The 56314-nt window shown below is 62.5% G+C and carries 53 protein-coding genes, 2 tRNA genes and 2 pseudogenes (1 of these 57 running past the window's edge); 31 read left to right on the forward strand and 26 right to left on the reverse strand.

Annotated elements, in window-relative coordinates:
- Position 1: 1 nt before the first annotated feature.
- Complete coding sequence (locus IVA95_RS34700) at positions 2-214, reverse strand: hypothetical protein (protein ID WP_247514603.1); 213 nt, start codon at positions 212-214, stop codon at positions 2-4.
- A 133-nt stretch (positions 215-347) separates the two neighbouring features.
- Between IVA95_RS34700 and IVA95_RS34705 the strand changes: the two genes are divergently transcribed.
- Complete coding sequence (locus IVA95_RS34705) at positions 348-551, forward strand: cold-shock protein (RefSeq protein WP_247514604.1); 204 nt, start codon at positions 348-350, stop codon at positions 549-551.
- Positions 552-990: 439 nt separating this feature from the next.
- Here IVA95_RS34705 and IVA95_RS34710 read toward each other — a convergent pair whose 3' ends face one another.
- Both IVA95_RS34710 and IVA95_RS34715 read right to left on the reverse strand, forming a co-directional pair.
- Complete coding sequence (locus IVA95_RS34710; protein WP_247514605.1) at positions 991-1167, reverse strand: hypothetical protein; 177 nt, start codon at positions 1165-1167, stop codon at positions 991-993.
- Positions 1168-1212: 45 nt separating this feature from the next.
- Positions 1213-1383 carry a hypothetical protein gene (locus tag IVA95_RS34715; protein WP_247514606.1) on the reverse strand — a complete coding sequence of 57 codons (171 nt, stop codon included), beginning with the start codon at positions 1381-1383 and terminating at the stop codon, positions 1213-1215.
- A gap of 1113 nt (positions 1384-2496) precedes the next feature.
- On the opposite strand from IVA95_RS34715, the gene IVA95_RS34725 reads away from it, so the two are divergent.
- The 3 genes from IVA95_RS34725 to IVA95_RS34735 all read left to right on the forward strand — a co-directional run bounded on the left by IVA95_RS34725 (position 2497) and on the right by IVA95_RS34735 (position 3934).
- Complete coding sequence (locus tag IVA95_RS34725; RefSeq protein WP_247514607.1) at positions 2497-2829, forward strand: hypothetical protein; 333 nt, start codon at positions 2497-2499, stop codon at positions 2827-2829.
- Positions 2784-2966, forward strand: a complete 183-nt coding sequence (locus IVA95_RS34730; RefSeq protein WP_247514661.1) for a hypothetical protein — start codon at positions 2784-2786, stop codon at positions 2964-2966. Before IVA95_RS34725 ends, IVA95_RS34730 begins: the two co-directional genes overlap by 46 nt.
- Positions 2967-3313: 347 nt before the next feature.
- Entirely contained in the window at positions 3314-3934 is a 621-nt protein-coding gene (locus tag IVA95_RS34735; RefSeq protein ID WP_247514608.1) for a hypothetical protein, read from the forward strand.
- Positions 3935-4531: 597 nt separating this feature from the next.
- Here IVA95_RS34735 and IVA95_RS34740 read toward each other — a convergent pair.
- The 5 genes and pseudogenes from IVA95_RS34740 to IVA95_RS34760 all read right to left on the reverse strand — a co-directional run.
- Positions 4532-4686 (reverse strand): annotated as a pseudogene (locus tag IVA95_RS34740) (IS5/IS1182 family transposase); the annotation flags it as partial.
- Between the two features lie 169 nt (positions 4687-4855).
- On the reverse strand, positions 4856-6115 hold the full coding sequence (locus IVA95_RS34745; RefSeq protein ID WP_247514609.1) for a WD40 repeat domain-containing protein: 1260 nt from the start codon (positions 6113-6115) through the stop codon (positions 4856-4858).
- Positions 6112-8082: an NB-ARC domain-containing protein gene (locus IVA95_RS34750; RefSeq protein ID WP_247514610.1), complete on the reverse strand. Its 1971-nt coding sequence runs from the start codon at positions 8080-8082 to the stop codon at positions 6112-6114. Before IVA95_RS34750 ends, IVA95_RS34745 begins: the two co-directional genes overlap by 4 nt.
- Before the next feature lies 1 nt (position 8083).
- Positions 8084-8422 (reverse strand): CU044_2847 family protein, encoded by a 339-nt coding sequence (locus IVA95_RS34755; protein ID WP_247514611.1) that lies wholly within the window; start codon positions 8420-8422, stop codon positions 8084-8086.
- Positions 8400-10646 (reverse strand): WD40 repeat domain-containing protein, encoded by a 2247-nt coding sequence (locus tag IVA95_RS34760; protein ID WP_247514612.1) that lies wholly within the window; start codon positions 10644-10646, stop codon positions 8400-8402. The genes IVA95_RS34755 and IVA95_RS34760 overlap by 23 nt, the downstream gene beginning before the upstream one ends.
- Positions 10647-10799: 153 nt before the next feature.
- On the opposite strand from IVA95_RS34760, the pseudogene IVA95_RS34765 reads away from it, so the two are divergent.
- Positions 10800-11040 (forward strand): annotated as a pseudogene (locus IVA95_RS34765) (transposase); the annotation flags it as partial.
- Positions 11041-11444: 404 nt separating this feature from the next.
- Here IVA95_RS34765 and IVA95_RS34770 read toward each other — a convergent pair.
- The 5 genes from IVA95_RS34770 to IVA95_RS34790 all read right to left on the reverse strand — a co-directional run bounded on the left by IVA95_RS34770 (position 11445) and on the right by IVA95_RS34790 (position 16284).
- Positions 11445-11648, reverse strand: coding sequence for a hypothetical protein (locus tag IVA95_RS34770; protein ID WP_247514613.1), 204 nt, complete (start codon positions 11646-11648; stop codon positions 11445-11447).
- A 600-nt stretch (positions 11649-12248) separates the two neighbouring features.
- Positions 12249-12324 (reverse strand) — tRNA-Thr (locus tag IVA95_RS34775).
- An 82-nt stretch (positions 12325-12406) separates the two neighbouring features.
- Positions 12407-14188 carry a heme biosynthesis HemY N-terminal domain-containing protein gene (locus IVA95_RS34780; protein WP_247514614.1) on the reverse strand — a complete coding sequence of 594 codons (1782 nt, stop codon included), beginning with the start codon at positions 14186-14188 and terminating at the stop codon, positions 12407-12409.
- 8 nt (positions 14189-14196) lie between these two features.
- The gene (locus IVA95_RS34785; protein WP_247514615.1) at positions 14197-15417 is read right to left on the reverse strand and encodes a hypothetical protein; all 1221 of its coding nucleotides are present in this window, start codon (positions 15415-15417) and stop codon (positions 14197-14199) included.
- Between the two features lie 111 nt (positions 15418-15528).
- A complete protein-coding gene (locus IVA95_RS34790) occupies positions 15529-16284 on the reverse strand; it encodes a uroporphyrinogen-III synthase (protein ID WP_247514616.1) in 756 nt (251 codons plus the stop codon).
- Between the two features lie 132 nt (positions 16285-16416).
- Here IVA95_RS34790 and tsaD point away from each other — a divergent pair, with 132 nt between their 5' ends.
- From tsaD to IVA95_RS34805, 3 genes are all read left to right on the forward strand, one after another.
- A complete protein-coding gene (gene tsaD / locus IVA95_RS34795) occupies positions 16417-17490 on the forward strand; it encodes a tRNA (adenosine(37)-N6)-threonylcarbamoyltransferase complex transferase subunit TsaD (protein WP_247514662.1) in 1074 nt (357 codons plus the stop codon).
- A gap of 1 nt (position 17491) precedes the next feature.
- The gene (locus IVA95_RS34800; protein WP_247514617.1) at positions 17492-18472 is read left to right on the forward strand and encodes an NAD(P)H-dependent glycerol-3-phosphate dehydrogenase; all 981 of its coding nucleotides are present in this window, start codon (positions 17492-17494) and stop codon (positions 18470-18472) included.
- Positions 18473-18587: 115 nt separating this feature from the next.
- Positions 18588-19001, forward strand: coding sequence for an EVE domain-containing protein (locus IVA95_RS34805; protein ID WP_247514618.1), 414 nt, complete (start codon positions 18588-18590; stop codon positions 18999-19001).
- Between the two features lie 247 nt (positions 19002-19248).
- Here the strand turns inward: IVA95_RS34805 and IVA95_RS34810 are convergent, their stop codons facing one another.
- Complete coding sequence (locus tag IVA95_RS34810) at positions 19249-20403, reverse strand: DNA topoisomerase IB (RefSeq protein ID WP_247514619.1); 1155 nt, start codon at positions 20401-20403, stop codon at positions 19249-19251.
- Between the two features lie 369 nt (positions 20404-20772).
- On the opposite strand from IVA95_RS34810, the gene acs reads away from it, so the two are divergent.
- Together acs and IVA95_RS34820 are read left to right on the forward strand one after the other, a co-directional pair.
- Complete coding sequence (acs, locus tag IVA95_RS34815; protein ID WP_247514620.1) at positions 20773-22725, forward strand: acetate--CoA ligase; 1953 nt, start codon at positions 20773-20775, stop codon at positions 22723-22725.
- Positions 22726-23215: 490 nt separating this feature from the next.
- The gene (locus IVA95_RS34820) at positions 23216-23728 is read left to right on the forward strand and encodes a L,D-transpeptidase (RefSeq protein ID WP_247514621.1); all 513 of its coding nucleotides are present in this window, start codon (positions 23216-23218) and stop codon (positions 23726-23728) included.
- Between the two features lie 44 nt (positions 23729-23772).
- On the opposite strand, the gene IVA95_RS34825 is transcribed toward IVA95_RS34820, so the two are convergent.
- Together IVA95_RS34825 and IVA95_RS34830 are read right to left on the reverse strand one after the other, a co-directional pair.
- Positions 23773-24273, reverse strand: a complete 501-nt coding sequence (locus tag IVA95_RS34825; RefSeq protein WP_346658092.1) for a thermonuclease family protein — start codon at positions 24271-24273, stop codon at positions 23773-23775.
- A 158-nt stretch (positions 24274-24431) separates the two neighbouring features.
- A complete protein-coding gene (locus IVA95_RS34830) occupies positions 24432-24641 on the reverse strand; it encodes a succinate dehydrogenase assembly factor 4 (RefSeq protein WP_247514623.1) in 210 nt (69 codons plus the stop codon).
- A 159-nt stretch (positions 24642-24800) separates the two neighbouring features.
- On the opposite strand from IVA95_RS34830, the gene IVA95_RS34835 reads away from it, so the two are divergent.
- From IVA95_RS34835 to purH, 5 genes are all read left to right on the forward strand, one after another.
- A complete protein-coding gene (locus tag IVA95_RS34835) occupies positions 24801-26144 on the forward strand; it encodes an RsmB/NOP family class I SAM-dependent RNA methyltransferase (protein ID WP_247514624.1) in 1344 nt (447 codons plus the stop codon).
- Between the two features lie 162 nt (positions 26145-26306).
- Positions 26307-28022: a heparinase II/III family protein gene (locus IVA95_RS34840; RefSeq protein ID WP_247514625.1), complete on the forward strand. Its 1716-nt coding sequence runs from the start codon at positions 26307-26309 to the stop codon at positions 28020-28022.
- A 71-nt stretch (positions 28023-28093) separates the two neighbouring features.
- The gene (locus IVA95_RS34845; protein ID WP_247514626.1) at positions 28094-28372 is read left to right on the forward strand and encodes a type II toxin-antitoxin system RelE/ParE family toxin; all 279 of its coding nucleotides are present in this window, start codon (positions 28094-28096) and stop codon (positions 28370-28372) included.
- Between the two features lie 10 nt (positions 28373-28382).
- Positions 28383-28697 carry a HigA family addiction module antitoxin gene (locus IVA95_RS34850; protein WP_247514627.1) on the forward strand — a complete coding sequence of 105 codons (315 nt, stop codon included), beginning with the start codon at positions 28383-28385 and terminating at the stop codon, positions 28695-28697.
- 121 nt (positions 28698-28818) lie between these two features.
- Positions 28819-30411, forward strand: a complete 1593-nt coding sequence (gene purH / locus IVA95_RS34855) for a bifunctional phosphoribosylaminoimidazolecarboxamide formyltransferase/IMP cyclohydrolase (RefSeq protein ID WP_247514628.1) — start codon at positions 28819-28821, stop codon at positions 30409-30411.
- Positions 30412-31303: 892 nt separating this feature from the next.
- On the opposite strand, the gene IVA95_RS34860 is transcribed toward purH, so the two are convergent.
- Positions 31304-32689, reverse strand: coding sequence for an MFS transporter (locus IVA95_RS34860; protein WP_247514629.1), 1386 nt, complete (start codon positions 32687-32689; stop codon positions 31304-31306).
- A gap of 128 nt (positions 32690-32817) precedes the next feature.
- On the opposite strand from IVA95_RS34860, the gene ggt reads away from it, so the two are divergent.
- The gene (gene ggt / locus IVA95_RS34865) at positions 32818-34560 is read left to right on the forward strand and encodes a gamma-glutamyltransferase (RefSeq protein WP_247514630.1); all 1743 of its coding nucleotides are present in this window, start codon (positions 32818-32820) and stop codon (positions 34558-34560) included.
- A gap of 280 nt (positions 34561-34840) precedes the next feature.
- A complete protein-coding gene (locus tag IVA95_RS34870; protein ID WP_247514631.1) occupies positions 34841-35737 on the forward strand; it encodes an NAD(P)-dependent oxidoreductase in 897 nt (298 codons plus the stop codon).
- A gap of 27 nt (positions 35738-35764) precedes the next feature.
- On the opposite strand, the gene IVA95_RS34875 is transcribed toward IVA95_RS34870, so the two are convergent.
- Positions 35765-36430, reverse strand: coding sequence for a glutathione S-transferase (locus IVA95_RS34875; protein WP_213286592.1), 666 nt, complete (start codon positions 36428-36430; stop codon positions 35765-35767).
- A 150-nt stretch (positions 36431-36580) separates the two neighbouring features.
- Here IVA95_RS34875 and IVA95_RS34880 point away from each other — a divergent pair, with 150 nt between their 5' ends.
- The 3 genes from IVA95_RS34880 to panE all read left to right on the forward strand — a co-directional run bounded on the left by IVA95_RS34880 (position 36581) and on the right by panE (position 38999).
- Positions 36581-37189, forward strand: coding sequence for a DUF2239 family protein (locus IVA95_RS34880; protein ID WP_247514632.1), 609 nt, complete (start codon positions 36581-36583; stop codon positions 37187-37189).
- 135 nt (positions 37190-37324) lie between these two features.
- Complete coding sequence (locus tag IVA95_RS34885) at positions 37325-37930, forward strand: 2-hydroxychromene-2-carboxylate isomerase (RefSeq protein WP_247514633.1); 606 nt, start codon at positions 37325-37327, stop codon at positions 37928-37930.
- A gap of 148 nt (positions 37931-38078) precedes the next feature.
- On the forward strand, positions 38079-38999 hold the full coding sequence (panE, locus tag IVA95_RS34890) for a 2-dehydropantoate 2-reductase (protein ID WP_247514634.1): 921 nt from the start codon (positions 38079-38081) through the stop codon (positions 38997-38999).
- 138 nt (positions 39000-39137) lie between these two features.
- Here the strand turns inward: panE and IVA95_RS34895 are convergent, their stop codons facing one another.
- The gene (locus tag IVA95_RS34895) at positions 39138-39719 is read right to left on the reverse strand and encodes a c-type cytochrome (RefSeq protein WP_247514635.1); all 582 of its coding nucleotides are present in this window, start codon (positions 39717-39719) and stop codon (positions 39138-39140) included.
- 89 nt (positions 39720-39808) lie between these two features.
- Positions 39809-41071, reverse strand: a complete 1263-nt coding sequence (locus IVA95_RS34900) for a PQQ-dependent sugar dehydrogenase (RefSeq protein WP_247514636.1) — start codon at positions 41069-41071, stop codon at positions 39809-39811.
- 434 nt (positions 41072-41505) lie between these two features.
- On the opposite strand from IVA95_RS34900, the gene IVA95_RS34905 reads away from it, so the two are divergent.
- Positions 41506-44145 (forward strand): DUF2235 domain-containing protein, encoded by a 2640-nt coding sequence (locus IVA95_RS34905; RefSeq protein WP_247514637.1) that lies wholly within the window; start codon positions 41506-41508, stop codon positions 44143-44145.
- Between the two features lie 99 nt (positions 44146-44244).
- On the opposite strand, the gene IVA95_RS34910 is transcribed toward IVA95_RS34905, so the two are convergent.
- A tRNA-Gly gene (locus IVA95_RS34910) sits at positions 44245-44319 on the reverse strand.
- Positions 44320-44789: 470 nt separating this feature from the next.
- Between IVA95_RS34910 and trxA the strand changes: the two genes are divergently transcribed.
- Together trxA and IVA95_RS34920 are read left to right on the forward strand one after the other, a co-directional pair.
- Complete coding sequence (gene trxA, locus IVA95_RS34915) at positions 44790-45713, forward strand: thioredoxin (RefSeq protein ID WP_247514638.1); 924 nt, start codon at positions 44790-44792, stop codon at positions 45711-45713.
- A gap of 75 nt (positions 45714-45788) precedes the next feature.
- Complete coding sequence (locus IVA95_RS34920) at positions 45789-46463, forward strand: LON peptidase substrate-binding domain-containing protein (protein WP_247514639.1); 675 nt, start codon at positions 45789-45791, stop codon at positions 46461-46463.
- Between the two features lie 4 nt (positions 46464-46467).
- Here the strand turns inward: IVA95_RS34920 and IVA95_RS34925 are convergent, their stop codons facing one another.
- Complete coding sequence (locus tag IVA95_RS34925) at positions 46468-46818, reverse strand: hypothetical protein (RefSeq protein WP_213250623.1); 351 nt, start codon at positions 46816-46818, stop codon at positions 46468-46470.
- A gap of 89 nt (positions 46819-46907) precedes the next feature.
- Between IVA95_RS34925 and IVA95_RS34930 the strand changes: the two genes are divergently transcribed.
- Together IVA95_RS34930 and IVA95_RS34935 are read left to right on the forward strand one after the other, a co-directional pair.
- Positions 46908-47444 (forward strand): TetR/AcrR family transcriptional regulator, encoded by a 537-nt coding sequence (locus IVA95_RS34930; protein WP_247514640.1) that lies wholly within the window; start codon positions 46908-46910, stop codon positions 47442-47444.
- A gap of 49 nt (positions 47445-47493) precedes the next feature.
- Entirely contained in the window at positions 47494-47691 is a 198-nt protein-coding gene (locus IVA95_RS34935; RefSeq protein WP_213250617.1) for a Trm112 family protein, read from the forward strand.
- A 107-nt stretch (positions 47692-47798) separates the two neighbouring features.
- Here IVA95_RS34935 and IVA95_RS34940 read toward each other — a convergent pair whose 3' ends face one another.
- Positions 47799-49016, reverse strand: coding sequence for a ubiquinone biosynthesis hydroxylase (locus IVA95_RS34940; protein WP_247514641.1), 1218 nt, complete (start codon positions 49014-49016; stop codon positions 47799-47801).
- Positions 49017-49228: 212 nt separating this feature from the next.
- Between IVA95_RS34940 and tesB the strand changes: the two genes are divergently transcribed.
- Positions 49229-50089: an acyl-CoA thioesterase II gene (tesB, locus tag IVA95_RS34945; protein WP_247514642.1), complete on the forward strand. Its 861-nt coding sequence runs from the start codon at positions 49229-49231 to the stop codon at positions 50087-50089.
- Between the two features lie 50 nt (positions 50090-50139).
- Here tesB and IVA95_RS34950 read toward each other — a convergent pair whose 3' ends face one another.
- Positions 50140-51027, reverse strand: a complete 888-nt coding sequence (locus tag IVA95_RS34950; RefSeq protein ID WP_247514643.1) for a DUF4339 domain-containing protein — start codon at positions 51025-51027, stop codon at positions 50140-50142.
- Positions 51028-51277: 250 nt separating this feature from the next.
- Here IVA95_RS34950 and IVA95_RS34955 point away from each other — a divergent pair, with 250 nt between their 5' ends.
- From IVA95_RS34955 to IVA95_RS34970, 4 genes are all read left to right on the forward strand, one after another.
- Entirely contained in the window at positions 51278-51616 is a 339-nt protein-coding gene (locus tag IVA95_RS34955) for a P-II family nitrogen regulator (RefSeq protein WP_108520132.1), read from the forward strand.
- A 91-nt stretch (positions 51617-51707) separates the two neighbouring features.
- Positions 51708-53015 (forward strand): ammonium transporter, encoded by a 1308-nt coding sequence (locus IVA95_RS34960; RefSeq protein WP_247514644.1) that lies wholly within the window; start codon positions 51708-51710, stop codon positions 53013-53015.
- Positions 53016-53322: 307 nt separating this feature from the next.
- Positions 53323-53661, forward strand: coding sequence for a P-II family nitrogen regulator (locus tag IVA95_RS34965; protein ID WP_008142813.1), 339 nt, complete (start codon positions 53323-53325; stop codon positions 53659-53661).
- Between the two features lie 37 nt (positions 53662-53698).
- Positions 53699-55141, forward strand: a complete 1443-nt coding sequence (locus IVA95_RS34970; RefSeq protein WP_247514645.1) for an ammonium transporter — start codon at positions 53699-53701, stop codon at positions 55139-55141.
- A 171-nt stretch (positions 55142-55312) separates the two neighbouring features.
- Here IVA95_RS34970 and IVA95_RS34975 read toward each other — a convergent pair whose 3' ends face one another.
- Entirely contained in the window at positions 55313-55723 is a 411-nt protein-coding gene (locus tag IVA95_RS34975) for a type II toxin-antitoxin system VapC family toxin (RefSeq protein WP_213250602.1), read from the reverse strand.
- Positions 55720-55956 (reverse strand): AbrB/MazE/SpoVT family DNA-binding domain-containing protein, encoded by a 237-nt coding sequence (locus IVA95_RS34980; RefSeq protein WP_057844908.1) that lies wholly within the window; start codon positions 55954-55956, stop codon positions 55720-55722. The genes IVA95_RS34975 and IVA95_RS34980 overlap by 4 nt, the downstream gene beginning before the upstream one ends.
- A gap of 176 nt (positions 55957-56132) precedes the next feature.
- Here IVA95_RS34980 and IVA95_RS34985 point away from each other — a divergent pair, with 176 nt between their 5' ends.
- A protein-coding gene (locus tag IVA95_RS34985; RefSeq protein ID WP_247514646.1) for an aminotransferase class I/II-fold pyridoxal phosphate-dependent enzyme crosses the window boundary here: on the forward strand, positions 56133-56314 show its start. Its footprint extends 1045 nt past the window's final position; 182 of the gene's 1227 nt are visible here — the first part of the coding sequence; its start codon is at positions 56133-56135; its stop codon lies beyond the right edge, outside the window.

The raw sequence follows: 56314 nt of genomic DNA on the forward strand, positions 1-56314 counted from the left end.
TTCATTTCGCCTTCGCCTTCAGCCCCAGCTCGACCAGGCGGCGGATAGCTTCGGGGCGATCGAGTTTCACATCCTGAAGGGCGACCCACTCGTCAATTGATCGCATTTCGGACTCAGTCCACTCAGGGTTTGGGCTGCTCGCCAGCGCTTTTTGAGCCATCCCTTTTGCAGCGGCTACGGACGCCGTGATTTTGGCTGGGGTGCTTTCTTTCATCGGATCTTCGCCTTCTTCGCTGACTCAACCCTGCGGCGGCTTTTCGTGCGAGGGTTCACCCTGGGGGGCCCTTTGTTTCGCTGGATTTCTGTCACCATCCTATCGTGTTTTCGAATCGATGGGGAGAATAGACGTGGCGATAGGTACAGTGAAGTGGTTCAACGCGACAAAGGGCTATGGATTTATTCAGCCCGACAGTGGCGGCAAGGATGTCTTCGTGCACATCTCGGCCGTTGAAAAAGCGGGACTGAGCAGCCTCAATGAGGGTGCCAAGGTGAGCTACGAAGAAATGAGCAACCGTGGCAAGACGTCCGCCGAAAATCTGAGAGTCGGATAAAATAAATTTTGTCGGCTCGCTGGCATCTGAAATGGAAACGGCCCCAGCCCTCACAATAACTGGGGCGGTCGTTCCAATGCGCCAAGTCAAAGGGGGCGTCGGATGACTGGCGCCAGCATCAACGCGCCTAGCTGCCTCCCGTTCCCATTCGCGCCGGTTCGAACAACGGCCTGATGGGGCACCCCAAAGATCCGATTGGACACCCAATAGAGTAGGTACGAGGTAATCTGCCATTTGCTATCAAGTGGATGTGCCGAACCCAGTTTGTTTCTCGGCACTGACGCATATTCCTTACTTACGGCCCCAGCACCCCAAAGCCCGCTGGGGCCGTATTTTAGTTGGCGGCGTCCTACAGTCTACAGCGATCCGAGCACCTGCCAGATGATCGCCAGCGCCAAAATAACGACCATCGCGTATGCGGTCCTGCGACCGATGCGGTTCATTCCAGAACCTCATACTCAAAGGCTACGCCTTCGGGGTCGTTTTCCTCAAACCATCTTTCAGTGGCGTCCGTGGAGGCGAAGACCTTGATGTGCTCGGGGTCGCCCGCGTCATGAATATGCTCGAACACTTGACGAAGGTCGCGCATATCGAACCACTGCCCCCAGCCGGGCATTTCCTGTGATGATCAACTTCGGTCTTGGCGATGCCGTGAGCGGCCTTACCCGGTTTCGTCATCCACGGCGTCTATGACCTCGTATTCAAACACGGCGCCTTCAGGATCGTTCACCAGAAACCACTCATCGGCAAGGTCCGAGTTTGCAAACACCTTGAGATGGTCACGGTCGCCGACCTGCTTGCTGGTATCTACGTAAATCCAGACCGTTTTCATTGGTCTCTCTTCAGCTTCCGGCGCGCCCAATGATATTTTTTCCCTGGCTCGGTAAACTCGCGGACATGGCCGCGGTTCAACGCCCGCATGAACGACCGTGAAATCGAGATCCTTTTCAGGCGGCTTCGCCTTTACGACCAGCTAGAGCGCAGGGCGGAAGGGCTCGTCCGCACAATCCAGAGAGTAATCAAGGAGCGTTATGGGCCTCACTCACGTTCGTTCCGAAATCGAGCACATGCGTGTCCAGGTCGGAAGGCAGCGTAAGGAAATCCTCCAGCTTCAGCGCCGGCATATCGACTGCAGCGGCTGAACTTTTGCTGCAAAGAATGCTGGCGAAGATCGAGGGCCTCTGTGACGAGCGGGACCGGCTGAAGAAAGGGGAGGGCGGCCCAACGACGGGGCGCGTGCTTGGCGGCCGGAGCTGGTGATGACAGAGCCCTTGAAATGGTACGACGAGAGGGCGGACAACTCGCCATGGATCGACGCGCTTGCCGAAGTGCGGCAGCGGGCAACGCGAGAGGGTTACTGCTATTAGCACGTCCAAGCGATCACAGTGGCGATCGATCAATACGCTGAAAAGGCGCGGGGTAACCGCGACTATTTCCTCAACAAGCCATACAGCATTGGTGGTGGCAGGAACGATCACCTCCCTTGATTGTTCGAGATTTCTGAGAACTGCGCAAGAATGCCCGCTTTCCGGCGGTGTGAGTTGAGTTATTGTCAAAGCGCACTCAGATGCCGGGCTTCATTAAACCCCAGCTTGCGACGCTGAGGTAAGGCGCCGAAGAGCGACCAGTGGCTCCATGAGATCAAGTACGACGGTCACAAGAGGGTTTACACCGGTAACGGGCTAGACTGGACTAAACGCTTCTCCACCATTGCTGGCGCCCTCGATATTCCGGGTCAAGCAATCATCGATGGGGAGGTAGTGATCGTCCATGAAGGGCGCACCAGCTTTTTCGAACTTCAAGCCGAACTTGCCGCGGGCAGACAGGATCGACTGGTCTACTATGCATTCGACCTCCTCTCGATGGAGATCTTCGTAAACTCCCGCAGATTGAGCGCAAGCAACTCCTGTTAGACCTGCTTGGCGAAAACGACGTCGAACTTCCAGTGCTCTTTTCCGAACATCTCGTTGGCGACGGGCAGAAGATGTTTGAGCATGCCGCCAAGCTGAACTGGGAGGGCATCATTTCAGAGCGGGCAGATGCGCCATATCGATCAGAGCGACATGAAGCGTGGCTGAAAATCAAGGCTGTGCAGAAGGGGAAATTCCCTGTCGTCGGTTTTGTCAAAGACCCTAGCGGCGTCGCGGCGCTGTACCTCGGCAAGCGGGAAGGAAAAGATTTAGTCTACATGGGCAAGGTGGGGACTGGTGGTCGCGCACTGTCTCTAGCCAGATCAGAAAGCAACTCGACACCGTGGTCAGCCCGAAGTCAAAGCTGACCAGACCCATCAGGAAGCCGAAGACGACATGGGTTGAACCGAAATTCTTCGCCGACGTTGAGTACCGGGATATCACATCGGAAGGTCTACTACGTGCCAGTTCGTTCAAAGGACTTTCTCGGGATGATAAATCCTGATTGTCCCACCTGCTTCGGCGTTGGATGGGTATGCGAAAATCATCCCAAGCGGTGGCACTGGTGCTCGGTGACGTCCGTTCATAGGGGGAACGGACTCCAGGTCACGAACGCAGTGTGCCGCAGGGCCTATGCCAGCCTCATCCGTCCATTAAAACCCTCTCGCGATGTCCTCTGTAGCAGACCGCCCAAGCCGCTCTCAGTGAGGCCGCCATAAGCTGGTCGTGTGTTCCGCGGTCCCGTGTCGCAAGTCCGTCGCCCAGCACTCTGCTTTCAATGGTATGCGATGGACTTGCGACAACTAGCGACGCCGAAACGCTCGGAGAACGCAGCATTGAGGACGGCTGTCGATGTCGACCGCTTCAGATCTGGATAAATCTGGGATATTAAGCGATTACCAATCGTTCAAAGGTCCCACGCCAATGCCCGCGTTACCCAAAGCTAGTTACGAGTTGGTCGCTCAAGCCCTAGCGGCGGGCAAGAGTCAGCGGGACGCGTACAAAGCTGGTGGGTACGTCTATAAGCCAGCGAACGCACACCGGCTCTGCACAAGCCCCACAATCGCCGGCCGGGTCCATGAGATCGTTGCCGACCGGGTCGAGAATGAGCGCAAAGCACGCGAAATAGCGACCAAAAAGGCAGGCCTGGATGAATCATGGATCATTGAGCGGGCCAAATATGCGGTAGAACTCGCCCTCCGCGGATCACCAATACTCGATAAGGACGGTCGGTTAACCGGCCAGTTCGACGGCAAGCGCAATTTGAAAGCTGCGGTCGACGGTCTCCGACTTTGCTCGGATTTCCTAGGAATGCGGATCCACCGCCAGGAGATTGGAAGACCGAACGAGTTTGCTAGGATGTCGGACGCCGAGCTGCATCTAGAACTCGAGAACCAAGCTCGGGCCATAGGCTTATCCGACAGAGCGATAAATGAGATCGCCGCCCTTCGCGGCGACATGGCCAAACATTGATCGGAATTTTTTCTGATACCCGCCTTGCGCCATGCTGCACGCGATTCCAATTCAGAACAGAGCCACGACCGAAGAGAGGCGAAGCGCACCAGCAGAAACAGCAAAGATGGGGTCGCTGGATCTTCATGCGAAATGAGCTCCCAAGCTAGCTTTGATGCGAGCGCTGATGTGGATATTACGGCCGCGTCCTAAGCCATACTTCCTTACGGACATGACCGATTGCCGAGCCATTCGAGAATGGTAATCCTTTTCGACCGATACTTCAGCACCGCTCGCCAGCATGTCGGACGCGGATGACCGAAGCTTGCTGCGACAATAATTTCTGTGCCTTCAGCCTTCTACCTATCCGGCACTCTCCGAAAAATATTTGGACTTAATGACCGATATGTCGAGGAGGTTAGCAATCTGCCAGAGTTGCTCGCCGATGAGCATGAAGCGATGTTCGCTGATCTGATCGCGAACGCGGCTACGCCCGTTGTTCAATTGATCCCTGGCCTAAACCGTGGGGCTGGCCCGCCCCCGTTGGATTCGGCACGTTTGCGTCGTCTCCTATGCCGACGACTTCGCTATCCTCAGTCGCGGTTGCGCGGCGGAGGCATTCTCGCTGTAGAGTGGCGCGATCTCCCCGTCGATCCAGTCCCAATCGACCTTGCCGGCGAGCTGAACCAGTTCGTGCTTCAGATTGATGATCAGGTCGACCGCGCCCGGAACAGATCGCCTTCACCCATCGCCTTGTGCGGCTTCGGTCGCATCGTCCCCCGATGCGGACAGGGAATCCTGCTTCGCCGACCAAGGGAATCGCAAAAATCAAATTGCAAGGTTAAGTCGCAGCAGCCCGCGAAACCTTGCGATTCCAAATCCGCTTCCAAACTGAAAAACGACCCCTAACCGAGCCTTTGCCGGTTAATCACGGACGACTATTCAGAGGACATCTGATCTCAGCTCCGTTTCAGTACAACATTTGAAGAAAGCGACCCTGCCATCGGAATGGCCGCAAATTCCCGATCCGCCACGTGACGAAATATCAACGCTTAGGACAGGTGCGTCTCCAACAATAATCCCGATGAGTTGTCCGGTGGCGAGTTCCCAGAGCCGCAGGGTGTTGTCCGGTGAGGCCGAGATGGCGCGGTCGTTTGGCAGCGCCACGACGTGGCTGACCCCCCTGGAATGTCCTTCGAGGACGCGCACGCATTGCCCGGAGGCGAGGTCCCAGAGCCGCAGCGTGGCATCGTCAGAGGTCGAGATGGCGCGGTCGTTTGGCAGCGCCGCGACGCGGGTGACCCCGCTGGAATGTCCTTCGAGGACGCGCGTGCATTGCCCGGAGGCGAGGTCCCAGAGCCTTAAGGTGCTGTCGCCAGAGGCCGAGATGGCGCGGTCGTTTGGCAGCGCCGCGACGTGGGTGACTCCCCAGCCGGAAAGTACTTCGGTGCCCCCCGAGCCGGAATGTCCTTCGAGGACGCGCAGGCATTGCCCGGAGGCGAGGTCCCAGAGCCGCAGGGTGTTGTCGTCAGAGGCCGAGATGACGCGGTCGTTTGGCAGCGCCGCGACGTGGTTGACCCCGCTGGAATGTCCTTCGAGGACGCGTGCGCATTGCCCGGAGGCGAGGTCCCAGAGCCGCAGGGTGTTGTCGTCAGAGGCCGAGATGACGCGGTCGTTTGGCAGCGCCGCGACGTGGTTGACCCCGCTGGAATGTCCTTCGAGGACGCGTGCGCATTGCCCGGTGGTGAGATCCCAGAGCCGCAGGGTTCTGTCGTAAGAGGCCGAGATGGCGCGGTCGTTTGGCAGCGCCGCGACGTGGGTGAGCCCGCTGGAATGTCCTTCGAGGACGCGCAGGCATTGCCCGGAGGCGAGGTCCCAGAGCCGCAGGGTGCTGTCGGAAGAGGCCGAGATGGCGCGGTCGTTTGGCAGCGCCGCGACATCGCGAATGGAGCTACTATGACCGACAAATACCTTCAGACAGGCTTCATCTCTGTGATATCCACCAAATTTCGGTGCAAGAGCGCCGCGCCGAACTAACTCGATGGATAGTTTGTGGGCATAGCCGCCGACCTCCGACGTCGGGTCTGCGTTCAGACGGCCGACCAGGTGCTCGCGGACGAAACTCGGATACACCGCGAACACATCGCCGTGGCGATCGAGCACATGGCGGATCGCAGTCGCTATTTCCCGATTGCTCTTCACGACCGCTCCTCGCTAGCGAGGGCGCGATCATAATCCGCGATCAAGTGAAAGACCTGATCACCTCCCCGCAAACGATGCTCGATCCAGTCGGGATCGATGAGCATGTCGAAGAGGTCGTCGTGCCTGGCCGCTCCAATCAGATGATGAACCATGAACCGACGAAAATAGTCCCCCCCGGGCCGGTCATCGTTCGCAAAAAGACGGCCGCCGAACCGTTTTTCCAAGCCTTCTACCAGCGTGCGATGATCTAACTCCGGCACCTTGTTCAGAAAGCTGACGAAGTCCCGTTGCAGGTCGTGCATTGTAACGGTGGAGCGCTCGGGATTTGCGTCGTCCACGTGAAACGTGAGAAGAGCGGTGTCATCCAGACGGGCTACGAGCCGCCTGCATCCGAGACGATCAACCAATTTGCCTGCCAGAATTTCGATCGCGGCGAGCGGGATTGGGGTGTCTTCCGGGAAAATCGCGAGCCGCCCCAGAAATTCTCTGTCCGATTCCTTCAAGAAATCAAACGAAGCCGACAGGATCCGAAAGATACTGGTTTCCTGATCGGGAAAGGACTGGGAACGCCGATAGTTCGGGACCGACGCGACGATGTCATCTACATTGGCTCTGTTGAATCGTTCGAGGATCAATTCGGCCTCGGTTGGATATTGTGCGAGCATCGAACCCGCCACCACGATCGCCAGCGCGTGCCGATTGCAGTGCCTCAAAACGGCTTCGGCTGGAGAGGACAAGATGATGTTCGCAGGCAGATTGGCGTGCATCCGGAAGAGTTCGCCCGCCTCGCCTTCGGTCAGGAGTTCAACATCGCGGACGGCCACGCCGCATTCATCAAATCCGGCGCGGCGGCGGCTCGTGTAGACGACTGCGCAGCCCTCGGCACGCAACTGAAAGGCTTGGACCGCTAACTGCGTCCACACGTCATCAACGATGAACAACATGCGGCGGTTCGCGAGTTCCTTCTCGATTGCCTGTCGCATTCCATCCAATGACTGGTAGCGTTCGATACGTCCGCCGAGCCGCGTCAGGAGGCTCGCTTGCAACGCTTCGACGTCCTGGAGCGTCTTGTTTTCGCCGACTGAAATCCACTCGATGCCATCATGGAAGTGACGGCGGACCCAATCGTCCTCGGCGACAAGACGCGCAACGACGGACTTGCCGATTCCACCCATACCGCGCAGGCCGACGAGTCCGACCGATTTCGATCTGTCCATCAGCATGGATTTGATCGCCTCGACCAATGGGACGCGGCGCGTGAGCTTTGCGGGCAGCTCAGGGGCGCTCGGGAGCGGCACGCGCGCGTGGAGCCTTTCGGCGAGATTGCTAAGATCGGGAATGTTTTCAAGAAATTCCAGGATCATCCGGCCCGGTATCAAGAACCCCGTCCGGCCCTCACCGGGATCACCTTCCGCGACCAGGCCGTGGACTGAATCGGTGTCGGGATCAAACAACGGCGAGCCACTGAAGCCCGGCTGCACACGATATTGCGCGTTTGGCGCAGCGTCGATTTGAATCCAGTGGTCCGCGACTCCGCCGATGACCACGATATTCGACCAGATGCCATCGGGGTGCGCCTGCGGAAAGGCGAACAAAGTCATTTCGTGTCGCGGCGTCCATGCGCCGGGATAAATGCCGCAAGATTTCTTCCAACCTGGAAGAGCCTCAGTCAATTCGAGTACCGCCAGATCGCGCACGCCCCGATCACCTGGAACGGAGCACTTCCCGCGCCATGCGTTGGGCCGCAGCCACGCGGTGAGCGGATTGCCGCCCGACCACGGAATCGTGCGCAATTTGATGCCAACATCGGTGCAAGGATCAGCGTCCCTTTTGCCCGTCGTCGCCTGCGCGGCTATGTGCGTGCAGGTGATCACATGACGGTCGTCGAGAACGAGTCCCGAACCAATGGGTTTGTTACCATCGCCGAGAATGGCGACCTGGAATGCCTCATGGAGACTGGCTGACATCTCAGGAGGTCTTTTTGTCGTTTGGCTTCTTCCACTTCATTGTCACCTTGATTGCGCCCTCGGCCGATCCCTGCACAATCAGAAGGTTACCGTTTGTCGTAAGCTTTGCCGACAGCTCAAGGGTCGTCTCATCCGCGGTCTCTTGCATCTGAGTCAGTTGCGCCTGAGCAATTTCAAAAACGCAACGGAATTGATCGAAGGCATTGGCGAGGTTAGCGACGACTTCGGTCCCAACGCTAGCGGAGGCGCGGCCTTTCGGGCGTTCCGCGTCTACCTCGATGGCTTCAACCCAAATAGTCCCCTTTGAATTGCCGAGATCAACTTTGATTGCCATGGCCATGATCGGACTCCCTCTTCGTCGGCAGAACTCCTGAAACGCCTGATCTGATCCGAAATGACATCACGCGGCCGCCCAGGTCGCCAACAACGGCGAAGTCTCCGCTGCCCGTTGTTGCAAGGCTTATTAGAGGGTCATCTCCTGTGAAGGAGGCCAATGTTTTGCCCGACGCGGGGTCCCAGAGCCGCAGGGTGTTGTCCTCAGAGGCCGAGATGACGCGCTCGTTTGGCAGCGCCGCGACGTGGGTGACCCCGTCGGAATGTCCGCCGAGGACGCGCGTGCATTGCCCGGAGGCGAGGTCCCAGAGCCGCAGCGTGGTGTCGGAAGAGGCTGAGATGGCGCGGTCATTTGGCAGCGCCGCGACGTGGGTGACGGAATTGGAATGTCCTTCGAGGACTCGCGTGCATTGCCCGGTGGCCAGGTTCCAGAGCCGCAGGGTAGCATCGTGAGAGGCTGAGATGGCGCGGTCGTCTGGCAGCGCCGCGACGTGAGTGACCCCGCTGGAATGTCCGTCGAGGACGCGCGTGCATTGCCCGGAGGCAAGGTCCCAGAGCCGCAGGGTCTTGTCGTGAGAGGCGGAGATGGCGCGGTCGTTTGGCAGCGCCGCGACCTGGGTGACCCCGCTGGAATGTCCTTCGAGGACGCGCAGGCAGTGCCCGGAGGCGAGGTCCCAGAGCCGCAGCGTGGTGTCGAGAGAGGCCGAGATGGCGCGGTCGTTTGGCAGCGCCACGACCTGGGTGACCCCGCTGGAATGTCCGTCGAGTACGCGCAGGCATTGCCCGGTGGCGAGGTCCCAGAGCCGCATGGCGTCGAAAGAGGCCGAGATGGCGCGGTCGTTTGGCAGCGCCGCGACCCGGGTGACCCCCCAAGAATGTCCTTCGAGGACGCGCAGGCATTGCCCGGTGGCCAGGTCCCAGAGCCGCAGGGTGGCGTCGGAAGAGGCCGAGATGGCGCGGTCGTTTGGCAGCGCCACGACCTGGTCGACCCTGCTGGAATGTCCTTCAAAGACTCGCACGCGTTGCCCGAAGGCCAGGTCCCAGAGCCGCAGCGTGTTGTCGTCAGAGGCTGAGATGGCGCGGTCATTTGGCAGCGCCACGACCTGGGTGACGGAATTGGAATGCCCTTCAAGGACTCGCACGCATCGCCCGGTGGCCAGGTTCCAGAGCCGCAGGGTAGCATCGTGAGAGGCTGAGATGGCGCGGTCGTCTGGCAGCGCCGCGACGTGGGTGAGCCCGCTGGAATGTCCGTTGAGGACGCGCGTGCATTGCCCGGAGGCGAGGTCCCAGAGCCGCAGGGTCTTGTCGTGAGAGGCGGAGATGGCGCGGTCGTTTGGCAGCGCCGCGACCTGGGTGACAAAGTGTGAATGTCCGTCGAGGACGCGCACGCATTGCCCGGAGGCGAGGTCCCAGAGCCGCAGGGTGCTGTCGCATGAGGCCGAGATGGCGCGGTCGTTTGGCAGCGCCGCGACCTGGGTGACCCCGCTGGAATGTCCTTCGAGGACGCGCAGGCAGTGCCCGGAGGCGAGGTCCCAGAGCCGCAGCGTGGTGTCGAGAGAGGCCGAGATGGCGCGGTCGTTTGGCAGCGCCGCGACCTGGGTGACCCCGCTGGAATGTCCATCGAGGACGCGCGTGCAGTGCCCGGAGGCGAGATCCCAGAGCCGCAGGGTGGTGTCGAGAGAGGCCGAGATGGCGCGCTCGTTTGGCAGCGCCGCGACCTGGGTGACCCTGCTGGAATGTCCTTCGAGGACGCGCGCGCATTGCCCGGTGGTGAGATCCCAGAGCCGCAGGGTCTTGTCGTGAGAGGCGGAGATGGCGCGGTCGTTTGGCAGCGCCGCGACCTGGGTGACAAAGTGTGAATGTCCTTCGAGGACGCGCGCGCATTGCCCGGTGGTGAGATCCCAGAGCCGCAGCGTGGTGTCGGAAGAGGCCGAGATGGCGCGGTCGCTTGGCAGCGCCGCGATGTGGTTGACGGGGGCGAAATGTCCTCTAAAAGTCAGGTGATTCGCGCTGTCCCTACCCAATCGGATGTTTCGCGGCACTAGGATTTGGCTAGAGGTAATGATCTCTTCGATTTGCTCCAAATATTTGTGTCTCTCCACGCCATCTGCCGGCAGGCGCACCAAAATCTGTTGCCGCGTCTCACGAGGATCGATGATCGAAAACACATCGCGGTGCTGTGCGAGCATGTCGCGGATCGAACGGGCAATGGTCCGACTGCCGAAGCGCATATTTCGGTGACTCCGATATCGAAGCCTTTGCGGGCAACAGCATCGCTCTATCTTGTACTGAACGTGTCAAGTTGGCAACAAAGGTGCGTAGGTTGCAAAAAGGCCTGGTCCACCCAAGCTCCATAAGCCTGTCATCGGTCCCAATAGTTGATTGTCCACGAAAGGGCTCGAGACGTTGCGCGCGAAATCGCCAAGACTGAGGCCTATGAAGGTCCCGGCGAACGGAAGAAGATCGAGATGCTCTTCGCGCACCTCAAGCGCATCCTGCGCCTCGACCGTCTCAGGCTAAGAGGCCCGTTGGGCCGCTCGAGACGAGTTCCTCCTTGCTGCCACGGCCCAGAACCTCCGGAAACTCGCAAAGCTGATCCCAATCCCTGTGCTCCAGCCCGCTTAAGCACAATCAAGCATCCGTGCGCCGGTCGCATTGTCCGATCCAGGATCGCTAGTTCGCGGACTTCTTCAACACAATCGGGGAAAGCGGACCTCCAGGTCACGAACGCTATGTGCCTAAGGCCTATGGCAGCCTCGCCCGTCCATTCAAACCGCTCTCGCGATGTCCATGTAGCAGACCACACAAGTCGCTCTCAGTGAGGCCGCCATAAACTGGCGTGTGTTCCGCGGTCTCGTGTCGCAAGTCCGTCGCCCAGCACTCTGCTTTCAATAGTATGCGACGGACTTGCGACAACTAGCGCGCCGAAACTGTTAGAGAGCGCAGCATTGAGGACAGACTGTCGATGTTGACCACTTCAGATGTAGATAAATTTGCGATATTGAGCGATTGCTAATCGTCCAAAGCTTTCACGCCAATGCCCACGTTACCCAAAGCTTCGCTTCGCGGATCAAGGGCAGCGCTGGTGCCTGAAAGGACCGTTGAATTGCCGGGGGATCACCTGGCTTGTCAATCATGATGATCGCGCCATGTTCTGAGATTGACCAAGAGGATCGTGCAGCGGTGAAGCTCGCCGCGAGCCGCTTCGCCGGTCGGCCCTTGTAGTTCTTCATGTAACTGACATCGACGCCGCTTTGGCGAGCAGGTGCATCTTCTGTTTGGGCTTTAGCTCGTCGAGCAAGGGGAAGTCGCCTGACACTTGGCAAAAATAACCCTCGGCAAGCTCTCGTCGCCTCGTACAATTGCCGAGCCGCAAATCTCATTTCGCCATTACTTCACCGGCCGCTTCGTTGGCAAGCCGCCGCAATCTCTCTTCGAACGTCTCTCAATCCTTGCTGTAAGGAGCGTGGTGCGCGGCTATTTGTTTTGCGACTTGGTCAGCTAGCTGCCGTACTTTGATGGGGCAGGTAGGCGGATCATCACGGAAATAACGCTCCGCGAATGCTCCAAGCTGCACCAGCTTGGGACCGTGGTCGGACAAAAATCCAAAATTACTTGTCGGTCTCATTAACCCGCGACCCCCTGCCGCAGAATGCACGATACCTAAGATTTAGCTAGGCCGGGGAGACTACTCAACGGGACTTGGGATACCTTGGCGTTGGGCTAGATGCCCTCAATTCCCTCAGGTGGTTACGCGGTGGTTCCTTTGAGGAGCGGCAGAAACGATCTGTCGCAATCGATCAACCAGATGATAGTAAATTCAATGGCTTAACTGGTGCCGCAAACAGGACTCGAACCTGTGACCCCGTCATTACGAATGACGTGCTCTACCAACTGAGCTATTGCGGCGGACCGAAGCGGCGTTCCGGGGTGAGCCGCGAACGCCCGCACCTGATATCGGGCAGCGCCCCGATTGGCAAGAAAAACGGGCCTAGCTGCCGCCCCAGCGTGACAAAAATCCCCGCCAGCCGCCGGCCTGGGCCTTGGGCGGGGCGATTTGTTCCGCGAATTCGTCCGCTGGGCCGTCCTCGTCGATGCCAGGATCGTCGGGGGCTCGAATGAGGGGGATCACGGCGGGAATCGGGGTTGGAACCGTCTTTGGAATATCCTGGCGGGAGCGGAACAGCGGCGCCGGCTGGCTAGGTGCCGGCTCGGCCGGCTTCGGCGGAGCTGGCTCTGGCGGGGCTGGTTCGGGCGTCGGAGCGGTGACCGCTTCCGGGCGGGTGGCCTCGGCCGGAGCCGCTTCCATGCCAGCAGCCGCCGGCGGCACATTGTCCTGCGCGGCGGGCGGTTCGGGCGTGACCGGGGCGGCGGGCTCGGCGGGCTGCTCGTCCACGGCCTCAGGCGGCGCAATCACCACGGCGCGGCGCGGCGTTGCCAGCATGGCTTCCTCGAACGGGGATGATTCAATCGCGGCGCCCTTGTCAGACGGCAGCGCCGCGACCGGCGTCTGCCATTGGAAGGCATCGAGCCGCCCGGTGACGGGGGAGACCGGCCGCCAGCGGTCGCTGACATAGCCGTCCGCGGTCCAGGCCGGATCGTGCAGCGCGCGCACCGCGCGCAAGGTCCACGCGCGCGCGCGGCCGGTATCGCCATGCTCGGTGCGCTCGATCTCCGCCATCAACAGCGCAACGCGCTGTGTCGGCTGGGCGATGAACGGCGCCAGCGCCTCGCGCGCTTTGGCAAATTCGGACGCGTCGATCGCGGCGCGCGCAATCGCCAGCGCGCCCTCGATATGACCCGGCGTTTTCGCCGCCAGCGTCTCGACCCGCACCAGCCGTTGGCGTGCGGAATCCCCCAACTTCACATGGGCATAGGCATCGGCCAGATCCGGATGCGGCTGCGCCAGCCACGCCGTCTCGATGAGGCGCATCGAACGCCGCACCTGGTGCGCTTCGCTCTCGAACTTGCTTGCCAGCACCGCGGCAGGCACCAGCGTCGGCGCCAGCTTGACCGCTTCCATCACGCTCTCGCGCGCCAGGTCGCGATTGACCTTTTCGAGTTCGAGCGCGCGTGCAGTGAGTAGCACGCCGCGCTGCCGGCGATAGGTCGCCTTGTCGATCAGCCCGGCCGATTGATTGTTGTCGAGGATCTTCAGCGCGCCGGCCCAGGCGCCCTTGGCGCAGCAGAAGCCGAGCACGGCGTGCGACGCCCATGACGACGACGGCGACAGCTTTAGCGCTTCCTCGGCGAGCATGACAGCCGCGACGGGATCGTCGGCACGCTGCGCCTCGATGAACAGGCCGCGCAGACCCAACAGCCGCGTGTCTTCACGCTCGGCCATGGCGCGGAAGGCGCGCTGCGCACCCTCGCGGTCGCCGTCGAGCTGCGCCGATTGCGCATGCAGCAGCAGGGCCAGCGGATCATGCGCCGCGTGCTTTCGCGCGGCGTCCGCGTGGATGCGGGCCGCCGTGGAATCGCCATGGCCGATCGCGAGCAGGCCTTGCGTGATCGCATGACGGCCGCGGGCCTGACGACGTTCGCGCCGGTTGCGGCGGATCCGTTGCGGCGTGCGCCACAGGCCGCGCAGGATCGCCCACAGCATCATTGCCGCGACGACGACAATGCCGAGCCCCAGCACGAACACCGGCAGCGTGGTCTGCACGCGATAGCCGCCCCACGACAGCACGACATCGCCGGTCTGCTCGGCAATCCAGGCCGCACCCGCTGCACCGAGCGCGATCAACAGCAGAAACAGAATGATCCGGACCATCGAAATCCTTATTGCGTCGGTTTGGCGAGCACAGCCATGGCGTCGGCCGCAAATTGACGGGATGCGGCCAGCGCGGCGTCGCGCGCATTGGCCGACTCAAGCCATGATTGCGCCGCGGCGCGATCGGCCGGTTCCAGCGTCATCAATTCCCGGCGCGCCTCGTTGAAATCGTTGCGCAGCGCAGCCGCCGTGATCCGCGCCACCACGGCGCTGCGGTCCGTGCCGGCGGTATCGGTGCGTTCGATTTTCACCAGTTTGGCAGCGCCCGCCTGCAGACGGTCGACGATGCCGGTGCCGGTGGTGGCGGCGCTCTGCTGGGCCGGCAACAGCTTTGGCACCAGCGCCAACAGTTCCGTGCTCAGCTTGCCGGCGTTCGGCACGCCCTTGTCCGCAAATTGATCGAGCGGCTTCAGCGCTTCGGGATTTGGTGCCAGCGCTTTGGCTGCGGCGAGCGCCGTCGGATAGGGGTCGCCGATCCGGACCAGCACATCGAGCAGCGCTGCCGATACCACACGGCGCAGCGGCATATCATCCGCAGGTTTGGCGTCGGCCGTCGTGTCGGCAAGCTTGCTGCCTTGTTGCGCGATCTCGGCGCTCTGCGCCCGCATCTGGCTCTCGATCTTGGCGATGCGTTCGGCAAACGCGCTGAGATCAGGCGACACGGTGCCGTCGCCACGCGGCGCCGACTTCACCTCGTTGATGGCGGATGCCAGCTTCTCGCCTTGCGCGCGTACCGCCGCGACTTCACCGCGCAGCGCCGCGACCGATTTTTCAAGTGCCTCAGTGCGCGCGGCAGCGGCGGGATCGGCCACCGGTTTGCCCACCTTGGCTTCGAGGCCGGCGACGCGCGCGGTCAAACCGTCGATGGCGGCGGCGTTGAGCTGCGCGGTCTGCGATACCGAGGCCGGCTGAATCGCGGGCCAGCCCAGCATCCAGCCGACGCCGATCACCAGCGCCGCCGCGATTGCGCCGGAAACCGGCGCGATGACCCAGGGTGAGACAGGCCGGGACGGCGGCTCCGCAACCCGTGACTCCTCAACTGGAGAGTCCTCAACCGGCGCTTGGGCGACCTCGGGCGCAGGTTCCGCCACAGGGTCGGACGGCGCGTCGCCAGAATTCCTGGTCTCCGTCGATACTTCGGAAGCATCAAGATCGATAGTCGGCGGCTCACGCTTCGGCCGACCCGATTCGGGCAACGATCCAGTGTCTTCAGGCCTGTTATCGACCATCACAGCGGTTCCCTTAAGGTAGTTAGATGCCGGAACTTAGCAGAATCGAGACGTCTTAGAGCATGATCCGGCCGTGGCGGCATCGGTTTTCCGATTACACCATGCTCAGACTTAAAGATTAGGACGCGATCGAGCCTGCAACGCCCGGTCCAGCGCCTCGAACAGAGCGTTTTCGTCCGGAGAAGCCGCTACTGTGACCTGGGTCGCGCCGGCATCCCGCAACACCGCGGCGACGCCTGCTGAAATGCAGCACTGCGGCAGCGCCAATGCCGAGATTTCGACACCGCCGAAGCGCGCCGCCTCCAGAAACGCACGCGCGCTGCGCCGCGAGTAATGCAGCACGGCCTCGACCTCATGCGCCACGAAAGCGTCACAGACTTCCCGCGGCAGGCTGGGCACGGGCACCATCCGGTAGGTGGTATGCGTCACCACCGTAAAGCCCTTTTCGCCGAGTTCACCGGCAAGGTCGCGCGCGAGATCGGCGCCGGCAAGGTACAGTATCGGGCTCGCCTTCTTCAGTTGCTTCGATTTTGCGCTCGCCAGCACCAGATCGCGCAACGCGCCGGCGTCGCCCTTTGAGGCGATCACTTCGCCGAATCCCGCATCGCGGGCCGCCGCCGCGGTGTTTTCTCCGACCGCGAACAGCGGCAGTTTGAGAAGCCGGCGGTCGGCAAGATGGGGCGCGATGGCGCGCAGCGCGTTGGCGCTGGTGACGATGACAGCGCCATAGGTCGCGTCCGCATCGTCCTGGAACGGCACTGGATCGAACCGCAGCATCGGCGCGCGCAGCACGTCGAACCCCCGCGCGCGCAGGGCCTTCGCCGTCATCTCATCATCCGGACTTGGTCGCGTCACGAGAACGGCCATATTTCAATCTCCGCCAAACCGGTTTTGGGCACGCCCAGGCGATTGCACGTTGCGACCTCGTAGTGCTACCCGGTTACGGAAGCGTTGTTTTTGGCGATAACGCAAGGGTTCAAATTGGACAACGACAAGCCGATACTGGTGCTGGGTATCGAGACCACCTGCGATGAAACCGCAGCCGCCGTGGTCGAGCGCCAGCGCGATGGAAGCGGAAAGATTCTGTCCAATATCGTGCGCTCGCAAACCTCGGAACACGCTCGTTTCGGCGGCGTGGTGCCGGAGATAGCGGCGCGCGCCCATGTCGACCTGCTCGACGGGATCGTTAGCCAGGCCATGAAGGACGCCAATGTCGGCTTCGCGCAACTGTCAGCGGTCGCGGCCGCCGCAGGTCCCGGCCTGATCGGCGGCGTGATTGTCGGCCTCACCACCGCCAAGGCGATTGCGATGGTGCATGAGACCCCGCTGATTGCAGTCAATCATCTCGAAGCGCACGCGCTGACACCGCGGCTCACTTGCGCGCTCGCCTTTCCCTATTGCCTGTTTCTCGCCTCCGGTGGTCACACCCAGATCGTCGCCGTGGTCGGCGTCGGCAAATATGTGCGGCTCGGCACCACCGTCGACGACGCGATGGGGGAAGCCTTCGACAAGGTCGCAAAGATGTTGTCGCTGCCCTATCCGGGCGGGCCGGAGGTCGAGCGCGCGGCGGGAAGCGGCGACGCCAAACGTTTCGCCTTTCCGCGGCCGATGCTCGGCCGGCCGGATGCGAATTTCTCGCTGTCGGGATTGAAGACGGCGGTTCGCAATGAGGCCAACCGCTTGATGCCGCTGGAGCCGCAGGATGTCAGCGACCTCTGTGCCAGTTTTCAGGCCGCGGTGCTGGAATCGACCGCAGATCGGCTGAGCGTCGGCTTGAGACTATTTCACGAGCAATTCGGCCCGCCCCGCGCGCTGGTCGCCGCTGGCGGCGTCGCGGCCAACCACGCTATTCGCGGCGCGCTGCAGGATGTCGCCTCGAAGGCGCAGACCACGCTGATCATTCCGCCGCCCGCGCTCTGCACCGACAACGGCGCCATGATCGCCTGGGCCGGCGCGGAGCGGATGGCGCTGGGATTGACCGATACGATGGATGCGCCGCCGCGCGCGCGCTGGCTGCTCGACGCCAACGCAACCGCGCCGGCAGGCTTCGCCAACACCCGCGCAGGATTCTGACATGGCATCCTTTAGTTCCGTCGCGGTGATCGGCGCCGGCGCCTATGGCACCGCGCTCGCCTGCGCCGCGGTGCGCGCCGGCCGCAAAGTCGTGCTCTATGCGCGAAGCGCCGAAAGCGCCGCGCAGATGCAGACGACGCGAAAGAATCCAAAACTGCCCGGCGCGAGCCTCGACAGCACTATCGGCATCACGGCCGATATCGCTGCCGCGGCGCGCGCGGACATCGTCCTGCTTGCGACGCCTGCGCAAAGTTTGCGCGAAGCCGCTACAGCACTTGCGCCGCACCTCGAACCGAAGACACCCGTCGTCGCTTGTGCCAAGGGAATCGAGCGCGGCACCCATAGGTTCATGACCGAGGTCATCGCCGAGACCATACCGGATGCAATCCCGGCAATCCTGTCGGGACCGAACTTCGCCGATGATGTGGCGCTAGGCTTTCCAACTGCCGTGACGCTTGCCGCAAGAGATGAAAAGCTGGCGAGCGATCTGGTGCAGGCGCTGGGCTCGTCGACCTTCCGGCCCTACCACACCACCGATGTCCGCGGCGTCGAGATTGGCGGAGCCGCCAAGAACGTGCTGGCGATCGCAGCCGGCATCGTCGTCGGCCGGCAGCTCGGCGCCTCGGCGCTGGCCGCGCTGACCACGCGCGGCTTCAGCGAGCTCGCGCGCCTCGGCCGCGCCTGCGGCGCGCGCAGCGAAACGCTGGCGGGCCTGTCGGGGCTCGGCGATCTGATCCTGAGCTGCTCCAGTCCGCAGTCTCGCAATTTGGCATACGGTATCGCGCTTGGGCGCGGCGAGCCGCCGAACCGCGACAAGCTCGCCGAAGGCGAATTCACCGCGCCGGTCTTGATCGAACTGGCAGCTTCGCAGAACGTCGATATGCCGGTATCAAATGCGGTCGCGGCGATCCTCGGCGGCAAAGTCACGATCGACGCGGCGATCGAGGGTCTGCTGACGCGGCCGTTCAAGGCGGAGGAATGATTTCTCCTCGTCATGCCCGCGCTTGTCGCGGGCATCCACGTCTTGGATAATGGCCTCGGAAGGAAGACGTAGATGGCCGGGACAAGCCCGGCCATGACGAGAGATGGTGGGAGTCATGAATTACTGGCTGGTGAAATCCGAACCCTCAAGCTGGTCATGGGACCAGCAGGTCGCGAAGGGAGCCAAGGGCGAAGCCTGGACCGGCGTGCGCAATTTCACCGCGCGGCAGAATCTCGTAAACATGAAGAAAGGCGACAAGGCCTTCTTCTATCACTCCAATGAGGGCAAGGAGATCGTCGGCATCGCCGAGGTCATCAAGGAGGCCTATCCCGATCCGACCGACAAGACCGGCAAATTCGTCTGCGTCGACATCAAGGCCGACAAGCCGTTGAAGACGCCGGTGACGATGGCCGCAATCAAGGCCGACAAGAAGCTCGCGGACATGGCGCTGGTGAAATACTCGCGACTGTCGGTGCAGCCGGTCACGGCAGAAGAGTGGAAGCTGGTCTGCAAGATGGGCGGGCTGTAGCGCGCTCTTACTTCCCCTCTCCCCTCGTGGGAGAGGGTGGATCGAATGAGCGTCAGCTCATTCGAGACGGGGGGCTGTCTCCGCGGAAACAACCCCTCCTCCGGCGCTTCGCGCCACCTTCTCCCACAAGGAAGAACCGGGGCGGATGCACGAGATTGTCATTGCCGGGCTTGACCCGGCAATCCATCGTCTCAAAAGAATCCTTTCTGATGGATGCGCGGGTCAAGCCCGCGCATGACGAGGGTCGTCAAGCCACCGCCGCGGCCACCACCACCTTCGCCAGCAGCGCCTCGCGCTTGGCTTGCGTGCGATAGCCTTTCATCGTCGCGGCAAAGCGCTCCAGGATGCCGTCTTCGAACGCGGTGACGATGGTGTCGTGGACATAGCTCTTGCGGCAGATCGCCGGCGTGTTCGACAGTTCGTCGGCCGCCGCGCGCACGGCTTCGAGCACCTGCTTCTTGCGGCCACGGGCGCTCGCTGCCGGTGAAATCCGCGACAACGATTCCAGCACCACGGCCGATGCCATCAGCGTGCGGAAATCCTTCAGCGAAATCTTGATGCCGGCGATCTCGCGCAGGAACGCATTCACCGTGGTGGTCGAGACCGCGCGAACCGTGCCGGAATTGTCGCGGTACTGGAACATGCGCTTGCCCGGCACGGTGCGCAGGATGCCGATGGCGCGCACCAGCTTGGCCGCATCGCACTCCTTGCGGACGGCCTTGCCGCCCTTGGCCTTGAAGGTGAGGACGAGGGTGTCGTCTTCCAGCACGACGTTCGACTTCAATAGCGTGGTGGCACCGCGGGTGCCGTTGAGGCGGGCATAGGATTCATTGCCCGGACGGATCGCTGTGCGCGCGATCAACTCGATCACGGCCGAGAGCGCGAACTCGCGCGTCGGCTCGTCGCCGGAAAGATAGGCCGAAACTTTCCGACGGATCTTCGGCAAGGCCGCCACCAGCCGCGCCAGGCGATGCGCCTTGCGGTGCTCGCGGACCTTTTCCCAATCGGCATGGTAGCGGTATTGCAGCCGGCCCGCGGCATCGATGCCAACCGCCTGCAGGTGCGAGTTCGAGTCGGCCGAATAGCGCACTTCGCGATAGGCCGGTGGCACCGCCATCGAATGCAGGCGTCGGATCGTCCCGGCGTGGCGGATCTGCGTGCCGTTGGCGCGAACAAATGAGTAACCTTTCCCGCGCTTGATACGGCGGATGGTCAGGCTGTTTTGACCGCCGAGTTTGAGGCCAAGTTCCTGTGCCAGCGCTTCGACGGAGGCGATGATGTGCGGCTTTGCCGCGGATGACTTGGGCAGTTCCTTCGGCAGTTGCCCGAGCGCTTCGGCCAATGCAACGGCGGGATCGGCGGAAGCGGGCCGCGTAGCCTCGAAATTCTGCTGATCCATCATGTCCGTTGTCGCCTTACTCCGCCTGTTTCGCCGGTAATGCCGTTTGTTGTGGCTTGTTCCGGGAGGCCGCCGGCCCCGGGGTGGCCATTTAGGGGGTAACGAACCACTTTGCGAGTCCCGATTCCGTCATTGACGGTTATTAGATACCGTTCATGGGAGCCATTCCGCCGATAACGTTGATTTCGCCCTGAGCCGGACCAGGAAAAATGCCCCAAGCTTGATCTTCGACAGGGCCGGAAACTGGCTGGCCGACCAATGTCGCAGACGTTCCGCCTTGTCCGGGCATCATCCCGCGACGCATAATCGCTGCAACAATCAGGGACGACTTGTGGCCGCCGAGCATCCGGCCGCAATGAGTGGGAGGAAAAGATGTCCGAGAAGATTTACGACGTATCCGCCGATTGGGCTAAACGTGCCTACATCGATGACGCCAAGTACCGCGAAATGTATGCCCGCTCGGTCTCGGACCCCAACGGCTTCTGGGCCGAACAGGCCAAGCGCATCGACTGGATGAAGCCGCCCCACAAGATCGAAAACGTCTCCTTCGCCCCCGGCAACATCTCGATTAAATGGTTTGAGGACGGGATCCTGAACGCCGCCTGGAACTGCATCGACCGCCATCTCGACAAGCGCGGCCACCAGACCGCGATCATCTGGGAAGGTGACGACCCCTCGCAGTCCAAGCACATCACCTACCGCCAGCTGCATGACGAAGTCTGCAAGATGGCCAACATCCTGCGCACGCGGAACGTCAAGAAGGGCGATCGCGTCACCATCTACCTGCCGATGATCCCGGAAGCCGCCTACGCGATACTGGCCTGCGCGCGGATCGGCGCCATCCATTCCGTGGTGTTCGCCGGCTTCTCGCCCGACAGCCTCGCCCAGCGCATCACCGATTGCCAATCCAAGGTGATCATCACCGCCGACGAAGGATTGCGCGGCGGCAAGAAGGTGCCGCTGAAGGCCAATGTCGACGCCACGATCGAGAAAGCGGGTGGCGTCGATTGGGTCGTCGTCGTCAAGCACACCGGCGCTGCCGTCGACATGAATCCAACGCGCGATTTCTGGCACCACGAAGTGGCCAAGCTGGTGACGACGGAATGTCCGTGCGAGCACATGCACGCAGAAGACCCGCTGTTCATCCTCTATACGTCGGGCTCAACCGGTCAGCCGAAGGGCGTGCTGCATACCACGGGCGGCTATCTCGTGTTCGCGTCGATGACGCATCAATACGTGTTCGACTACCACGATGGCGACATCTACTGGTGCACCGCCGACGTCGGCTGGGTCACCGGCCACAGCTACATTCTCTATGGGCCGCTGGCGAACGGCGCCACCACGCTGATGTTCGAGGGCGTTCCGAACTATCCGGATAATTCCAGATTCTGGAATGTCATCGACAAGCACAACGTCAACATCTTCTACACCGCGCCGACCGCGATCCGCGCGCTGATGCAGGCCGGCGACGGTCCCGTGCAGAAGACCTCGCGCAAGAGCCTGCGCCTGCTCGGCTCAGTCGGCGAGCCGATCAATCCGGAAGCATGGGAATGGTATCACCGCGTGGTCGGCGACGGGCGCTGCCCGATCGTCGACACCTGGTGGCAGACGGAGACCGGCGGCATTTTGATCACGCCGCTGCCGGGTGCGACCAAGCTGAAGCCAGGCTCTGCAACGCGGCCATTCTTCGGCGTGGTGCCCGAAATCGTCGATGCCGACGGCAAGGTGCTCGAAGGCGAATGCACCGGCAATCTCTGCCTGGCCAAATCCTGGCCGGGGCAGATGCGCACGGTTTATGGCGACCACGCGCGTTTCGAGCAGACCTATTTCTCGACTTACAAAGGCAAGTATTTCACCGGCGACGGCTGCCGCCGGGATGCCGACGGCTATTACTGGATCACCGGCCGCGTCGACGACGTCATCAACGTATCCGGCCATCGCATGGGCACGGCCGAAGTCGAGAGCTCGCTGGTGGCGCATGCCAAAGTGTCGGAAGCGGCCGTGGTCGGCTATCCCCACGACATCAAGGGCCAGGGCATCTACGCCTATGTGACGTTGATGGCCGGTACCGAGCCGACCGAGGAGCTGCGGAAAGAGCTGGTCGCCTGGGTGCGCAAGGACATCGGCCCGATCGCGTCCCCCGACCAGATCCAGTTCGCGCCGGGCCTGCCGAAAACCCGCTCCGGCAAGATCATGCGCCGCATCCTGCGCAAGATCGCCGAGGATGAACCCTCCAGCCTCGGCGACACCTCGACGCTCGCCGACCCTGCCGTGGTCGACGACCTCGTCAAGAACCGGCAGAACAAGAAGTCGGCGCCGGCGTAAGGCTGGCGCACCTCACGTATCTAGCTTCGGCATTGGAGACGCCCAAGCTCCCACGTCGTCATGGCCGGGCTCGTCCCGGCCATCCACGTTTTTGGTGCGGAGAGCAAGACGTGGATGCCCGGGACAAGCCCGGGCATGACGAGTTTGTGGGCCTATCAGGGAAGACTGAAGCAGCAGGACCCGGCGGCAACCCGCCGTGCTCACGCGCTCGTCAGTGGCGGGCCCGCCTCCGCGGGCATTTCGCCGCCATGTGTTGTTTTCCGGTCATTTACTTTATTTCGAACATTTTCTTTGTTCCGCCCCTCGAAACCAGTCTCAAGGGCCGACGGTGAAACCGGTCGGTGAGTTCGCGCGACTAACAATCGTCGGCGAGACCGCGAGACGCCAAGGCCTCGAACGCCACGGCTTCGAACGCCAAGGTTTTCGAACGCCAAGGCTTGAAAGGATATTTGAGGGCCCCCGAGAGGGGCGGGCAAAGTGGAGCTGGGGAATGTCGAAGAGGATTGCGGTGGCGCTGGCTGCCACCATCGGTGCGAGCATTGTGATGTCCTCGGCGGCGCAGGCGCGGCCGGAACTGGTCGATGTCAGCGGCGATTACGCGCCGGGCACGATCGTGGTGAAGACCCATGAGCGACGTCTCTACCTCATTCTCGAGTCCGGTCGCGCCATGCGCTACCCGGTCGGGGTCGGCAAGGCCGGCAAGCAGTGGTCGGGCACCACAAAGATCGACGGCAAGTATCTCAACCCGGCATGGTCGCCGCCGAGTGAAGTCAAACGCGACAAGCCTGACATGCCCGACGTGATTCCCGGCGGCTCGCCGCGCAACCCGATGGGCGTCGCGGCGATGACGCTGGCCGGCGGGGAGTATGCCATTCACGGCACCAACGTGCCGGGCTCGGTCGGGGGCTTCGTATCCTACGGTTGTATCCGCATGCTGAACGACGACATCGCTGATCTCTACCAGCGCGTGCCAGTCGGAACCACCGTGACCGTGACGCGCTGATCGATTGAATGGTAAGAGCCGCGCGGTCGCGCGGCTTTTTCATTTCATTTGGATAACGGTTGGCTTGCGTTCGCACACCAGCCGTTGCGGTGACCGCCGCCATAAGGGCGCGCGTGACCTGCCGCCAGCATCGTGCTCGAAATATTTGCGGTGTGCCTCGTCGCTGCGTCGGCGACAACCCGGCCGGAATATTTGTCCGGCCCGACATTCGAAATGGTGACTCCGCCGTCGCCGAGCAATCTGCGCAACGCGCCCGTCGCAGCCTCTGCCATCTGCAGTTCCTGTGGACAGGATGCCTGCAACTCGGGCGCATCGATGCCGCGCAGGCGAATGCGCGTGGTGGGCTCGAGACCCGTTTCCAAATGAACGCGCGCCTCGAACGTATCGCCATCGATTGTGCGGATCACATCGACGGAATAGCGCTGGTTGGAATTTCCGGCGCGTTTCCACACCATCTCGGCATCGCGCGCCGCCTGGCTATCGGCTGAACTCGGCAACAACCGCCGCACCCAGTCCCGCACCGGCAGCGTCGTCGCCGACGCCACGCAAAGCACGAATACCCACGGCAGCGCTGCCGAAAACCAGCGGCGAAAAAGACCCCGGCGCGGGGTCCGGTATGCATTCGTTCTCTCGTACGGGGGCATATTCCCGACTAAGAGCTGAGTCGGGTCGTCCGGCAAAGGCCCAGTCCTATTCTTGGCCCTTAAAAATCAGAAGCTATCCCTTTGCGCTCCCAATCACCGTAGCGGGTCGGTTCCGGTCCCTTCGGACCCTGGAATTCCTTCTGCTGCGGCCTGGCGCTGGCTTCAGTTGCCTTGCGGCGCGCTTCGGCCTCGGCGAGCGCGCGCTCGGCCGCGGGCGTCAGCTTCTTGCGTTCCGCAACCGGCGCGGAGAATGAAGAATTGTCGGTCATCGCAACTCTCCCATAGCACGGGATGGGCGCACAGATGACATCACAATCGAGAAATTGTCTGTGGCGATTCTTACATTTGGCATATTCGCATGCCAAATGAGCGTTTCATTTCCTTGGCATGAGCCGAAACCTTTCCGCCTTCCGAGACATTGCTGCTTCATGCCCCCTTCAAGATTCGCAGTACCTTCAGAAGTGCCCGGCCTCGCGGCGCGGCGGATCGCGGCTGACATTCTCGACGGCGTGCTGCACAAGCATCGCACCCTCGACGATCAACTCGACGGCACGGGCGCTCATCCCGGACTGAAAACGCTCGCCGATCGCGACCGCGCGTTGATGCGGCGGCTGGTGGCGACGATCCTGCGGCGGCTCGGCACGCTCGGCCATGTGCTGTCGCGCCTGCTCGATCGCGGCATTCCGACCGATGCGCCGCGGGCACAGAGCGCGCTGCTGATCGGCGCGGCGCAGATTCTCTGGATGGACGTGCCCGATCATGCCGCCGTCGATCTCTCGGTACGGCTGGTGCAATCGGACCGCCGCGCCGCAAAGTATGCCGGCCTCGTCAACGCCGTGCTGCGCCGTTGCGCCCGTGAGGGACAACCGCTGATCGAGGAAATCAAGTCGCAGACGCTTGATGTTCCGCCATGGCTGCTCGCGCGCTGGATCGGCGCCTATGGCGAGACCACCGCGCGGGAGATGGCGCGCGCCATCGGCCACGAGCCGTCGCTTGACATCACTGTGAAGGCGGACGCAGCGCAATGGGCGAGCCGCCTGCATGGCGAAGCCTTGCCGACCGGAACCGTGCGCACGCTGCTGCAGGGTTCGGTGACCATGCTGCCCGGTTTCTCCGAGGGACAGTGGTGGGTACAGGACGCCGCCGCCGCGCTGCCGGCGCGGTTGTTCGGCGATGTCGCCGGCAAGAGCATCGTCGACCTCTGCGCCGCGCCCGGCGGCAAGACCGCGCAGCTCGCGCACGCCGGCGCGCGCGTCACCGCGGTCGATCGCTCGCCGGCGCGCATGGCACGGCTGCGCGACAACCTGGCCCGGCTTTCGCTGCAGGCCGCTGACGTGGTGATCGATGCGATCGAATGGCAAGGCAATGGCGGTTACGACGGCGTGCTGGTGGATGCACCATGCACCTCCACCGGCACCATCCGCCGTCATCCCGACGTGGCTTGGCTGCGTCAGGAAGCCGACATTGCGGCGCTATCCGCGCTACAGAAACGGTTGCTGCAAAAGGCGGTCGCCCTGCTCAAGCCGGGCGGGACGCTGGTCTATTGCACCTGTTCGTTGGAGCCCGAGGAAGGTGAGCAGGCGGTCGCGTCCCTGCTCGCTACCGAATCGGGCGTGCGTCGCGCCCCGATCGAGGTGGACGAGGTTGCGGGCCTCAGCGAAATCGTGACCGCAAGCGGCGATTTGCGGACCCTGCCCTGTCATTTGCCCCATGCCGACCCCCGACTCGGCGGGCTGGATGGATTTTACGCGGCGCGACTGGTAAAAACCTGATTTTAGACCGGAATCTTCCCGCCTTCGAGTGATTCGTCCCTTTTCAAGATGGTGCCTTACCGGCGTTTCCGGATTAAAAGGATTCGTCAGAATACCCCTCCCTCCTTAAAGCCAAGGCACGGCGTGTCGGTCGCTCAACGCAGACGCATCTCGACGCTTATCATGAGCCGCTCGGCGCGGACCGTGATCGCGCGCGCGACCGGCGCAACGGTGGCGGTATCGCGGCTGTGGCCCGGCCGCGCCGACCGGCTGATCATCGCTCCGCACGACCTGCGCACCGCCGACGCCACCCGCGCCGCGGAAATCTATGCCGGCCGCTTCGTGTTCGCCGGCAAAATCGTCACCTGCCATGGCCGCTCGATCTTCGATCTCGAGCCGCCGTCGGAAGATTGGGAAGTCGCGCTGCTCGGCTTCGGCTGGCTGCGGCACCTGCGCGCCGCCGACACCGCGTTGACCCGCGCCAATGCCCGCTCGCTTGTCGATGACTGGATCTCAAATCCGGCGCGCAAGCGGCCGCTCGAACGCCGCCCCGACGTGCTGGCCCGCCGCGTGATCTCGCTGTTGTCGCAGGCGCCGCTGGTGCTCGGCGACACCGACGGAAAATTCTATCGTAAATATCTGCGCGGGCTGACCCGCGAAATTCGATATCTTCGCTACACGATGCTCGACATCGCCGACGGTGTGCCGCGGCTGCAGGTCCTGATCGCGTTGTGCTACGCCTCGCTGTGCCTGGCCAATCAGGCGCGACACATCCGCTCCGCCACGCGACGGCTTTCCGACGAGTTGCAGCGCCAGATCCAGCCCGACGGCGGGCATATTTCGCGCAATCCCGGCGCGCTGGTCGAGCTGCTCAGCGACCTCCTGCCGCTGCGCCAGACCTTTGCCGCCCGCAACATCGCGCCCCCGCCCGCGCTGTTGAATGCGATCGACCGCATGATGCCGATGCTACGCTTCTTCCGTCATGGCGACGGCAGCTTTGCGCTGTTCAATGGCATGAGCAGCGCGCCCTCGGACCTGGTGGCGACACTGCTCGCCTATGACGACACGCACGGCGTGCCGATGGCGAACATGCCGCATACCGGCTTCCAGCGGCTCGACGCCGGCACGACGACCGTCATCATCGATACCGGGCCACCGCCTCCGCCGAATGTCAGCCAGGAAGCTCACGCCGGATGTCTCTCGTTCGAACTGTCTTCGGGGCCGAGCCGGATCGTGGTCAATTGCGGGATGCCCTCGACCGGCCGGGATAATTGGCGCACGTTTGCGCGCAGCACCGCAGCGCATTCGACCCTGACCTATCACGACGCGTCCTCGTGCCAGTTCGTCGAATTGTCGGCGATGAAGCGCCTGCTGCAGGGCGCGCCGGTGGTCAGCGGTCCGGCCAACGTGGAAAGCTACCGCGAGGCGGTGGCCGACGGCGATCTCCTGACCACCTCGCATGACGGCTATCTTGCCCGCTTCGGCGTCGTGCATCGCCGGGTGCTGATGATCTCCCATGACGGCGCAAGGCTCGACGGCGAGGACACCGTGTCGCCGGCTCCGGGGACGCGCATCAAGGGCGCCGAGACCGATTTTGCGCTGCGGTTTCATCTTCATCCCGCGGTGAAGGCCAGCCGCCTCAGCGATGCGCGCGGCGTCATGCTGGTTTTGCCCAACCGCGACGTCTGGACCTTCGAGGTGCTCGACGACAAGGTCGATCTCGAGGACAGCGTGTTTCTGGCCGGCAATGACGGCCCGCGCCGCACCGCCCAGATCGTGATCCGCCAGGATTCCCGCCACGCCTCCTCGGTCCGCTGGAGCTTTGTCCGCTCAAGCACGTCGGCAGGCACGACCGCCGCCCGGCGCCATGCGCAGCGCGAGCCGGAATTGCCGTTGTAGGACGTGTTTGCCCAGGGGTTCACGGCTGACCCTTGCTTGACGCGTGTAAGCTATTTGCTTACAATACCGGCGTGATAAAAACCTTCAAGAGCAAGGCCCTTTCGGAATTGTGGGCGAAGGGCAGGAGTTCAAAAATTGATGTGAAAATGCAGAAGCGCATTTTCGCGAAGCTGGACCGTCTCGACGTTGCCGTCCGCGCCGAGGAAATGAATATCCCCGGCTTCGACTTTCACGCATTGCACGGCTTTAACCCGAAGCGCTATTCGGTCCACGTCAACGGGCCGTGGTGCATCACGTTCGAATTTGAAGACGGCGACGCCTTACGGGTCGATTTCGAACAGTATCACTAAAGGAGCAAACATGGTCTATGCAGCCAAGCGCAGCAAGAACCGCTGCCCCACCCACCCCGGTGCGCTACTTCGCGACGACGTTATTCCGGCTACCGGCCGAACCAAGGCCGAGATCGCCGGTCTACTCGGAATTTCGCGCCAGCACCTTTACGACATCCTGGGGGAACGAAAGCCGGTATCTCCCGCAATCGCAGTGCGCCTTGGCAAGCTTTTCGGCGATGGTGCGGGAGTCTGGACCAGGATGCAGGGCGCTTACGATACTTGGCATGCGGAACGCACCGAAGATGTCAGCCGCATTCCAACCATCAAGGCTAAAGCCGCCTGAGACCTGACCTTCGGGAAATGCCGGCTTTCCTCCAACTTTCGTAGGAAAGGCGTGCCGATCCCAGTTTCTTGACCTTCCAAACCGTGCTACCGGGCTGGCCTTAACAGCCAGGAATCCAGCCATGACCGACCATCCGCGCCGCCTGACCCGCGCCCTGTTGTCCGTTTCCGATAAGACCGGGCTCATCGAATTTGCCCAAGCGCTGGCGGGACATGGCGTCGAACTGGTCTCGACCGGCGGCACGGCGAAGGCGATCGCCGCGGCAGGGCTGAAGGTCAGGGACGTCTCCGAACTCACGGGCTTTCCGGAAATGATGGACGGCCGGGTCAAGACGCTGCATCCAAAGGTGCATGGCGGCCTACTCGCGATCCGCGACAACAAGGAGCACGCCGACGCCATGAAGGCACACGGCATCGCGCCGATCGATCTGCTCGTCGTCAACCTCTACCCGTTCGAGGCGACCGTCGACAAAGGCGCTGCTTACGAAGACTGCATCGAGAATATCGATATCGGCGGGCCCGCGATGATCCGGGCGGCCGCCAAAAACCACGACGACGTCGCCGTCGTCGTCGAGGCGCAGGACTATCAGGCCGTGCTCGACGAGCTCGCCGCCAACAAGGGCGCAACGACACTCGCGTTGCGTCGCCGCCTCGCCGCAAAAGCCTATGCGCGTACCGCGTCCTATGATGCCGCGATCTCGAACTGGTTTGCTACGCAGCTCAAGGACAACGCGCCGGATTTCCGCGCCTTCGGCGGCCGGCTGATTCAGTCGCTGCGCTATGGCGAGAACCCGCATCAATCGGCCGCGTTCTATCGCACGCCCGACAAGCGGCCCGGCGTCGCCACGGTGCGGCAGTTGCAAGGCAGAGAGCTGTCCTACAACAACATCAACGATACCGATGCCGCCTATGAATGCATCGCCGAGTTCGACCCGGCACGTACCGCCGCCTGCGTCATCGTCAAGCACGCCAACCCCTGCGGCGTCGCCGAAGGTCCCGACCTGGTCAGCGCCTATCGCAAGGCGTTCGCCTGCGACACGCAGTCGCCCTATGGCGGCATCATCGCCGTCAATCGAACGCTCGACGCGGAAGCCGCGCGCGTCATCACGGAAATCCTGACCGAAGTGATCATCGCGCCGGACGCGACCGAAGAGGCCATCGCGATCGTCGCGAAACGGAAGAACCTCCGGCTTCTCCTCGCCGGCAGCCTGCCCGACCCGCGCGCGCCGGGCCTCACGGCAAAGACCGTCGCAGGCGGCCTTCTGGTGCAGAGCCGCGACAATGCTGTCGTCGACGACATCACGCTCAAGACCGTGACCAGACGCGCGCCGACCGACGCCGAGTTGCGCGATCTCAAATTCGCGTTCCGCGTCGCAAAGCACGTCAAGTCGAACACCATTATCTACGCCAAGGATCTCGCCACCGTCGGCATCGGTGCCGGCCAGATGAGCCGGGTAGATTCCGCGCGCATCGCCGCCCGCAAAGCACAGGATGCTGCGGCTGACGCGAAGCTCGCCGAGCCTCTCACCAAAGGCTCGGTCGTCGCTTCCGACGCGTTCTTCCCGTTCGCGGATGGCATGCTGGCCTGCATCGAAGCCGGCGCCACCGCGGTGATCCAGCCCGGCGGCTCGATCCGCGACGACGAAGTCATCAAGGCCGCCGACGACCACGGCATCGCCATGGTGTTCACGGGCGTCAGGCATTTCCGGCACTGAGCGACGAACACGATTGCCGTCATTCCGGGGGTGCGCCTCTTGGCGCGAGCCCGGAATCCATCTTGGCCGCACGTGCTGTGCCAGCCAAGCCGTCATTGCGATAAATCCACTTATCGGGCAAATCACTTCTGATTTTCCGAAACCGTGTCAAGCTCCGGAATCAAAAATATTTCGCTTCACGCGAGGGGCAAATCAGCCGCATAACTCCGCCCGTCTCACGGCAGATGAGGGGCGCTCGCGATCGTCACGAACGTGCGGTGAGATGCGGTGGACGCGGAATGCGCGCTAGACGTACGCGCAGGAAGCGTACGGTGAAGTCGTGTGGTTCTGGCGCCGCGGTGCTGGCGTTAAGTCCTTTGGAAGCGAAGCGTCTCAGGGGCGACGGTGGCAAGAAAGCCGTTCACCGGGGAGAGCACGAAGTAAGCCGTAAAGCCACTGCGCAGGGAAGGCCGGGATGCTCCCGCTGTACCTGTATGCTCGTGTGCGTTTCCTTTTGCGCACTTTGCACACGAGACCGCGGGTGCGGCGCGCACCCGGTCTTCCCTGCGCCCTCTGAACAAGAGGGCGGGAAGTTGAGAGCAAACCTCGGGCACAGTGTGTCGCGAGATCGCCGCCTCATACTCAGTCGTTATCGCCCGGCTTGACCGGGCGACCCAGTATTCCAGAGACGTCAATGATTGAATCGAGAAGCCGCGGCGTACTGGATCCCCGCCTGCGCGGGGATGACTGTAATAGATGTGCCGCTACTTCCCCGTCTTTGCGGGCGAAGCGAAGCAATCCATCTATCCCCGAGTCGAACTATGGATTGCTTCGCTTCGCTCGCAATGACGTGGATAGGCCGCGGCGCACCAGACCTTCGCAAGGTATGACGAGCCGATCCAATCGTTCACCCTCACTCCCTCACGCGCGTCAGCAGCGCGAGGCCCGCCACGAAAAACACCACCAGCAGCGCCATGCCGGCCTTTTGGCTTGCGGTGACGGCCGTGACCGCGCCGATCAGAAGCGGGCCGATGAACGAGGTCACCTTCCCGGTCAGCGCGAACAAACCAAAATAATGCGCGATGCGATCCTTCGGCGCGAGGCGGATCAGAAGCGTGCGCGACGCCGCCTGCAGCGGGCCGCCGGCCGCGCCGATCAGGCATCCGAGTACGAGATAGGCGCGCTCGGCGGCGCCGGAAAACAGTGCGCCGCCCGGAGCTGGTGGGGCGACCTGCACGAACAGGATCGAATCCTTGTCGACCAGCAAGATCGCGGCGAGCGCAAGCAGCAGGATCGAGAGGCTGCCGGCGATCACGCGCTTGGGTCCGAGCCTGTCGTCGAGCTTGCCGCCAAGCCAGGCGCCGAAGGTACCCGCAATCGCCAGCAGAATTCCGAACGTCCCGATCTGGATCGTATGCCAGCCGAAGGTGCCGGCGGCATAAATGCCGCCGAACGCGAACAGCGAGACCAATCCATCGGTATAGATCATGTTGGCGAGCAGAAACGTCGCTATCGACTTCTGCTTCGGCAATTCGCCGAGTGTCCGCTTGAGTCCGCTCAATCCTTCGCGCAACGCCTCGCGGATTGGACGCCTGGCCGGATAATCCGGTGTGAACAGGAACATCGGCGTCACGAAAATGACGAACCAGATGGCGGTCAAAGGACCGGTGATGCGATCGCCCTGATGCGTGACCGGATCGAGACCGAACAACGGCGCCAGGCCGAACAGTGTACGCCCGGTCTCGGGACTGGCCGCCAGAAAGCCGAGCACCAGGATGAGGCTGAGGATGCCGCCGATATAGCCGGTTGCCCACCCGGTGCCGGACAACCGCCCGATTCTGTCCGGCGGCACCAGCGTCGGCATCATCGCGTTGTTGAAGACGGTGGCGAATTCGACACCGATGCTCGCAATCGCATAGGCCAACAACAGCGGCGGGATGACGCTGGGGTCGCCCGGCTTTCCGAACCACATCAGGCAAGAGCCGATCACCAAAAGCGACCCGAAGCCGGCGATCCACGGCTTGCGGCGGCCGCTGGCGTCGGCGATGGCACCCAGCACCGGCGACAGCAGCGCGATCATCAGTCCGGCGGCGGCGGTGGCGAATCCCCAGAGCGCCTGCCCGCTCGCAGGATCCGGCGCCACGAAGCCCGCGAAATAGGGCGCGAAGACAAACGTGGTGATCAGCGTGAAATAAGGCTGCGCGGCCCAATCGAAGAAGATCCAGCTCGCGACCGCGGCGCGGCGCGGATACGCCTGCGGAATCTCGGCGCCAACTGCCTCGGAAGCGATCACCGCCATGCCGGATATTTCCTTCAAAAGTCTCGCGAAGCGTTTTGCGTGCCGAATTCAAACCCATATAGCATGCGTCACCAACGCTGGCGCTGTTGCCCACGCGCCACACAGGCTCAAACTGCGGCGGATTTTCGATGACAATCTTTTCAATCAGCCGGCGCAAGGCGATCGCCGCAATCGCGCTGATATTTGCCTGCGGCACGACCGCTTTTGCGCAGGAACGCCGCTCTTATTCGCCCTCGGACCTCTCCGCCGTTCGCTCCATTCCAGCCGAGCACGGCATGGTGGTCGCCCAGGAAAGGATCGCGGCGGAAGTCGGCGCCGACATTCTCCGGCAAGGCGGCAATGCGGTTGATGCCGCGGTCGCCACCGGCTTTGCGCTTGCCGTGACCTATCCGCGCGCCGGAAACATCGGCGGCGGCGGCTTCATGGTGATCCATTCGGCCGAGCGCAATGAGGACGTCGCCATCGACTATCGCGAGACCGCACCAGCCGCAACCACGCGCGATATGTTTCTGGGACCGGATGGCAAGCCCGATACCGATAAGTCGCGCAATTCCGCGCTCGGTATCGGCGTGCCCGGCACGGTGGCCGGATTGGCACTGGCGCTGGAGAAGTACGGCTCCGGCCGCTTCACGCTCGCGCAAATCCTCAAGCCCGCCATCGAGCTCGCACGAGACGGTTTCGCAATCGCCGACGACACCGCCGACACGCTGCCGGACATGTATCGCCGGATGGCGCGTTGGCCGAACTCGGCCAAGGCGTTCTCCCGCGACGACGGCACGGCGCTGCGAGAGGGCGACCGCCTGGTTCAGGCCGATCTCGCGGCAACGCTGTCGGCGATTGCCGAGCAAGGACCGCGCGGATTTTATGCGGGGCCGGTCGCCGAACGGCTGGCAAAAGCCGTCCGCGATGCCGGCGGCATCATGACGGCGGATGATCTCAAATCCTACGAGGCGGTGATCCGCAAGGCCGTGCGCGGAAACTATCGCGGCTACGATATCGTGTCGATGCCGCTGCCCTCGTCCGGTGGCACGGTGCTACTGGAGGCGCTGAACATTCTCGAAGGGTTTCCGATGGCGGACATGAAGCAAGGCTCCGCACCTTCGCTGCATCTCATGATCGAGGCCATGAAGCGCGCTTACGCCGACCGGGCGCGGTATCTCGGCGATCCCGCCTTCGTCAACGCGCCGGCGAATCTCCTGATCGCGAAGGATTACGCGGCAAAGCAACGCGCCAGCATCGACCTTGCGCGCGCTACGCCCGCCGACGCGTTGTCCGTGAGCCCGCCGCGCGAGGGCAGCAACACCACGCATTATTCCGTCGTCGACTCCGGCGGCAATGCCGTCAGCAACACCTATACGCTGAATTTTTCCTATGCCGTCGGCCTCGTCGCCGATGGCACCGGCGTGCTGCTCAACAACGAACTCGACGACTTCACCGCAGCACCCGGCGCGGCGAACGCATTCGGCCTGGTCGGCTTCGAAGCCAATTTGCCGGGCCCGGGCAAAAGGCCGCTGTCGTCGATGTCGCCAACGATCGTGCTGAAGGACGGCAAGCCGGTGCTGGTGACGGGCTCGCCGGGCGGCAGCCGGATCATCTCGGCCGTGCTGCAGGTCGTGATCAATGTGCTCGATTACAAGATGGACGTCGCCACCGCCGTGGCCGCACCCCGGTTGCACCATCAATGGATGCCGGATGTGGTGCGCGTGGAGCGCGGCTTCCCGCAGGAAACGCTGGATGCGCTAAAGGAGAAGGGTCATCAGGTGATCGAGCCGCTCGGCCAGACCTCGGCCAATTCGATCGCCGTCACGCCCAGCGGCCTACTCGGCGCCCCCGATCCGCGGACGAGAGGCGCGGCGGCGGTGGGGCAGTGAGCGTTGGGATAATGAGGCGCACACTCGTGAGGGACATGGATTGTAAGGGACGCACAGCGGATGGATTCCCTCCCCTTGCGGGGGAGGGTTAGGGAGAGGGGTACCACTTGCTCCGCTGCTCGACGCGTAGCATGGGCATCTATTTCGCCTCGCGAGGGCCGTTGATGCAGGGTCGCGTTATGTCTGCCGTCAGCGCCTGTGGCTACCCCTCTCCCCAACCCTCCCCCGCAAGGGGGGAGGGAGCCGTTCGTTCGTGCGTCCATAACTGGAGGCTTTCGTCATGACATCCCTCAAAGGCAAGACGTTGTTCATCTCCGGCGCCAGCCGCGGCATTGGGCTGGCGATTGCGCTTCGCGCCGCGCGTGACGGCGCCAATGTTGCGATTGCGGCGAAGACCGCCGAGCCTCATCCGAAACTCAAGGGCACGATCTACACCGCGGCGGAAGAAATTCGCGCTGCTGGCGGCAAGGCGTTGCCGGTGCTGTGCGACATCCGCGACGAGGCGCAGGTGATCGCGGCGATCGAGCAGACCGTCGCCGAATTCGGCGGCATCGATATCTGCGTCAACAACGCCAGCGCCATCAGCCTGACCAACTCGCAAGCAACCGACATGAAGCGGTTCGACCTGATGATGGGCATCAACACCCGCGGCACGTTCATGGTGTCGAAATACTGCATTCCGCACCTGAAGAAGGCGGAAAACCCGCACATCTTGATGCTGTCGCCGCCGCTCGACATGAAGACGAAATGGTTCGAGCATTCGACCGCTTATACGATGGCAAAATTCGGCATGAGCATGTGCGTGCTGGGCTTGTCGGGCGAGCTGAAACCCGCCGGCGTCGCCGTCAACGCGCTATGGCCGCGCACCACCATCGCCACCGCCGCGGTCGGCAACCTGCTCGGCGGCGAAGCGATGATGCGCGCCAGCCGCACGCCCGAGATTATGGGCGACGCCGCGCACGCGATCCTGACCAGGCCGGCGCGGGAATTCACCGGACAGTTCTGCATCGACGACAAGGTGCTGTACGCCTCCGGCGTCAGGGATTTCGAGCACTACCGCGTCGATCGGTCCGTGCCGCTGATGTCGGATTTCTTCGTTCCCGACGACGACGTGCCGCCGCCCGGCGTCACCGTGCAGGCGCTGCCCTCGGTTGGGACGGCGCAGACGTCGCGATAGGCGCCTGGAGGAGCAGCCGTGAAGCGGTCAGCGCCCGACCACATACGGCCCGCCCTTCTCGAGGGCGCGCGCATAGGCCGGCCGCGCGTGGATGCGTTCGAGAAACGCCATCGCTTTGGGATGGCCCTGCTCCAGCCCGCCGCGCGCCGCGGCGGCTTCCAGGGGAAAGCTCATCTGGATATCGGCGGCGGTGAATTCATTGCCCGCGAACCATTCGCTCTTGCCGAGCTCGCTCTCCCAATAATCCATGTGCTGTTTGAGCTGCGGATTGACCAGGGTGGTCAGCGCCGTGTTGGAGACCTTGCGCACCAGCGGCCGCAGCAGCGCGGGCGCGCGCTTCGGCATCAGCGTGAACAGCAGCTTCAGGAGCAGCGGCGACATCGCGGAGCCTTCCGCATAGTGCAGCCAATAGGTGTAGCGCAGCCGCTCCGGCGTATTCGGCGGCGGGATCAGGCGGCCGTTGCCATAGGTGCCGACGATGTATTCGCAGATCGCGCCGGATTCGGCGATCGTATTGCCGTTGTCGGTAATAACGGGCGATTTGCCGAGCGGGTGAATGGCGCGCAGTTCCTTCGGCGCGCGCATGTCCGGCTGGCGCTGATACCGGACGATCTCGTAAGCGACGCCGAGCTCTTCGAGAAGCCAGAGCACGCGCTGGGAGCGTGAGTTGTTGAGATGATGAACCGTCAGCATGGCGTTCCCCCAAGGTTGGCGTGGCGTTGGTGCCAGCCGGGGAATGGAAAGTCGAGACGGCCTGGAGCCGGCCACATATTTTACCCGGGGATATTGACCGGCAAAATTTATCCGGGTAAATATAGCACGCCAAAATCCAGAGTATCTTCAATGGCTCACACGTCCCGCCCCCAGTTCACCGCCTTCATCGGCCCGCAACGCCTGGCAGCCGGCCCGCTCGCCGAAGTCGCGCTGGCAGTCATGCAGGCTTCCCGCCGGCCTGCGGTGCTGCCGATCATCATATTCAGCGACGCGACTGGCCAGCCGATCGATCTCGACCTTCGGGGGACCGAGGGCGACGTTATTGCCCGCCTGCCGCAACCGGCCTCGCCTTCGGATGTCGAAGCCGATGAGGCTGCGGCGACTGAGCCGCGCGGACGGGGGCGGCCCAAGCTCGGCGTGGTCGCGCGCGAGGTGACGCTGTTGCCGCGCCATTGGGAATGGCTCGGGGCGCAGCCCGGCGGCGCGTCGGTCGCGCTGCGCAAGCTCGTCGACGAGGCGCGCCGCGCCAATGGCGACGCGGATCGCGCCCGCACCGCCAGGGACGCCGCCTATCGCTTCATGTCCGTGATGGCCGGCAATCTCGCCGGCTTCGAGGAAGCCTCGCGGGCGTTGTTCGCCGATGACCGGCGGCGCTTCGTCGCTCTCGTCGCCGGCTGGCCCGACGATATCCGCGACCACGTCGTCAAGCTCGCCTTCAGCGATCGCGCCGAGCCATAGGCGCGATCGGCCTTCAGCCGAAACTTCCAACACCTCTCGCCTGCCCCGCCTTCCAGAATATTACGATCGTCATGATACTGTGGACGCACCGGCTGCCTTGCGCCACAATGCGCAAAAGCATCCAAGGAGACTGCCGTGAGCTCAAATCCGCAATTCCTGTTCGATTTCGGCAGCCCCAACGCCTTCCTTGCCCATGAAGCGATTCCGGCGATCGAAAAGCGCACCGGCGTGAAGTTCGAATACGTCCCGATCCTGCTCGGCGGCATCTTCAAGGCCACCAACAACAAGTCGCCCGCCGAAACGCTCGCCGGCATCAAGAACAAGCGCGAATTCCACGCGCTGGAAACCGAGCGCTTCGTGAAGCGCTTTGGGGTCAAGCCCTACGTCTGGAACCCGTTCTTCCCGGTCAACACGCTGAACCTGATGCGCGCGGCGGTGGCCGCCCAGCTCGAAGGCGTGTTCGAGAAATATGTCGATGCTGCCTTCCACCACATGTGGGTCGAGCCAAAGAAGATGGATGACCCCGATGTCGCAGCCAAGGCGCTGGCCTCGTCCGGCCTCGATGCCGCCAGGCTGCTGGCGCGATCGCAGGATGCGGATGTGAAGACCAGACTGATCGAGAATACGCAAGACGCGGTCGAGCGTGGCGCGTTCGGCTCGCCGACGTTCTTCGTCGGCAAGGAAATGTTCTTCGGCAAGGAGCAGCTTCGCGAAGTCGAGGAAATGATTTCGGGCAAATAGCCGCCCCGATCAGACCACATGGTAGGCAAGCGAATGTGGGTGGCGAATAGCGAATAGTTGGGAGTAGATTGCAGCCGGCATCTTCCTACTCGCCATTGGCTACTCGCAATTCGCCCGTTCCAAAATCAACAATAAGGAAAGTTGATCCATGCGTATTCTCGTGGTCGGCGCCGGGGCCATCGGCGGCTATTTCGGCGGCAGGTTGCTTCAGGCAGGAAACGACGTGACGTTCCTGGTCCGGCCGAAGCGCGCTTCCGAGCTCGCAAGCGCAGGTCTTGTCATCAGGAGTCCCGCCGGCGACGTGACGCTCAACAGCCCGCCAACCGTGCAGGCCGACAAGCTCACCGAGGCCTTCGACGTTGTGCTGTTGAGCTGCAAGGCCTTCGACCTGGAAGATGCGATCAAGTCTTTTGCTCCTGCGGTCGGGCCGCAAACCGCAATCATCCCGCTGCTCAACGGCATGCTGCACCTCAAGGTGCTGGACAAGAAATTCGGCGCCGACCGCGTGCTCGGCGGTCTCTGCGCGATCGCGGTGACGCTCAACGAGCCCCGCGAGGTGGTCCAGCTCGCGCCGATGCAGTCGCTCAATTTCGGCGAGCGCGACGGCTCGATGTCCGAGCGGGTGCGTGCCATTGCAAAAGTGTTCGAAAGCGGCAAATTCGGTGCCGTGGCCAGCGAACACATTATGCAGGACATGTGGGAGAAGTGGGTTTTCCTCGCTTCGCTGGCGGCCTCGACCTGCCTGATGCGCGCCTCGGTCGGCAACATCCTGGCGGTCGCCGGCGGCAAGGATTTTCTGCTCGGCATGCTCGATGAATGCAGCGCGATTGCAAAGGCGTCGGGCTACGAGCCGAGCGGACCATTCTTCCAGCGCACCAGCGGCTTGTTGACCACCGAGGGCTCGCCGATGACCGCCTCGATGTTCCGCGACATCAAGGCGGGACTGCCGGTGGAGGCCGATCATGTGATCGGCGATCTCGTCGCGCGCGCCGACGCCGCCAAGATCCCGGTGCCGAAGCTGCGCATCGCCTATACGCATCTGAAGGCATATGAGAAGCAGCGGGGCTAGTTGGACCCGTAGCCCGGATGAAGCGCAGCGTAATCCGGGGACGTTCGTTCGCGTTGTTCGGATTAACCCGGGTAGCGCGGAGCCTGTCATCGGGCGCGCATTCGCGCGACCCGTTGGCTTCACCCAGGCTACGCCGCGTCAGAGATGCGCGAGATAGTGCGCGAGCGCCTCGATCTCTTCCTCGCTGAGGGAATAGGCGACATCCGTCATCGCAGCCATCGCGCCGCCGGATCGCACTCCCGATTTGTACTCGCGAAGCGCCTTGACCAGATATTCCTCGCGCTGGCCGGCGACGCGGGCGACCCCCTTGGTGCCGGCGTAGCTATCGGTGTGGCATGACGCGCAGCGCCGGCCGGCGGCCGCCTGCGCTCCCTTTTTGGAGAGATCGGGATTTTCGTCAGGCTTGGATGCTTTCGGCGGTTCGAGCGAAGCGTAGTAGGCGCCGAGGTTGCGAATATCCTCATTGCTGAGCTGTTCGACGATCGGCTGCATCTGCTCGTTCTTGCGAGTGCCGGCACGAAAGAACACGAGCTGCCACTGGATGAATTGATCAGGCTGCGCCGCCAGCGAGGGAATGTTCTCGATCTGCGAAATGCCGCCCTCGCCATGACAGCCGACGCACAGCTCGGCTTTCGCCTTGCCGGCGGTGATATCGGCTGCGTGGGCGAGCGGCACGCAAATCATGAGCGCCAGCAGCGACCCCATCAATGCACTTCGCATTTTCAACTACTCTCCGCCCTGTGCATCAAACAACAAAGGCTGCGGCCACCCGTTCCCCGGGCAAACCGCAGCCTCGGCCAGGTCAAATCCTACTTTTTGGTGTAGCTGATGCGATAGATCGCACCGGCCCAATCGTCGGACACCAGGATCGAGCCGTCCTTGTCCAGCAAGATATCGTTCGGACGGCCGAGATAGCCCTGGTCGCCTTCGAGCCAACCGGAGGCAAAGATTTCCTGCTTGGCGTTCTTGCCGTCGGCATCGACGATGACGCGCTTGATCCGTGCGCCCTGGTACTTATGCCTATTCCAGGAGCCGTGTTCGGCGATCAGAATGTTGTTCTTGTACTCGGCCGGGAATTGATCGCCGGTATAGAACTTCATGCCGAGCGGCGCCACGTGTGCGCCCAGATTGACCACGGGCGGCGTGAATTCCGAACACTTGTGACCCATCGCGAATTTCGGATCCGGCATATCGCCCTGGTGGCAATAGGGATAGCCGAAATGCTCGCCGATCCTGGAGATCATGTTGAGCTTGTCGCTTGGCATGTCGTCACTGATCCAGTCACGGGCGTTCTCCGTAAACCAGTATCGCCCGCTGCGTGGATCGATGTCGCCGCCGACGCTGTTGCGGACGCCGAGCGCCCAGATTTCGGCATTGCCGGTCTTGGGATCGACGCGCCGGATCTGCGAAAGGCTAGTCGGCGGGATGCCGATGTTGAAGGGAGGTCCGAACGGAAGATAGAACCAGCCATCCTTGTCGACGGTGATGTATTTCCACCCGTGGGCGATGTAGGACGGCATGTCGTCATACACCACCTTGCCGGCGCCGAGGTTGTCGAGATTGGCCTCGGCATTTTCATATTTGATCAGCTTGTCGACCGCGATGACGTAGAGCGCGCCATCGAGAAAGGCGAGGCCGGTCGGCATCTTGAGGCCCTTGAGAATGGTCTTGACCTCTTTCTTGCCGCCATTGTCCTTGATCGCATAGACATTGCCGAAGTCGAACGAGCCGACGAACAGCGTGCCCTTGTCGCCCCAGGCCATCTGCCGCGCTGACAGTACATTTGATGCATAGACTTCGATCTTGAAGCCGTCCGGCAGCTTGATCTTCTTCATCATGGCCGCCAATTCCGCGTCCGAGGCGCCGGTCGGCGGCCCTGACGGCGGCGCGAGACCCTTTTGCTCCTCCGTCTCATCGCCGAGGAACCAGTCTGGCGGCGGGTTAGTCCAGAAATCCTTGGTGCCGGACTCGTATTTCTTCAGGGCCTTCTGTTGCGCGCTGGCCTGGCTGATCCCCGCGACAACGAGGATGGCTGCGAGCGCAAGAATAGATCGATTGAAAGCCGATTTCATCACGTCGCTCCCCTATGCAGCCTGGCGGCTGCGCCTGTTATTATTTTCAATGTTCGAGAGGCGAATTTGGTCTGGTGAAGTAGGACAGACTGAAAAATGGTAGCACATCCGCTGCCCGAGAGAAGCGCGTGCGGCGCGGCTCTGTCCGACCGAGACAAATTTTGAGACGGATTGCCAAGCCGCGCGTTCAATCCGCTTTTGCGCGCGCTGCATCGCAATATTCGTGTTGAGCTTACGCGCCTCTCTGCTGCAAGAGCACGAGTGGGCGGCGTTCCACATCAAGTAATCGCGTGCATGTCGGCCCAAGTGACCTCGAGTGATAAACGAACAACGCAATTGTGGCCCATTTCATACGGGAGTGGATGAATCCGTGAGAGGATCCCGTCCTGACAAAATGTCTGTCTCCCCTCCGCCGGGTTTGAGCGAGCGTCCGTATGGCCAACAAGCGGATCATCCTGCTCTCGGACGGCACCGGCAATTCCGCCGGCAAGGTCTGGCGCACCAATGTCTGGCGCGTTTTCGAATCGCTGGACCTGACGAGTTCGCAACAGATTGCGTTCTACGACGACGGGGTCGGCACCTCCTCCTTCAAGCCGTTTGCGATCCTGGGCGGCGCCTTCGGCTTCGGGCTGAAGCGGAACGTGCTCGACATCTACAAATTTGCCTGCCGCAACTACCGCTCGCATCTGGAATATCTGACGCTCGAGGCTGCTGCTGCGAAGGCCGAGGGTCGCGAGGAGAGATACGGCCCCTGGCAGAGCGACGACATCTTTGCATTTGGATTCAGCCGGGGCGCCTTCACCATCCGCGTGGTGAACGGGTTGATCTGCGAACAGGGCCTGGTGAAGTACCAGACCGAAGAAGAGCTTGATCGAAAGGTCGCCGCGGCCTACCGGGCGCACCGGGCAGAGACGTTTAAGTCGCAGTTTCAGGTCGAATGGGCATTTCGAAAGCTGCGCAACCTGTTCGTATCAGCCAAACACGACAAGAACGAGCGCCCAGTCGATCACATCGCCTTTCTCGGGCTTTGGGATACTGTCGCCGCCTACGGCCTGCCCATCGACGAAATGACCCGCGGCGTCAGCCGCTATCTCTGGCCGCTCGAACTGCCGGACCGGCAGCTTCATCCGTTGGTGCGAAAGGCGTGTCACGCGCTCTCGCTCGACGATGAGCGCACCACGTTTCATCCGCTGCTGTGGGACGAGAGTCCGGAGACCGTTGTCACCGGCACCCGGAAGACCAGTTCGGAACGGATCACGCAGGTCTGGTTCGCCGGCGTGCATTCCAATGTCGGTGGCGGATATCCGGACGACTCGCTCGCCCATGTGTCGCTGACCTGGATGTTATCAGAGGCGCGCAGCCGCGGGCTGACCTTGAAGGCAGCGCCGGGAGCCGACCCCGACGCCTTTACGCGGGTGCGGTCGACCCAGGACAAGGACGGCCGCATCTACGATTCCCGCAACGGGCTCGGGGGTTACTACCGCTACGGGCCACGGAGCGTAGCCGCGCTGTCGGATACGAAATTCTCCGACGACAAGCGCGATTGCGTGAAGATCGCAGTGCCGAAAATCCATGAAAGCGTATTCGACCGGATCTCCGTCGATGCGCATCTTTATGCACCGGTCTCACTGCCGCCGGTCTATGAAATATTGACTTACGACGAGAGGATCGTCGCCCCCGACAAGCTGACCGTTCCGTCGGGCAGACCGAAATATGAGAGCCTGGCCACCGCTCGTCAGCGTGAGTTGACCCAGGAGCACGTCGTCGGAAGTTCGATCTGGCGGCGACGCATCATCTATTTCCTGACCGTCATCGCGTCGCTCTATTTGCTGACCTATCCGCTTACATCCACCGCGCCGGCCGCCGCCGAATTCACCACGCCGTTGCGGCCGCTCTCCGACCTCATTCGGATGGTCGGGCTCGCCTTGCCGGGCGCGGCCTCACGCTGGATCAATGCCTATGCGAGGGAGCCGCTCTGGTTTGTGCTGTGCGCCAGCCTTGTCGCACTGCTGCTATGGTTGAGCGCCAGCCTTAAGGACCGCATCACCGACCAGATGCGCCGCGCGTGGCGGGTAAGCCTTGCAAAAGTCGACTTGCACCGCGGCGAATCCAAACCCAGGTTCGGCCTGAGCACATCGCAAATGGTAGTGCTGGCTGGCCTGCTTGTTGTCGCGCTCTATCCGCTACCGGGCTGGACCGGCTACAGCTTGCCAAAGCTTTCTGCCTCGCCGCAGACCTTCATCGACCGGATAACCCATCCGTATTTCCAGTTCTTCGCCGTTGCCATCCTGGTCACCATGTTGCTCCGCGACAGGACAATCGCGCGCTTCAGACTGAAGGACGCCTACCGGCGACTGCTCACCAACATCAAGCTCAAGGTCGCGCCCGCATTCTTTGCGGTTTTCTTCCTGGTCGGCGGCATGGCTTTCGCCAGCCACTATCTTTTCAACATCCGCGACAGCCTTGGCCACTTCTGCCAGCCAGCGGAAAAGCCAATCACGCTAGAGGTGTGCGACCCCGACGATATGAAGCTGTGCAAGCGGGCGTCCGACGGAAGCTTCCCTAGCACCTGCACGTCGGCGGCGTGCCGCGGGGTCGATCTCGCCCCATTCAATACCGCCAACCTTTGCACGCCCGTGGGCGTCATGCTCGAGAGACGCGGACATTATCAGTTCATCCTTGAGAAAGATGGCGACTGGTCGTTTCTCGGCACACCTTCGGGCCCGGGTGGAATGCCGCTGCGCGCATTCCTTCCCAACTGGAAGAAGGACGGTGTGACCGATCCGACCGTTCCACTGGGCCGATTCGCTTTACTGGCGGCAGCTTATCCGCTCAAGCGAACGCTCGACCGGCCCTTTGGCCACGTTATCCTGCGCTACGGCGAGACCGGCAATGAGGAGAACTTCATCGATGGCGAGCCGACGAACGGCCGTCTCGAAGAGAAATTCAGGGCGACCCGGGACGGGCAATTGTTCGTCTATCTGAACCAGCCGGTCAGCGGCATCTTCCCAGGCCTGTTTGGCGGGGTGAATTCAGGCAAGGCCAGGATCTGGGTCTATCGCATTCCGAGGTGAGCCTGCCGAGGGTGCATCCGGTTTGCCCCGTACCGCAAACAAAAGGCCGCCAAATGGCGGCCTGTCGTTGGGATCCAGTGTTTGCCGATTTTAGAAATCTGGAGCGGGCGAAGGGGCTCGAACCCTCGACCCCGACCTTGGCAAGGTCGTGCTCTACCACTGAGCTACACCCGCATCCGAGATGGCGGCGATCGCTCGCCGTCAACGGCAGACCTATGCCAAATGCGGGCTGCGAATGCAACAGTCCGCGCACGGTCCGAAGCTTTTCCGGATAATCCGATTTCTTTAACAAATAGGCTCGAATCCGTCCGAAACAACGCCAAAATGGAATTTGTCGCCCTTCGGGCCATCGCCGGGAACCAGAAATCATCTGCCGGCGCGCGATCGCCCGATTCGCGGCGGCTGGCCCTCCGCCCAACCGGCCGTTCAGAACGCCGGCCGGATCGGAAGCACCCCTTCATTCCCATTCCTACATGTTCCACGGTCGGCAAAGTTGGCAGAGAGCGGCAAAGTCGGAACCAATTGATTTTTGCGGCCAAGCCGCCATCTAGCGAACGAGAACTTGGTTCCGGACCGTGCTAGAAACCAGCCGGACCCGCAGCCGATATTCTGCGTTCCTTCTCGAGACATCAGGCGAGGATACCGTGACGATAGTTGAGCAGGGCGGCGGCCCGGCGCCGCAGGCAGCACCCGATCTGATCAAGGAGACGACCACCCAGACCTTCGTGAAGGATGTCATCGAGGAATCGAAGCGGCAGCCGGTGCTGATCGACTTCTGGGCGCCTTGGTGCGGTCCCTGCCGTCAGCTCACACCGGTGCTGGAAAAGGCGGTTCGGGCCGCCAAGGGTAAGGTCAAACTGGTCAAGATGAATATCGACGAGCATCCGGCCATTCCGGGCCAGATGGGCATTCAGTCGATCCCGGCGGTGATCGCCTTCGTGGGCGGCCAACCCGCCGATGGTTTCATGGGCGCGGTGCCGGAAAGCCAGGTCAACGCCTTCATCGACAAACTCACCAAGGGCATGACGGCGCCGGGCGAACCCAACATCGCGGACATCCTGCAAGAGGCCGAGGCTGTGCTGGCGGAAGGCGACCCTGCCGCCGCAGCCCAGATCTATGCCGAGGTGCTCGGCTTCGATGCCACCAATATCGCGGCGCTCGCGGGACTGGCGAAGTGCTACGTGACGACGGGTGCGATCGAACAGGCCAAGCAGACCCTTGCGATGGTGCCGGAATCGAAGCGCAATGATGCCGCCGCGAAGGCGGTGCAGGCCTCGATCGACCTTGCCGAGCAGGCGCGGTCGGTCGGCCCGGTGACCGAGCTCGAACAAAAGGTCGCCGCAAACCCGCTCGACCATCAGGCGCGATTCGACCTGGCGACCGCGCTCAATGCGCTCGGCAAGCGCACGGAGGCAACCAACCAGTTGCTGGAAATCGTCAAACGCGACCGCAAGTGGAACGACGACGGCGCGCGCAAGCAACTCGTGCAGTTCTTCGAGGCGTGGGGCGGCACCGACGAAGCAACCGTCGAGGGACGCAAGCGGTTGTCGACGATTCTTTTCTCGTAAGGCGTATCCACACGCGTGGACCATGGTTTTTTGAAGAGAACACACGCCAAGCCAACGAACTGACCGGGACTGCAGATGCCGATCAATGCCGAATACCGCGGACCCGGCGAGCTTCCCGAAATCATTCCGGTGTTTCCGCTGCCGGGCGCGCTGTTGCTGCCGCGCGGCCAGATGCCGCTCAATATTTTCGAGCCACGCTATCTGGCGATGGTGGATGACGCGCTACGCGACGGCCACCGGCTGATCGGGATGATCCAGCCGGACATTTCCCACACCATAGACGAGGCCAGGCCGGCGCTGTTCCAGGTCGGTTGCGTCGGCCGCATTACCCAGCTCGCCGAATCCGGCGACGGCCGTTACATCCTTGAATTGACCGGGGTCGCCCGCTTCAAGGTAGTCGAGGAAATCGCAGCACTGACTGCGTACCGGCAATGCAAGGTGGATTTCTTCCCCTATGCTGACGATTTCGTCGCGCGCAAAGGCGAGGAGGAAGTCGACCGCACGGCGCTGCTCGACGTGCTGAACGATTTTCTCACGGCCAACAATCTGAAGGTGGATTGGGAAGGTATCGAGAGCGCGCCGAACGAGGCGCTGGTCAACGCGCTCGCGATGATGTCGCCCTATGGTCCGGCGGAGAAGCAGGCGATGCTGGAGGCGCCCGACCTGAAAACCCGCGCCGAGATCCTGATCGCGGTGACCGAAATGGACCTCGCCAAGAAGCGCACCAGCGGCGACACAGGGCTGCAGTAACCCTCTAGTACCCCGCCACCGCGAGCACGACGACGGCGCCAAGGGCTTTCCAGCCGAAGCCGCGGCCGCGCGACCACCACGCATTGGCGGCGGCGGCAAAGGCGTAGACCGCGACGATCGTTGCGACGATCCAATGCCGCGCGCTTTCCGATCCAAACGAGGGCGCGGCAATCAGCAGTACGCCGCCGCCGATCCAGGCCACCGTACCCGCCTGCCATACCAGGCGGATGAGGGTGCGCAGGCTTTCGGGCTGAATGGTCGCCCTGGCGAACACCTTGGTTTCCCCGAGCACGCCGTGAATCAAGGCCACCGCTATGCCGGCGACGCCGGCGCATTGCAGAATGAGATCGCGCATCGACAACGTCTCCATACAGCACTGTATGGTTATGCGGCGCATTCTGGTGCTTGTCAATACAGTGGTGTATGGAGGTCGCGGAACCCGGCATGAGCGATCAACTATCGGCAAACGACTGGCTCGATCAGGGCCTGAAGACGTTGGCGACCCATGGCTTCACGGCGCTGAAAGCGGAGCCTTTGGCCAAGACGATGGGAGTATCGCGCGGCAGCTTCTATTGGCATTTCGCCGATATCGGCGCGTTCCATGCCGCCGTCCTCGCGCGCTGGCATGAGGTCGCGGCCGAGCAGATCATCGCCGATGTCGAGGCGGCCTCGAGGGACGAGAACCCGCTCGCGCTGCTGCTGCGCCGCGTGTTCGGCGAACGGCTGATGCTGGAACGGGCGGTCCGCACCTGGGCGAGCGTCGATCCCGCCGCCCGCGCCGCCGTGCAGGCGATCGACCGGCGCCGGCTCGGCTATGTCGAAGGTCTTCTGATGCAATCCGGATTGTCGGCGGATGCGGCCCGCGCGCGGGCGCAAATCCTGTATTGGGCATTTCTCGGCTTTGCGCTGTCGGATCAGCCATTGCCGAAGGCACGACAACAGGCAGTGGTCGACGAATTGGTACGGATGTCAGCGTCATGACACCTCGCGATTTGGTATGCTAAGGACTACGCCTATCTGGAGACAGCAAATGACAGCCCCGCCCGAACGCCTCGACGGCACCGTCGATCCAAAGTTGCTGGAGATCCTGGTCTGTCCGGTGACCAAGGGTCCGCTCGAATTCGATTCGAGCCGGCAGGAATTGATTTCGCGTTCCGCCAAGCTCGCCTATCCGATCCGCGACGGCATCCCGATCATGCTGCCGGAAGAGGCGCGGAAGATTGAGTGATAGCAGACGTCTCGCGTAGCCCGGATGGAGCGTAGCGCAATCCGGGGTCTTTCAACTCGCGCGCTCCCGGATTTCGCTTCGCTGCATCCGGGCTACGACAAGAGAAACTACAGCGCCTCGCCCTTCAACAACCGAGGCACCTCGCCCGACAATCCCGCCGCCTGGCGGATGAACAAATTCTTCAGCGGCGGCGCGCGATCGACGAGGCCGAGGCCGATATCGCGCACGGTGCGCAACAGCGTCGATTCGTTCGAGAACAGAAAATTCAGCGAGTTGGTCGCAACGCCCATCGCCATGGTGTCGAACCGCCGCCAGCGCTGGTAACGGTCGAGCACATCGGCCTGGCCTGGATCGATGCCGAGCCGCGCCGCGTCGACCACGACTTCGGCCAGCGCCGCGACGTCCTTCAGGCCCATGTTGAGCCCCTGCCCCGCGATCGGATGAATCACATGCGCGGCGTCGCCGACCAGCGCTAGCCGCTCGGCGATGAATGAGCGCGCGACGAAATAGCCGAGCGGAAACGCGCGCGGCTTGTCGAGCGCCTTGATCTCGCCGAGATGCAACCCGAACCGCTTCTCGAGCTCATCGTGGAATTCGGCTTCGCCAAGCGCGGTGATGCGCGTGGCTTCGCTTCGGCTCTCGGTCCACACCAGCGACGAGCGCTTTCCGCTCAACGGCAGGATCGCGAACGGACCCGCCGGGAGAAAATGCTCTTCGGCGCGGCCGTGATGATCCCGCTCATGGCCGACAGTGACGACGATGCCGGATTGATCGTAGTCCCAGCCATGGGTGGCAATGCCGGCGCGCTCGCGCAGTCTTGAGCGCGCGCCGTCGGCGGCGACCAGCAGGCTTGCCTCGATGACAGCGCCGTCGGCGAGCGTCACCGTGACGCCATCGGAACGTGAATCGTAGGTCGAAACGGCGGTAGCCTGGAGATCGATGCCTTCGGCCTCGGCGCGCTCTACCAGCGCGTCGATCAGCCGGCGATTCTCGACCATGTGGGCAAACGGCTCGCCGGGCTCGACATCTCCGGCAAACGTCAGGAATACCGGGCGTGTGGCGTCATCGAGCCTGGAATCGGTGACGACCATGTCGAGGATGGCTTGCGAATCCGCAACCTGATTCCAGACGCCGAGCGTCTCGAAAAGCCGCCGGCAGGCGGCCACAATGGCGGTCGCGCGTGGATCACGGCTCGGCCGCACACCGAGCGCGGGATCGGCGACGACAACGGGAATCTCCGCGCCAAGGGCCTGACGGAGCGCCAGCGCCAGCGCCAGCCCTGCAAAGGCGCCGCCGCAGATGATAATACTTCGCTGTGTCGCCATGCGATCCGTACCTAGTTACGCCCTCAGACCAGACTTGCTACCTGATAATAGCTGGGCGAAACAGGGCCGAGAAACAAGGTCCTTAATCAGACCGTCATTCCGGGACGCGCGCTAGCGCGAACCCGGAATCCAGAGGTTTGGCACGGGATTCCGGGTTCGCCTCTTCGAGGCGCCCCGGAATGACGGCGCCTCCACGAATTGAAAGCACCACCATGTCCAAAGGCCTGATTGACCTGATTTCCATTCTCGATCTGGAGCCGCTCGAGGTGAATCTGTTCCGCGGCAACAGCCCGAAGACCAGCTGGCAGCGGGTGTTCGGCGGACAGGTGATCGGGCAGGCCATGGTCGCGGCATGTCGCACTGTCGAAGGCCGCTTGCCGCATTCCATCCATTGCTATTTCATCCTGCCCGGCGATCCGCAGATTCCGATCATCTACGAGGTCGAGCGGCTGCGCGACGGCAAGAGCTACTCGACAAGGCGCGTCACCGCGATCCAGCACGGCAATGCGATCTTCTCCATCATGGTTTCTTTTCATGCCGAGGAGGAAGGTGCGTTCAACCATCAGGACGAGATGCCTGACGTCCCGCCCCCGGAGAAACTCACGGCGGAGGAAGTGGCAAAACAGCCGATGTTCCGCGAGATGCCGGAATTCATCCGCCGCTATTACGAATCCGACCGGCCGATTGAACTGCGCCCGGTCGAGCTCGGCCGCTATTTCGGCCAGAAGATCGAGGACGGGCGCATCCATGTCTGGATCCGGACCGCGGCCAAGTTGCCCGACGATCCGGCTCTGCACATGTGCGCACTGGCCTATGCCTCGGACTTCTCGCTGCTCGACGCAGTGATGGCGCGCTACGGCCGTACGCTGTTTGACAAGCGCATGATGCCGGCGAGCCTCGACCACGCGATGTGGTTTCACCGGCCATTCCGCGCCGACGAATGGCTGCTCTACGCGCAGGATTCGCCGAGCGCGCAGGAAGGCCGCGGATTGACCCGCGGCCTGATCTTCAAGCCTGACGGCACACTGGTGGCCTCGGTCGCCCAGGAAGGCTCGGTCCGCCAGCGCAAGTAGCCGCCGCCTCTCTCTCCGTTCAAAGGCGTCAAGGCCCCGCCTCCCTAGCCTCAGGCGTTCGCCAGCGTGCCGCGCTCGGCGAGCGCGAATTGCGACGCGTACCAGCGCGCGTACCAGGCCAACATCCACGGGATCGGAATGATAAAGATGCAGGCGATCACAAACACGAGGGTTCGCCACAACACTTCCAGTCCGGACGCGGTGAAGATGACCTCGCGATGCGTGCCGTCGATGTTGCGGCAGATCCAGCGCATCCAGGCCGTGACCACCCAGGCCCAGCCGACGATGGTAATGAAAGACACATACAAGAGCACATGCCAGCCGACATAGCCCAACGCGCTGCCGTTGAAGGTGATCGGAAGTGGCTGGCCGTTGGAGCTCAGATTCGAAGCAACCCAGCGAATGACCATCCAGGACAGGACGGCCTGTATCGGAATCGAGAGGTATTGCAGGTAATAGAGGTCGGCTGAGCCCACATAGGTCAGAATGCCGATCGCAATGAAGACGTACCAGATGTCAAGCGGCTGGCCGTCGAAGGCGACGTTTGGTCGGCCCGGCACGTAAAGCCGGGAAAAGATCCAGCGATAGAACCAGGTCGCAACCCAAGGCGCCGGAATCACCAGCACCATGCCGATGATGAACACAAGGCTGCGCCCGAGGAGCTCCCACAGGCCGACATCGATCGACAGCGCACCGCCGCCGTAACCTCCACCTGCAGCCTTAGCTGGGCCACCGGGTTGCGCGAAAGAGGGCGGGCCTGATCCGCCGGGGATCATCCCCGGAATTTCTCCTGCCCGCTGCCAGCCCGACATTCCCTCGGTCCAGACCAGCGTATCCACCCCGACCATGCCGCGGGTAATGAGGTCGCGAAGCTGGGCCTCCGGATAAGGGCCCTGTTGCTGGCCGTTGGCTGCATAAAACCACGATCGGTTCGACATTTTATTTCCTTGAGCCGTGGAAAATGGAGGTAGCCGGCGGGCGGCTGGGGGTGAAACCGCATTTTGGCGGACGTTACAGGTGCCTGTACAGTGATCGAGGTCACCAGCTCGAAATGTTTTCCCCTTCTACCTGCAACTTTTTTGTGCCATTTGCCCAGAAAGATGCCAGATTTGCGTCGGCGGTCCGCCGTCGGGGCACACAGCCTGTCGCGTGCTCAAGAAAATACCCCATAGAAATGAAGGCCTGACCATGAAGCTCGTCGTCGCGATCATCAAACCTTTCAAGCTTGACGAGGTACGTCAGGCGCTGACGGCCATCGGCGTCCACGGCATGACGGTGACGGAGGTCAAGGGCTACGGCCGCCAGAAGGGCCACACCGAAATCTATCGCGGCGCCGAATATGTCGTGAACTTCCTGCCCAAGCTCCGAATTGAAATCGCGGTCGCCTCGGATGTTGCGGAGAAGGCGGTCGAGGTCATTACCGCGAACGCGCGTACCGGGCAGATCGGCGACGGCAAGATCTTCGTCACGCCGATCGATCATGCGCTGAGAATCCGCACCGGCGAGACCGATAGCGACGCGCTCTGAGACATCACGGAATTGAAGGCGCGGCAGCAACGAAGCTGAACGCGCGAAGCCAAGAAACGGCAACGAAACGACAACAGGCCGGGGGAATTTTATGGGGGCAGCATCGTATCGTGCAGCAGGCAATGCTGCGCTCATTACTCTTGCGGCGAGCTTCGCACTCATCACGCCGGCGCAAGCCGAGACGTCCAGCATCAGTGCCGCCGACACCGCGTGGATGATCGTCGCCACCGCGCTGGTGCTGATGATGACGATACCAGGTCTGGCGCTGTTCTATTCCGGCATGGTGCGCAAGAAGAACGTGCTGGCGACCATGGCACAGAGCCTCGCCGCCGTCGCGATCATCTCGATTCTCTGGGTGGCCTTCGGCTACTCGCTCGCCTTCGTCGGCGACGGCGCCTGGATCGGCACGCTCGATCGCTGGTTTCTGATCGGCATGACGATGGAAAGCGTCAATCCGGCGGCGAAGACGATTCCGGAAGCGCTTTTCATGCTGTACCAGATGACGTTTGCGATCATCACGGTGGCGCTGGTGGCGGGCGCGGTGGCCGACCGGATGCGTTTCTCGGCCTATCTCCTGTTCTCCGTCGGCTGGTTCATGTTCGTCTATGTGCCGCTTGCGCACTGGGTATGGGGCGGCGGTTTCCTTGCGACCATGGGCGTGCTGGATTTCGCCGGCGGGCTCGTCGTGCATCTTTCCGCCGGCGTTGGCGGACTGGTTGCCGCGACGGTAATTGGCCGGCGTCACGGCTATGGCAGCGAGAACCTCGCGCCGTTTGATCTGTCGCTCGCCGTGATCGGCACCGGATTGTTGTGGGTCGGCTGGTTCGGCTTCAACGGCGGCTCGGCGCTGGCCGCGAATTCGCGTGCGGTCATGGCGATCACCGCGACCCATCTGGCCGCCTGCGCCGGCGCGCTAACCTGGGCCGCGATCGAATGGGCGACGCGGCGCAAGCCGTCGGTACTCGGCATGATATCGGGCGCGATTGCGGGCCTCGGCACAATCACGCCGGCCTCCGGATTTGTTGCCCCGTGGCACGGCGTCGTAATCGGCGTCGTCGCGGGAACGCTCTGCTTCTGGGCCTGCACCTGGCTCAAGCAGCGCTTCAAATATGACGACTCGCTCGACGTGTTCGGCGTTCACGGCATCGGGGGATTGACCGGGACATTGCTCGCCGGCGTCTTCGCGGTGAACGCGATCGGGGGCACTGCCGGCCTGATCGAGGGCAATGCTCAGCAGGTCCTGATCCAGCTCTATGGCGTCGCGGTTACCCTCGGCTGGTCTGGCGGCATTACCTTTATCCTGCTCAAGCTAGTAGGCGTGTTCGCGCCCCTGCGGGTATCGTTGCAGCAGGAGCTCGAAGGCCTCGACATCTCGCAGCACGGCGAAGCCCTGCAATAGGCCGCCCATCTTATTACCGTTTTCTTGCCCTGCTGCTGAGCACGATTGCGGTCGGCCGTCACGGCCTGCTCACGTTTTGGGCAGGCCTGACTACGCTTTGGGCGCGACGGAATGGCGCAGGAAGATGCAATTCTCGCAGAAGGCGAAAAGGTCCGGATTCATAGTCTGTTAGGGAATGATCCCCATCTGGCACGGCATTTGATTCTATGGGTCCCGACTGTGCCCGCGCAGTGAACATCTCCGCGTGGTGAACCTCAGTCGAGAACGCCCGGTCCGCTGACCCGGGCCCAAGCGGGGACCAAGACCCATGAAAATTGTTATGGCGATCATCAAGCCATTCAAACTCGAAGAAGTCCGGGACGCCCTGACCGCCATTGGCGTTCACGGTCTCACGGTGACGGAAGTCAAAGGTTATGGCCGCCAGAAGGGCCATACAGAAATCTATCGTGGCGCCGAATACGCCGTGAGCTTCCTGCCCAAGATCAAGATCGAGGTCGCGGTCGCCTCGGACCAGGTCGACAAGACCATCGACGCCATCACATCGGCTGCCAAGACCGGACAGATCGGCGACGGCAAGATCTTCGTCATCAACCTCGACCATGCGGTACGCATCCGCACCGGCGAGGCGGATGCCGCGGCCCTCTGATTTCGCGCACAAATCTTACCACTCAGGAGTAAATTCAATGACGTTTAAACGTCCCTATGGCGCGGGACTGGCGGCCCTCGCAGTCGGCCTGTTCGCCGCGACCGCTGCCTACGCCGAGCCGACCGTCAACAAGGGCGACAACGCCTGGATGCTGACGTCGACAGTGCTGGTGCTGTTGATGACGATTCCGGGCCTGGCGCTGTTCTATGGCGGTCTCGTCCGTTCCAAGAACATGCTCTCGGTACTGATGCAGGTTTTCTATACCGTCTGCATCGTCGTCCTGCTCTGGGCGCTCTACGGCTACAGCCTCGCCTTCACCGGCGGTTCCGACTTCATCGGCGGCTTCTCCAAGGCCTTCCTGATGGGCGTGACGACCGATTCGAAAGCGGCGACCTTCAGTGTCGACGCCAACATCTCCGAGCTTATCTATATCTGCTTCCAGATGACCTTCGCGGCAATCACCCCCGCCCTCATCGTCGGCGCCTTCGCCGAACGCATGAAGTTCGCGGCGATTGCCCTGTTCGTACCGCTCTGGGTCACCCTGATCTACCTCCCGATCGCGCACATGGTTTGGTATTGGCCGGGACCGGACCTGATCACGGACGCAGCCAAGGCGCTTGCCGCGGCGACTGACGGTGCGGCGAAGACCGCGGCGCAGGCCAAGCTCGACGAGATCAACGCCGATGCCGGCTGGATCTTCAAGAAGGGCGCAATCGACTTCGCCGGCGGCACCGTGGTGCACATCAACGCCGGTATCGCCGGTCTGGTCGGTGCGCTCCTGATCGGCAAGCGTGTCGGCTACGGCAAGGAGCTGATGGCTCCGCACTCGCTGACCATGAGCATGATCGGCGCTTCGCTGCTCTGGGTCGGCTGGTTCGGCTTCAATGCCGGATCGAACCTCGAAGCCTCCGGCGGCGCCGCGCTTGCCATGACCAACTCCTTCGTTGCGACCGCAGCGGCGGCGATGGCCTGGATGTTCGCGGAGTGGATCGTCAAGGGCCATCCTTCCGTGCTCGGCGCGTTGTCGGGTGCGGTGGCGGGTCTCGTGGCGGTCACACCTGCGGCCGGCTTTGCCGGTCCGATGGGCGCGATCGTGCTCGGTCTCGTGGTCGGCGTCGTCTGCCTGTTCTTCTGCACCGTGGTAAAGAACTCGCTCGGCTATGACGACTCGCTCGATGTGTTCGGGGTCCACTGTGTCGGCGGCATTGTCGGCGCGCTCGGCACCGGCATCCTGGTCAATCCGGCCCTCGGCGGCACCGGCGTCATGGATTATGTCGCCGGCAAGATCGCGGACTACGACTTCGTTGCCCAGATGACCTCGCAGCTGTGGGGCGTCTGCACCACACTGGTATGGTCGGGCATCGGCTCGGCGATCCTGTTCAAGGTCGTCGATGTCATCGTCGGCCTGCGCGTCAACGTCGAGACAGAGCGTGAAGGCCTCGACGTCACCGAGCACACCGAGCGCGCCTACAACATGTAAGTTCTCCCGGGGTGCGATCCTTCCAGGGTCGCATCCACAACTCCGGTTCGGGCACATACCCGGCAATGCCCTGACCGTTGAGGGGCTCCAGCGCAAGTTGGAGCCCCTTTCTTTTTGTGCTCGCCTCGCCCGAAAAGTGCTTGCTGCCCGGGGGCGGTCGGACGCTGGGCGCTATTGTTCGCGTTCTGGTGTGATCAGCTCGAGCGTGGGGAAATAGGTTCTGTAGCGCTTTGCATCGCGTGTCAGAAGCGGTAGCTGTTCGACAGCGGCGTGAGCGCCAATGAAGAAATCCGCCAGCACGCCAGTACGAAGCCCCCCGGCGCTGCGGTACCGCAGGTAAGCTTTGCCAGCGAGAAAGAGCGCGGCGCGCGGGATCGTCGCCAAGTCGATGTCCAAATTGCGGAGCATCGCGTCCACGCCTTCGACCGTCGCGTACCGTGTCGATATCTCGGAATAGATGACGTCATTGATGACAAGCGGCCCGGAGGAAGCTGCTTGTTCGAGCTGTTCTTGCGCCCAGTCCGCCCATACCTCACCGTCGGTGATGACATCTAGGAGGACATTCGAATCGACGAGCGTCATTCCGGTTCGCCACGCAAGAGAGCCATCAACTCATCGGTCGTCATGCCCGGCCCAGCCGACCCTCGCGCCTTGGCAAACCTGCTGGGCGGCCGAGGCCCATCGGCTTTCTCGATCACCACGCCGCCATCGGCACTACGACGGAAATCGACCTGACTGCCGGGCTGAATGCCCAAATAGTCGCGGACTCGTTTCGGAATCGTCACTTGGCCCTTGCTCGTAACTGTCGTTGCCATGGGAACCTCCTCTGGCCTTGGTAATACCTAGTGAAAATATGGTAATACTCCGCAAAATGTCCAGACCAGCCGATGGTTAATCGCGTCTTAACCTCGCCGTATCTATGGTGGTTTGATGGGTTTCCGGGGCTCGCTTAGGTCCTTTGACCGCTTTTGAAAGTGCTGGCGTTTCAGACATGGCAATGACCGCCTCTTCCGGCGTGGCGCAAGGCGCCGGCACTGCAACTCCTGCCGGTCAGGCCGAACGCTCGCCGTTTTTGCGCACAGCCGAGCTGCTGGCGCCTTACCAGCCGGCCAAGCCATTGATCACGCTCTCATTAGGCGAGCCGCAGCACCCGGTTCCGGACTTCGTCGGGCC

Origin of the sequence: Bradyrhizobium sp. 157, assembly GCF_023073815.1 — a bacterium.
Taxonomy (GTDB): Bacteria; Pseudomonadota; Alphaproteobacteria; order Rhizobiales; family Xanthobacteraceae; genus Bradyrhizobium.

Coding starts and splice junctions, on each gene's coding strand:
- IVA95_RS34700 (WP_247514603.1), bottom strand. CDS start 214: ATGAAAGAAAGCACCCCAGCCAAAATCACGGCGTCCGTAGCCGCTGCA.
- IVA95_RS34710 (WP_247514605.1), bottom strand. CDS start 1,167: ATGCCCGGCTGGGGGCAGTGGTTCGATATGCGCGACCTTCGTCAAGTG.
- IVA95_RS34715 (WP_247514606.1), bottom strand. CDS start 1,383: ATGAAAACGGTCTGGATTTACGTAGATACCAGCAAGCAGGTCGGCGAC.
- IVA95_RS34735 (WP_247514608.1), top strand. CDS start 3,314: ATGTCGACCGCTTCAGATCTGGATAAATCTGGGATATTAAGCGATTAC.
- IVA95_RS34750 (WP_247514610.1), bottom strand. CDS start 8,082: ATGTCAGCCAGTCTCCATGAGGCATTCCAGGTCGCCATTCTCGGCGAT.
- IVA95_RS34755 (WP_247514611.1), bottom strand. CDS start 8,422: ATGGCCATGGCAATCAAAGTTGATCTCGGCAATTCAAAGGGGACTATT.
- IVA95_RS34760 (WP_247514612.1), bottom strand. CDS start 10,646: ATGCGCTTCGGCAGTCGGACCATTGCCCGTTCGATCCGCGACATGCTC.
- IVA95_RS34770 (WP_247514613.1), bottom strand. CDS start 11,648: ATGAAGAACTACAAGGGCCGACCGGCGAAGCGGCTCGCGGCGAGCTTC.
- IVA95_RS34780 (WP_247514614.1), bottom strand. CDS start 14,188: ATGGTCCGGATCATTCTGTTTCTGCTGTTGATCGCGCTCGGTGCAGCG.
- IVA95_RS34785 (WP_247514615.1), bottom strand. CDS start 15,417: ATGGTCGATAACAGGCCTGAAGACACTGGATCGTTGCCCGAATCGGGT.
- IVA95_RS34790 (WP_247514616.1), bottom strand. CDS start 16,284: ATGGCCGTTCTCGTGACGCGACCAAGTCCGGATGATGAGATGACGGCG.
- IVA95_RS34800 (WP_247514617.1), top strand. CDS start 17,492: ATGGCATCCTTTAGTTCCGTCGCGGTGATCGGCGCCGGCGCCTATGGC.
- IVA95_RS34805 (WP_247514618.1), top strand. CDS start 18,588: ATGAATTACTGGCTGGTGAAATCCGAACCCTCAAGCTGGTCATGGGAC.
- IVA95_RS34810 (WP_247514619.1), bottom strand. CDS start 20,403: ATGATGGATCAGCAGAATTTCGAGGCTACGCGGCCCGCTTCCGCCGAT.
- acs (WP_247514620.1), top strand. CDS start 20,773: ATGTCCGAGAAGATTTACGACGTATCCGCCGATTGGGCTAAACGTGCC.
- IVA95_RS34820 (WP_247514621.1), top strand. CDS start 23,216: ATGTCGAAGAGGATTGCGGTGGCGCTGGCTGCCACCATCGGTGCGAGC.
- IVA95_RS34830 (WP_247514623.1), bottom strand. CDS start 24,641: ATGACCGACAATTCTTCATTCTCCGCGCCGGTTGCGGAACGCAAGAAG.
- IVA95_RS34835 (WP_247514624.1), top strand. CDS start 24,801: ATGCCCCCTTCAAGATTCGCAGTACCTTCAGAAGTGCCCGGCCTCGCG.
- IVA95_RS34840 (WP_247514625.1), top strand. CDS start 26,307: ATGAGCCGCTCGGCGCGGACCGTGATCGCGCGCGCGACCGGCGCAACG.
- IVA95_RS34850 (WP_247514627.1), top strand. CDS start 28,383: ATGGTCTATGCAGCCAAGCGCAGCAAGAACCGCTGCCCCACCCACCCC.
- purH (WP_247514628.1), top strand. CDS start 28,819: ATGACCGACCATCCGCGCCGCCTGACCCGCGCCCTGTTGTCCGTTTCC.
- IVA95_RS34860 (WP_247514629.1), bottom strand. CDS start 32,689: ATGGCGGTGATCGCTTCCGAGGCAGTTGGCGCCGAGATTCCGCAGGCG.
- ggt (WP_247514630.1), top strand. CDS start 32,818: ATGACAATCTTTTCAATCAGCCGGCGCAAGGCGATCGCCGCAATCGCG.
- IVA95_RS34870 (WP_247514631.1), top strand. CDS start 34,841: ATGACATCCCTCAAAGGCAAGACGTTGTTCATCTCCGGCGCCAGCCGC.
- IVA95_RS34875 (WP_213286592.1), bottom strand. CDS start 36,430: ATGCTGACGGTTCATCATCTCAACAACTCACGCTCCCAGCGCGTGCTC.
- IVA95_RS34880 (WP_247514632.1), top strand. CDS start 36,581: ATGGCTCACACGTCCCGCCCCCAGTTCACCGCCTTCATCGGCCCGCAA.
- panE (WP_247514634.1), top strand. CDS start 38,079: ATGCGTATTCTCGTGGTCGGCGCCGGGGCCATCGGCGGCTATTTCGGC.
- IVA95_RS34895 (WP_247514635.1), bottom strand. CDS start 39,719: ATGCGAAGTGCATTGATGGGGTCGCTGCTGGCGCTCATGATTTGCGTG.
- IVA95_RS34900 (WP_247514636.1), bottom strand. CDS start 41,071: ATGAAATCGGCTTTCAATCGATCTATTCTTGCGCTCGCAGCCATCCTC.
- IVA95_RS34905 (WP_247514637.1), top strand. CDS start 41,506: ATGGCCAACAAGCGGATCATCCTGCTCTCGGACGGCACCGGCAATTCC.
- IVA95_RS34920 (WP_247514639.1), top strand. CDS start 45,789: ATGCCGATCAATGCCGAATACCGCGGACCCGGCGAGCTTCCCGAAATC.
- IVA95_RS34925 (WP_213250623.1), bottom strand. CDS start 46,818: ATGCGCGATCTCATTCTGCAATGCGCCGGCGTCGCCGGCATAGCGGTG.
- IVA95_RS34930 (WP_247514640.1), top strand. CDS start 46,908: ATGAGCGATCAACTATCGGCAAACGACTGGCTCGATCAGGGCCTGAAG.
- IVA95_RS34935 (WP_213250617.1), top strand. CDS start 47,494: ATGACAGCCCCGCCCGAACGCCTCGACGGCACCGTCGATCCAAAGTTG.
- IVA95_RS34940 (WP_247514641.1), bottom strand. CDS start 49,016: ATGGCGACACAGCGAAGTATTATCATCTGCGGCGGCGCCTTTGCAGGG.
- tesB (WP_247514642.1), top strand. CDS start 49,229: ATGTCCAAAGGCCTGATTGACCTGATTTCCATTCTCGATCTGGAGCCG.
- IVA95_RS34950 (WP_247514643.1), bottom strand. CDS start 51,027: ATGTCGAACCGATCGTGGTTTTATGCAGCCAACGGCCAGCAACAGGGC.
- IVA95_RS34955 (WP_108520132.1), top strand. CDS start 51,278: ATGAAGCTCGTCGTCGCGATCATCAAACCTTTCAAGCTTGACGAGGTA.
- IVA95_RS34960 (WP_247514644.1), top strand. CDS start 51,708: ATGGGGGCAGCATCGTATCGTGCAGCAGGCAATGCTGCGCTCATTACT.
- IVA95_RS34965 (WP_008142813.1), top strand. CDS start 53,323: ATGAAAATTGTTATGGCGATCATCAAGCCATTCAAACTCGAAGAAGTC.
- IVA95_RS34970 (WP_247514645.1), top strand. CDS start 53,699: ATGACGTTTAAACGTCCCTATGGCGCGGGACTGGCGGCCCTCGCAGTC.
- IVA95_RS34975 (WP_213250602.1), bottom strand. CDS start 55,723: ATGACGCTCGTCGATTCGAATGTCCTCCTAGATGTCATCACCGACGGT.
- IVA95_RS34980 (WP_057844908.1), bottom strand. CDS start 55,956: ATGGCAACGACAGTTACGAGCAAGGGCCAAGTGACGATTCCGAAACGA.